Here is a 54532-nt window from a genome sequence, read left to right on the forward strand (position 1 = left end):
CAGCTGCAGGCGCCGGCGGAGGCCGCTGTGGCTCTCGAAGAAGTCGTAGGCCTCCTCGACGCTCATATCGAGGACGTCGGCGATGGTCGCGCCCTTGTAAGTCACGTCCAGGGTCTCGTCGTTGTAGCGGGCCCCGCCACACTCCTCGCAGGGGACCTGCACGTCCGAGAGGAAGTTCATGTCTATCGTCACTGTCCCCTGGCCGCCACAGGCCTCACACCGGCCGCCCTTGACGTTGAACGAGAACCGCCCCTTCTCGTAGCCCCGCTGCTTGGCGAGGTTCGTCTCCGCGAACAGCTCGCGGACGTGGTCGAAGACGTTGGTGTAGGTCGCCGGGTTCGAGCGGGGCGTCCGGCCGATTGGCGACTGGTCGATGAGCCGCACGGTCTCGATGTTCTCTATCCCGTCGATGTCGTCGTGCTCGCCAGGGTTGACGTCGGTGTCGTTCATCCGCCGGACCAGGCCCTTATAGAGGATGTCGTGCATCAGCGTCGACTTCCCGGACCCGGAGACGCCCGTAATCGCCGTGAACGTCCCCAGCGGGAACTCGACGTCCAGGTCACGGAGGTTGTGCTGGCGGGCGCCCCGCACGGTGAGGTGGTCGCCGTCGCCCTCGCGGCGCGTCTCGGGGACCGGAATCGACCGCTCGCCCGAGAGGTACTTGCCCGTCACCGACTCGTCGGTCGCCATCAGCTCCTCCTGTGGCCCGTTGACGACGACTTCGCCGCCGCGCTTGCCCGGCCCCGGCCCCATGTCGATAATCTGGTCGGCCCGCCGCATCGTCTCGGTGTCGTGTTCGACGACGATGAGCGTGTTCCCGAGGTCCCGAAGCTCCGCCAGGGTGTTCAGTAGCTTGTCGTTGTCCCGCTGGTGGAGCCCGATGGAGGGCTCGTCGAGGACGTACAGCACGCCAACGAGCCCGGAGCCGATCTGCGTGGCCAGCCGGATGCGCTGGCTCTCCCCGCCCGAGAGCGTGGCGGCCTCGCGGTCGAGCGTGAGGTAGTCGAGGCCGACCTCCTCCATGAACCCCAGGCGGGCGCGTATCTCCTTCAGAATCTCCTCGGCTATCTTCTTGTCGCGGGCCGAGAGGTTCGCCTCCAGCCCCTCGAAGTGAGCCAGGGCGTCGCCGATGGACAGCTCGTTGACCTCGGTTATCGAGGTGCCGTCGACCAGCACGGCGCGGGACTCGGCTTTCAGCCGGGTCCCCTCGCAGGTCGGGCACGTCGTCGTCGCCATGAACTCCTCGATGTGCTCGCGGGCGCGGTCCGAGTCCGTCTCGACGTGGCGCCGTTCGAGGTTCGGAATCACGCCCTCGAAGCGCTCGGTCTTCTCGCGGGTGCCGTTCTTCGTAGTCCACTCGAAGTGGACAAGGTCGTCGGTGCCGTAGAGGAACTGGCGACGAATCGACTCGTCGAGCTCCTCGAACGGCGTATCGAGCGAGACGCCGAAGTGGTCGGCGACGTTGTCCAGCTGGCGTGAGTAGTAGGTCCGGTCGTAGCTCCAGGGCTCGAAGACGTGCTTGAGCGGCTTCCCGGGGTCCGTGACGACGAGCTCCTCGCTCACCTCCTTGGTCTCGCCCAGCCCCTCGCAGTCGGGACAGGCGCCGTGTGGCGAGTTGAAGGAGAACGAACGGGTCTCGACCTCGGAGATGTCGATGCCACAGTGGGTACAGGCCAGGTCCTCGGAGAGTTCGACGACGAGGCGGTCCGCCGTCGATTCGTCCGTCTCGGCCAGGTCGCCGGTCGCGCGAGCGGTCGCCCCGCCCAGCGCGTCGGCGGCGCCCGCCGGCGGGTCCGGCAGGACGACTTTGAGGGTGCCGTCGGCCTCGCCGAGCGCGGTCTCGACGGAGTCGTTGATGCGCGAGCGCGCGTCGGTCGATATCTTCACGCGGTCGACCACCACGTCGATAGTGTGGTCGTAGTTCTCGTCGAGGTCGGGCCGGTCCATCGTGAGGTCGTACTCCTCGCCGTCGACCTCCACGCGGGAGTACCCCTCGCCCACGAGGTCGTCGAAGAGGTCCTCGAAGGCGCCCTTCTGGTCCCTGACGACGGGGGCACACAGCTTCGCTCGGGTGCCCTCCGGCAGTTCGAGCAAGCGCGTGACCATGTTCTGGGCCGACTGCTCGCCGACCTCGCGGCCACACTCCGGGCAGTGGGGCACGCCGACGCGGGCGTACAGCAAGCGGAGGTAGTCGTGCAGCTCCGTGACGGTGCCCACCGTCGAGCGGGGGTTGTTCGCGGCGTTTTTCTGGTCGATACTGATGGCCGGCGAGAGCCCCTCGACGTTCTCGACCTGCGGTTTGTCCATCTGGCCCAGGAAGTTCCGGGCGTAGGCCGACAGCGACTCGATGTAGCGCCGCTGGCCCTCCGCGTAGACCGTCTCGAAGGCGAGCGACGACTTGCCCGACCCCGACAGCCCCGTGACGACGGTGAGTTCCTCCCGGGGAATCTCCACGTCGACGTCCTTGAGGTTGTGTTCCTCTGCGCCGGTGACCTCGATGACGTCCTTGCTCATCTATAGGTTCCCCAAGGAATGAAGGCGTGAAACCCTGTCGGTTGGCTGCGGTGGGACGGTTTATATCGCCGCTCTCGCAGTGCAAACTTTCAAGGCATTTTCCGAACGATACGCGCCCATGAGACAGCAGGGGTCCTACGACATCCAGGGCATCGAACTCACGGACGACAGCTACGTCGTCGAACAGAGCCTCGTCCGGAACAAGTACAAGGCGATGGACAAGGCCGGCAACGTCGTCATCCGGGGGAAACAGAAGATGTTCAAGCTCAAAGAGGAGTTCCCCTTCGTCGACGACGCGGGCAACGAGGTCTTCACCGTCAAGGCCGGCAGCATGCTCGACGTGGCCGGCAACTACGTGCTGTCGGACGCCCAGACGGGCGAGGACCTCGTCATCCTCGACAACGACTACTCCCTCTTCCAGGACACTTGGAAGATTCGCGACGCCCGCACCGAGGCCAAACTCGCGGAGATAAACTCCCAGGGCGCGCTCGTCACCATCGCCCGCAACGTCGTCCCCTTCGGCGGCTGGATTCCCCACAAGTACGAGATAACCGACGTCGACGGCAACCACGTCGGCAACATCGACGGCCAGTTCTCGCTGAAGGACCGCTACGAGATAACCATCGACGACGCAAGTTCGGTTCCCAAGGAGGCCATAATCGCCGCGGCGATGGTCATCGACGCCATCCAGGGGAACTAGGCCCCACCGCAACCCTTCTTGCCGTCGCCCCCTATCGACCGGTATGCGCCGCCGCACCCTCCTGCAGTCGCTCGCGGCTGCGAGCGCGGCCGGGACCGTCGGCTCCGCCGCCGCCCACCCGCTTCCCACCGACAACGGGGCGACCCCGGCCGCCACGCCGACGGGCGGCGAGCCCCTGGGGACCCTCGCCCTGTCGGGTGCCCGCGAACTCGTCACCAGCCCCGACGGCCACACGGCCTACGTCGCGACCGGCGACGGCATCGCCGTCGTCGACCTCGTCTCGCCGGCGGAGCCCCGCCTCCTCGCGGCGCGGACCGACCTGCTCGCCGACAGCGCCGACGGGCCGATGCGGGTGGTGCAGGACCTCGCTCTCGTCGGTGACCGGCTGCTCGTGGCAGGTCCCGCAAACCCCGCCGAGGGCGCCCACGGCGTCGTCGTCTTCGACGTGAGCGACCGGCGCGAGCCCGAACGGACCGCCGCCGTCGAACTGGACACGCGGATACACAACTGCGACTTCGACGGCCGCTACGCCTACGTCACCGCCAACAGCCGCGCGGAGAACCCGCTCGCCGTCGTCGACACCGAGCGCGGCGAGGAGGTCGGCTCGTGGTCCCTGCTCGACGCCGACGAGCGGTGGGCCGAGGTCAGCCCCACACTGCGCCCGCTCCACGACGTGTGGGTACAGGACGACCGCGCCTATCTCGCCTACTGGGACGCCGGCACGTGGATACTCGACGTGAGCGACCCCGCCGACATCTCGCTCGTCTCCCGGGTCCGAGGGCGCAGTCGCGAGGCCCTCTCCGCCATCGACGACCCGGGCACCGAGCGCACCGAACCCCCGGGCAACGACCACTTCGTCACGGTTGACGAGGACGCTGAACTGCTGGCCGTCACCGGGGAGTCCTGGGACGCCGGCGACGACGGCAGCGGCGGCCCCAGCGGCATCGAACTGTTCGACATCAGCGACCCCCGCGCCCCGGCGTCGCTGGCTACCATCGACCCGCCGCCGACGAGCGACCCGACGCGCGGCGGCGTGTTGACGACCGCGCACAACATCCAGCTCACCGGCGGGCGGTGTTACTCCTCCTGGTACCAGGGCGGCGTCCGGGTCCACGACCTGCGCGAGCCGAGCGAGCCCAGACAGATATACCGGTGGCGCGATTCGGCGACGACCTCGTTCTGGACCGCCCAGCGGGGCGCCGGCTGTTTCGTGGCGTCGAACACCGCCGCGCTGGACGACAGCGTCTCCCCCGGCGTCTACACTTTCCCCGACCCCGCTGTGGACGCCCCGGCCCGGACGCCGCCACCGACCGACGGCGGCCTTCTCGGGGCGGCCGGCGACGGCTTCGGCGTCGCGGCGGCGCTGGCGGCTGTTGGGCTGGGGGCGTGGCGGCTGGGCCGGCGGCGCGAGCGGTAGCGAGGCCACTCACGCCCGCGAAGCGAAGGGAACCGCACAGCGGCGGCTACGACAGCGCGCTCGCGACCGCGGCGGCCACGCTCCGGGCCCGATCGGCCAGGGCCTCGGGGACCTGCCCCGCCGCGACGGCGGCGTCGAGTTCGTCGTCGTCGACCCGCTCGACCGTCCCGTCGGCGTGTTTGAGCACGTCGACGTGAAGGTCGACGTAGCGGGCGGTGTCCGGGAATATCTCGACTGGCGTGCAGACGTTGACGTAGGTCCCCTTCCGCTCGCCCTCGCTGTCGCGGTACACCGTCGGATACCACCACCGCCCCTCCTTCAGTTTCGTCTCCGCGATATCGCCGGCCTCCTTCGGCACGCCCAGCCCGTCGTACTCGCCGCCGGCGGACATCTCCCGCTCGACGGTGACGGTACCGTCGGCCTCGACCGACTGCACGGTCGCCCGGCCCAGCGTGATGAGCCGGCCGTCGGGCTTCCCGTGGCCCAGCGTCAGCGACCCGCCGGCCCGCGGGCCGAACTGCCGGGCCGTGACGGCGAAGGGGAAGTCCGTCCCGCCGTCGCCGCCGGGGGCCTCACACAGCGCCTCGACGTAGTCGACCGCCACGCTCGCGCTCCGCGAGCCCGCCTTCACGCGGTGGTGGCCCGCCATCGTCGTCGTCACCGCGCTGCGGCGCTCGTCCAGTTCGAAACGGCTCTCCCGGCCGAACCACACCCACGTCGTCTGCCCCCCGTCGTACTGCCGGGCCGGTGCGGCCTCGGCCGGGTCGTCGGCGCCCGCGAGCGCGTCGTCGATGGCCGCCGCCCGCTCGTTTGCCGCCTCCAGCGCGTCGGCGATGGCGTCGAAGCCGGCGTCGTCGCTGGCTCTCTCCCAGGAGACGCCCCATCCCTCCCGCGGGTCGGCCGCGACGACGTCGAGCATCGCCGGTCCCGCCGCCGTCGCGCTGTTCGAGCCGCCCCGGGACAGGGTGAGCAGTTCGCCCCGGACCGCGATGGTCGTTTCCAGCACGGGGCGGCCGTCGGCCCACGGCGCCGCCCCCTCGACGACCTGGACCCGAAGCCGGTCGCCGGTCTCGACGCGTTCGTCGCTGTTCGAGTAGGGGAGAAACCCCTCGCCGTCGCCGCAGTCGACGACGGCGCCGCTGGAACGCGTCTCGGTCACCTCGCCGGCGTAGACCGCGCGGACCGGGAGCGGGTCGGCCCACGCCAGCGTGTCCCGGCCGAGGTCCCGCAGTTCCGCGACCACCCGTTCGACCGTCCCGCGGTCGCCGCTGACGCCCACGCCCTGCCGGTCGTCGGTCGTCCCGACGGCGGCGCCGGCCCGCTCGACGGGAAAGTCGGCGTCGAAGCGCTCCTCGATGGGGCCCGACGCCTGGACCACGTCGACGCCGGCCTCGGTCAGCAGCCGGGTCAGCGCCGTCGCGTAGATGCCCCTGACCCGGACGCTCATAGGGCGTCCCTGTCGGCGGCAAACCGGACCCGACCGTCCACGGTCGGGCCGAGCGTCAACTCGACTTTCGCGTCGGTGAGGACGCGCCCGCCCTCGACGGGAACGCCCCACGAGTCGAAGCGGACGTACCCGCGGATGTCGTCGGCGTGGGTGTAGAGGTCGACGTAGTCGAGGGTGTGCTCCTGAATCTCGCTACTGCTGTGGGCGATGTCCATATCGGAGTAGACGGTCTCTCTCCCGGCGAAGAACGCTTCGAGGTCGTCGGCGGCTTCCTTCGTGGCCTCGACCACGGCGTCCGAGGCGGCCTCGATGGCGTCCTGGGCCAGTCCGGCGTCCCGGAGCGCGGCCTGTTCGCGCTGTGTGAAGTGCATACGCGCTCAAGGACTCGGATTTAGTTAAACGGGGCGACTACGGCCAGCGCCCGGCTAGCAATCACCGCGTGTGAGAGTGCAAACAGCCAGTCGCCCCTTTCAGTCCTGCCCAGCACTGTTCGACCAACCGTCCACGGGTGGAACTGAACGGGCCGGGGCTTTCCGGCTCTCAGCGGTCGCTGCTCGACTGCTGTCGGAACACGATTCCAGAGAAGGAAAACTACGGTTTTCTACAGGCCGCCGGACTGAATCATCGCGTTCAGCACGAGGACGAGCGCGCCAAAGAGGACGCCGAAGGCGACGATGGTTCGCGGGTCGATGCGGATTGTGTTGCTGTCTTCGGCGTCGAAGTACCGGACCAGGCCGGCACTGGACATCAGTCCGCCGCTGTCGCTGCTCATGTCCGCAACTCCACCCTCACCCGGAGTAAGCCTTTCGGCTTTGTTCGGGTCGTACCCGCATGGACAATCCTTATCCGACCTCACAGTTTAGGCTGAGAGGAACCATGGCTGTCACGCTCAAGGACTTCTACGCCGATTGGTGTGGCCCCTGCAAGACACAGGACCCGATTCTCGAAGACCTCGAAGAGGAGTGGACCGACGTCGAGTTCGAGAAGATCGACGTCGACGAGGAACAGGACGTGGCCAACGAGTACCAGGTCCGGTCGCTCCCGACGCTCATCGTCGAGAACGACGACGGCATCGTCGAGCGCTTCGTCGGCGTCACGCAGGCCGACGACATCGAGGACGCGCTGACGCAGGCCTCGGCGTAACGACCCCACAGTTCTATCGGCGTTACCCCCGCCAGCGACCGCTCAGTCCGTCGACGACGCCTCGAACCGGCTCGCCGGCAGGAGGAGGTCCTGCACGGCGGGCAGGTGTTTGACGTTGTAGACGATTTTCGCGTCCGTCTCCGGCGCGACGATACACGAGAGGCGGATGCCGCGGTCGTGGAGTTCGCTCGGGAGGACGTGGCTCGACGGCGAGGGCATCTCCCCCTCGACGACGGCGACGGCGCAGTTCGTGCAGGCGCCGCCGCGGCAGGCGAAGGGCCAGGCGTACCCCTGGCGCTCCGCGGCCTCCAGCAACGACTCGCTGTCCCTGACGTAGAACTCCCCGTAGTCCTCGGGGTCGAGACCGCCGTCGGCCGCCTTCTCGAAGAGGTCGTCGTCTGTCAGCTCCCAGAGCTTGTCGGCCATCACCTCGTAGTTCAGGTACTCCACCTTGACGCCCTCGGGCTCCGGCGGTCGCTCGGGCTCGGCCGGCTCCGCGGCGTCCGTCGGGTCCGCCCGCTCTCCGGGCGCGTCGCGCTCGGGGACCGCGTTGCCCGGCTCCCACCCGTTCTCGATGCGCTCGAAGGCCGTCTTCACCGCGCGGAACGCCTCCGTCGACCCGCCCTGGTCCGGATGGGTCTCCTTGACGCGCTCCCGGTAGGCGTCGACTATCTCGGCCTCGTCGGCGTCCGGGTCGACGCCGAGAATCTCGTATGGGGACGCCACACCCGCCCGTAGGACCCTGCCGGCAAAAACGGTGTGCAATCCCCCCGGAATTGCGGCTGGGAATATTTGTGCTAGCTACTATCAGGGCTGCTAACGCGACTTAGTACCGCCAGAAAGCCCCCGACCGTGGCCGGTTGGCCAATCAGCGCTGGGTGGGACTGAAAGGGGCGGCTGGCTGAACGAAGGCGGGCGACGCAAGCACCGAAACGAGCGCAGCGAGTGAGGCGCGCAGCGAGCCCCCCGAGTTCAGCCAGTCGGGGCTTTCTGGCTGTGAGCAACCGAGCCGTTTCCCGAAACAAAAGCGTCTACGTCAGCTACCGGAACTGCACGCCCAGGTCGTGCAGGCCGTCGTTGTGGCGGGCGACGTTGATGAGCAGGGGAGTCAGCCCCTCGATTTCGGCGGCGTTGGCGAGCGGGCCGCCGTCCAGCGCCCGGAGCCCTTCGATGCCCTCGGCGAGTTCCGAGACGGTGGCCTTCGCGTCCCTGTCGTCGCCGACGACGATGGTGTCCCAGTCGAGGTCGGCTTCGAGGTCGGCCAGCCGGCCGGCCGCGAGGTTGTGGAAGGCGCCGACGACCGGGACCCCGTCTGGGGCGGCTTTGGCGGCCAACTGGGTGACGCTGCCGACGCCGGGGCGGTTGTAGTGGAAGCCGTCCTCGTCGCGTTTCATCCCGACGGCGGGGGAGACGAGGATGGCGTCGTCCAGTTCGTCGGCGACGGCCTCGACGGTGTCCGTGAGGTGGTAGGCCGGGACCGCAGTGACGACCACGTCCGCCCTGGCGGCCGCGGCTTCGTTCGCCAGTCCGGCGACCTCGACCTCGCGGCCGCGACTCGACAGTTCGGCCTCGTACTCCTCGGCTTTCGCCTCGGCCTTCTCGGCGTCGCGCGAGCCGACGATGACCGTGTGGTTGGTGTCGTCCGCCCAGCGCAGGGCGAGCCCTTCGCCGATGTCGCCGGTGCCGCCGAGTAGCGCGATGTCCATATGCTGGGGTAGGGCGAACCGCGAATAAGCGTTGTGCGACCGGACGTGCTTGCCACCGTCGGAGGCCGGACGGGGTTCGCCGTCGACGACACAGCGGCGTCCGGTCCGACACCGCACTGGCGTATCCAGAAAGCACTTCACACAGCGTTGACACGCGGAGGTATGCGCCGCCGGACCCTCCTCGCCGCCAGCGGAACCGCCCTCGCCGGACTCGCCGGCTGTTCCTCACGACGGAGCGGCGACGCCCCGTCGCCCGCCGGCGGCACCCAGTCCGGTTCGCTTGCTGTCGAGTTCGACGCGCTCCAGCCGGCCGTCTTCGACCTGTTCGTCGACGCCTACGAACTCGACGGCAGCGACGGTTCGCAGTACCTCTTTCTGACGGGTACCGACGCGGCTGGACCGGCCCGCCGCTTTCGCTTCGACGGGACCGAACACGACCCGGGGGACGCCGCGTCCAACGAACTCGCCCGGGCCCCGTCGACGTTCGGTCCCGCCGCCGAGGGCGGCGACGCCGCGGTGTTCGAACTGCCCGCGACCGGCGACGCGAGCGACGCGGCGCTGGTCACGCCCGACGGCGAGTGGCGACCGGACGACGCCTTGCGGGCGCGACTCGCCGGTCCGCTCCCGTCGCTGCAGGTCGGCTTCGAGGGGCCGTCGTCCGTGTCGAACGGGTCACCGCCGTCCTTTACCGTCACCGTCAGCAACGAGAGCGAGACAGACGGTCGGTTTCTGGGCCTCCTTCGTCGGCGATACGGGGCGCTCATGACCGGACAGCTCGTCTCCCGCTCCATCACGGCCGGAGCGACAGCCACGCTGGAGCCGACCGGCGACGCCGCCGAGGCGCCCACGCCCGGAAGCGGCCGCGGGGACACGCTGACCTACGACCTGGTCTGGCCCGGCGGCACCGAGTCGATTGCCGTCACTGTCGACTGAGACGTTCCGGCGGCCTGCCCTCTCACTCCAGCAACTCGGGCAGGTCCTCGACGCTCTCGACGACGGCGCTGGCTCCCGCCTCCGCGTAAGTCGCCCGGCCGTCGTCGCCGGTCAGCCCGCCGGTCAGGACGCCGACGCCGTAGTACACCCGGTCGTCGTCCTCGTCGTCGGCGTTGACGGCGGTCCCGATGTCGTCCAGCGTGTCGCCGACGAAGGCGAGCCGCCGGGCGTCGAAGCGCTCGGCCAGGGTCAGGAGCGCGCCCGGGTGTGGCTTCCCCTCCTCCCAGTCGTCCATCGTGAACCGGTGTTCCTCGGGGATATCCAGTCCCACGCGGTCCATGGCGATGTCGGCCTCAGCGGCGGGGCGGCCGGTGACGACGCCGACCGCGTAGCGCTCCTGTAGCTCCGCCAGGGTCGCCTCGCTGACGAGCACCGGCTCGTCGTTGATGTAGCCCGGCGCGTCGAAGGCCGGTTCCCCGCCCTCCAACTGCCGGTACAGCTCGTCGCCCAGATACAGCGTCTGGAACACTTCCCGGAGGCCGCTGGGGTCCCACGCCGCGAAGACCCCGTCGGCGTCGTCCCCGAGGGACTCCCGGACGACGGCTTTCGCCGCGTCGAGGCCGCCGCCCCGCTGGCCGATAGCGTCGGTAAAGGCCGCCACGTCCACGTCGGTCTCGCGGGCCGTGAGCACGTACAGCGCCGCCGCGTCGGTGAGTTCCCAGTCGTTGTTGAACCCGCCGGCGTTCTTGAACCGCTGAATCGCCCCCTTCTCGATGGTGTCGCCGTACACCTGTTCGACGGACTCGACGATGGCCCGCCGGTAGGAGTCGGCGACGTCCACGAGCACCCCGTCGATGTCCAGCACGACAGCGTCCACTTGCATACCCGGACCTCCGCGCGCTCGTTGAAGCGCCTTGCTATCTCCGCCCCGGGCCGTCGGTCACCCGGTACAGCGTCACCCCGCCCGGAAGCTGCTCGCGCTCGACCGACAGCATCGGCGGGTCCCCGCCCAGCGTGGTGAACCAGCAGTCGGCGTCGACCCGCCGGGCGACCCGGGCCGCCGGCCGCTGTAGCTCCGGCGGGAGGTTTCGGGCGAAGACGATGTCGGCCCCCCGGTAGACCGACAGCGTCGGCTCGGTCACGTCGTCGCGGACGAACGCCACCCCGTCTGGGACCGGCCGGTCGCGGATGTCCGTCGCGGTCACGTCGACGCCTCGGTCGGCCAGCTCGCCGGCGACGCCGGGCCGGTTTCCGACGCCGATTTCGACGACAGAACCGACAGCGGACAGCCGGGTGACCAGCGCGGTCTCGGGGTCAGCCATGGCGGGAAACTTATGCCCCGGTGGCGTTTAGGGGTTGGCATGCACGTCGACATCGTACCGGTCGGCGAGGTCTCCAGCCTCGTGAAACGGGAGGCCTCCGAGGGCCTCCGGCAGACGTACGACTGCGAGGTCTCCATGCACGAACCGCAGTCGGTCCCCGCCGGTGCGTACCACAGCGACCGCGAGCAGTACCGTGCCGAGGAGTTCATCGACCTCGCACAGCGGGTCGGCTCGGGCGAGAAGAACATCGCCATCACGCCGAAGGACCTCTTCTACCGCCGACGGAACTACGTCTTCGGACTCGCGTATCTCAGCGGCTCCGGGAGCGTCATCTCCACGTACCGGCTCCAGACCTCCTCCGACGGGGGTTTCTCGGACCAGTCCGCCGGCGATATCTTCTCCGCTCGCGTCCGCAAGGAGGTCGTCCACGAAATCGGTCACACGCTCGGGCTGGAACACTGCGACAACAAGCGCTGTGTGATGAACTTCTCCCCGACGGTGCGACAGGTCGACGTCAAGGAGTCCTCGCTGTGTGGCTCCTGCCAGCGCTCGGTGCTGTAACCGCCGGACGGCGGCGTGCCTAACGAGTTAGGCCGTGCTGGTATGTTCCCTTAGTCTGTATGACTAATCGCAATGAGCACGAGTCAGTCACGCGACCGAATCGCAGAGCTCGGTGACATCTTCGTCGCGGTCACGGGCGACGAATCGGTCACAGAAACGCAGGCCGGGGACTCCCCCGACCGGGAGCTCCGGCCCGACGAGGAGTTCGACCCGGACGAGGTCGCTGACGGGCTCGACGACGCCGTCGCCGGCTCCGAAACCGGCGACACGAGCGACCCCGCCGCGTAGGCCGGCCATCGCGCACCGACGCGGCCCCACGTGTTCTCCACCCGTTCGAACCGCCACGAGTGGCTAAGCCAGGTTCTCCCGCCGCAGGCGCGCCTCGGGCAGCGGGTAGACGACGCCGAACACCAGCCGGTTCGCGGCCGTCCCGACGCCCAGTCCGAACAGCAGCGGCGGAAACACTGCCAGCGGTGTGCCGGGTACGAGCCACCACAGTACCGCGGTCAACGCGAGGATGCTCCCCACCAGCCCGGCTGTGAGGCCGTAGGCCCCGGCGGTGCTCCGGTCGACGACCGCAAAGACGACGACACCGAACGCGACGGCGACGGCCCCGAGCGACCACGCCGTCGGGCCGTCGAGCGAGTACGCTATCAGTCCGCTCGTCACGACACTCGACGTCCCGACGAACAGGTCCCGGGCGACGACGGTGCGTCTGCTGTGTGCCATGTTGTTGGTGGGAGGCCGGCGGTCGGTCAGTTCTCGTCGGGGGCGTAGTAGTACTCGCCGGCGTTCTTCTGTTGCCGGTCGAGCTGGGACCCCGGTTTGTTGATGCGGGGCCGGGAGGTGCGCTCGTCCCGGCGGAAGGTGATGTCGAGGTTCGCGAGGAACTCGTTCATCCCCTCGCGCATCCCCTGTGGCGGAGCGGCGTGGCCGGACTTGGCGGGCTCGCCGTCGAAGACGAGCAGGCGGTCGGCGAGCAGGTCTATCATGTAGATGTCGTGGTCGATGACCAGCGCCGTCGCGTCGTGGTTCTCGGCGTAGCGCCGAATCGCCGACGTGGCCATCACTCGCTGCTCCACGTCGAGGTGGGCCGAGGGCTCGTCCAGCAGGTAGAGGTCGGCGTCCTTCGAGAGACAGGCGGCGATGGCGACGCGCTGGCGCTCCCCGCCGGAGAGGTCCGTCAGTTGCTGTTCCATCACCGCGTCGAGCTGGAGCGGGTCGGCGATTTCGGTGGTCCAGTAGGAGCTGCCGAAGTCGTCCGTGATGGAGGAGAGGAAGGCGTCGACCCGCATCGGCTGGTCTATCTCGATGTACTGGGGCTTGTAGGCGATGTCGAGCTCGCTGTCGACCTCGCCGCTGGTGGGTTCGAGCCGGCCGGCGAGCATCTTCGCGAACGTCGACTTCCCGATGCCGTTCGGGCCGACGACGCCAAGCACCTCGCTCTCGCGGATGGTGCCGGCCTCGACGTCGAGGCTGAACTCGCCCTCGCCGTAGGACTTCGTGAGCTCGGGGTACTCGATGACCACGTCGCCCGTCGAGCCGGGCCGCGGGGCGTGTTCCTCGAACTGTATCTCCGTCTGCCGGATGCGCATGTTCTCGTTTTCGAGGTAGCCCGAGAGGTACTGGTTGATACCCTTCTTCGTCGACTTGGGCGGCGTGATGATACCGAAGGCGCCGGGCGACCCGTAGGCGACGTTGATGTTGTCCGCCAGCAGGTCCAGGATGGCGAGGTCGTGCTCGACGACGAGCATCGACCGGTCGCCGTCCTCGGCGAGCTCCCGGATGAGCCGGGCGGCGGTCATCCGCTGGCCGATGTCGAGGTAGGGCGTGATCTCGTCGAGGAAGTAGAAGTCGGCGTCCCGCGCCAGCGTCGCGACCAGCGCGACCCGCTGTAGCTCCCCACCCGAGAGGTCGTCGATGTGGTTGTCGACGACCGGACGGATGCCGGTGCGGTCGATGAGCTCGTCCAGGGCGCCCCGCTCGTCGGTCTGTTCCAGCAACTCGCGGGCCGGCCCGTCGAACTGGTCGGGGATACGGTCGACGTACTGGGGCTTCCGGGCGACGGTCACGTCGCCGTCGCGCATCTGTTCGAGGTAGTCCTGCAGGGCCGTCCCGCGGTACTCGTCGAGAATCTCGTCCCAGCTCGGCTCGGTGCCGTACTGGCCCAGATTCGGCGCCATCTCGTCGGCGAGGATGCGGACCGCGGTGGTCTTCCCGATGCCGTTCGGGCCCAGGATGCCGGTGACCTGCCCCTCCGCGGGCGACGGGAGCCCGTACAGCGAGAAGGCGTTCTCCCCGTAGCGGTGTACCGGGTCGTCGTCGAGCTCCTGGGGGAGGTTGATAATCTCGATGGCGTCGAACGGGCACTTGTTGACACAGATGCCACAGCTCTCGCCCAGACAGATCTCCTCGCTGATGCGGACCTGCTCGGGCTTGCCCTCGAACTCCTCGTCGTCCTCGTAGGTGTCGCCGCGTTTGACGATGCACTCCTTCCCGCTCCGGTTGGGCGGGCAGTAGTTCACACACTCGTAGTTACAGCGGTCGGGCTGGCACCGCTCCAGGTCGACCACTGCGATGCTGTCGTCGGCCATGTCAGGCCCCCGAAGTCAGCAGGATACCCCACGACACGAACCAGAGGGCGAAGGTCATGAAGGAGACATAGAGATAGTCCTTTCCCGAGAAATCGTCGTCCAGGATACCGATACCCCGCAACAGCGGGAGCTGCGCGAAGATGGCGGCCAGGACGACGAGCAGCGCGAGCGTGTCGGTCGCGCCGCTCGCGACGGCGTTCGACACGAACGCCGCGCCGATACCGGCGATCGCCGTTATCGTCGTGACAGTGAGCCCCCGCATGTGGGAACTCATTCCGTCCGCCGATTCCGTTGCCATATCCACAGTTGGACGACCCGCCACCAAAAGGGGCGCGGTTCCGGGACAGAACCTGCGCGAACGCCCGTCTGCCGACCCACTCCTCAATCTTTATGCATCCGGCGACATTCGTAGGAGGTAATGACGGAAACCGATGGCGAGGGCATCACAGACCTGCCACCCAGCGCGAAGCTCGTCTACAAGGTACTGGAGTACGACGGGCCGCTGACGCAGAAGGGGATTGTCGAGGAGTCGATGCTCTCGGCCCGAACGGTCCGCTACGCGCTCGAACGGCTCGACGAAATCGGCGTCATCGAGGAGGACGTCTACTTCGCCGACGCCAGACAGAACCTCTACGAGCTGAGCGAGCTGCCGGCGGAACAGGCCGACCCCGCTATCTCGGACTGAACTTTCTACCGTGTCTCGTCCGCACAGGCCGGGCAGGTCCGGCGCCGGCCATCCGTGCCCGTGTGACAGAACCCACAGCCCCGTCTCGAACGGTTCCTGAGCGACGCGCGGATGCTCCGGCGGACGCTCATGCCAGCTCCCCGCAGGACCGACAGCGCGCCCGGTCCGCCGACGGGTCGTACGCCAGCGCGATTTCGCTACAGTGTCGGCAGTAGCGGTCACCGGTCATCTCCGCGGTCCCGGAGGCGACCGATGGTACGGTCGATTCGACAGCGTGTGATTCGTGCACTGCCATGTCACTACCCAACACAGACCGGTACAAAAGTACTGTGGACATACGTCTGGTAATCTCCTTAAACACTACCCCTCTCTATTGATGCTAGCTCCGATGCGGGACGAACGTGTCGATACTAGCCCCGATTCGGCACAAACGAAACTACTGCCCGCTCACGACGGAACGACCGTAATCGTGCTCCCGCGGTCGATGGCCCGCTCCAGCTCTTCGGCGATGCCCGACCCACGGGAGACCTGAATCTCCCCGCCCCGGGAGACGGTCGCGGTAAAGAGGTACTCGCCGTCGGCCTGCACCTCGACGGTGTCGCCCGCGTGGCCGTTGAGCGGAATCATCACGTGTCGTGAGGTGACCTCCGGGTTGACGATTTCGCCCTGGCCGCCGCCGCTGTCTTTCTGTGGGCCGCCCGACGGCCCCGTGGGTTTCTCGTCGAGCGTGCGCACGTCGATGTCGATACCCAGGCGGTTCTCCACGTCGGTGATGCGGCCGCCGCCCTTGCCGATGACCTGCGGGATGTCGTCCTCCTCGACCCAGACGACAGCGGTGTCCGGACCGCGCAGTTCCACGTCGACGTGGCCCCGAGCGATGGACCGAATCTCGCGTTCGACCTCCTGTTTGGCGAGGCGGTCGACGCCGCTGTCCTGCTGGTCCTCGTCCTCGTTGAGCGGCACCGTGACGACCTGGCGGTTGAACGTGTATATCTCGTACTCGGGCTGGCCGGTCTCGAAGTCCCGGACCACGATGACCGGGCGGGCGAGGTCCTCCTCCATCAGGCCGTGGGGGACCTTGACCTCGGTCTTCACGTCGTAGACGGTGTGGACCTCCCCGGCCTCGATGTAGACGACGGTGTCGACTATCTGCGGGATGAGCCCGAGCTCGACGCGGCCGATGAGCCGCTGGAGGGCGTCGACGGCCCGCGTCGCGTGGACGACGCCGACCATCCCGACGCCGGCCAGGCGCATGTCGGCGAAGACCTCGAAGTCGTCGGTCTTGCGGACCTCGTCGTAGATGGTGTAGTCGGGCCGGACCATCAGCAGGGAGTCGGCCGTCTTCTCCATCGACCCGCCCAGCGCGGTGTACTGGGTGATGTCGGGGCCGACCTGGAGGTCCCGCGGTTTCTCCATCGTCTTGACGGAGTAGTCGGAGTCGACGAGGAACTCCCCGACCGCCTGTGCGAACGTGGACTTCCCGGCGCCGGGCGAGCCGGAGATGAGGACGCCGCGCTGTTGCTCGGTAAAGCGCTGGCGCAGCTCGTCGGCGTGGTCGTAGTCGTCGAGCTCGGTCTTAACGATGGGCCGGACTGCGGTTATCTCCCGGGCGTCCGAGAACGGCGGCCGGGCGATGGCGATACGCATGTCCCGGAACTGGACGATGCTCATCCCCGGCTCGTCGAGTTCGAGGAACCCCTCCGGCGAGGCCTCGGCGGCTTCCATGATGTCCTCGGCGTACCCCCGGAGCTCGGCCTCCGTGGCGATATCGTCGCGGATGGGCTGGTAGTGCATGTCACCGATGGAGCCCTTCTTGGCGTAGGGCTTGACGCCGACCTTGAGGTGGACGCTCATCGTCCCCTCGTCGAAGAAGTTCTCTATCTCCAGGCGGTCGACGGTGCGCCCGCGCGGTTCGATGAACTCCACGTCCAGTCCCTTCGCGCGGGCGACCTCGGCCTGTACGTCGTCGCTGGTCACCAGCGTCGCTCCGCGGTCGCCGGCGATGTCGCGGATGAGCGCGTCGATTTCGCCCTCGCCGGCGTCGCGCTTCTCGACGGCGTCGGGGCGGCGGCCGACGTACTCGACGTCGATGGTGCCCCCGTCGGCCAGTTCGACCAACGCCTGGAGCTCTTCGAGCCCCTCCCAGCCGGTCTCGCGGCCGTCGTTGGCCTGTGCTTCGAGCTCGCCGACGACGGCCTCGGGGACGACGACCGTCGCGCCCGCAAAGCCCATGCCGTCGACCTCGCTGTCGGGGTCGGCGTCGGCGGCAACCTGTGTGGACACGCGGCCGTCGATGACCACGCTCGTGTCCGGGACGATTTCCATACCGGGGCTTTGTCGCAGGCGGTGAAAAGGGTGTGGAGTCGTACGGCTGCGGTGGCCGCCGCCCGGGGCCGGCTACGCCAGCAGGGCGACCCCGTCGACGAGCAGCGAGCCGGCCAGGGCCGCGATGGCGACGCCGGCGACGAGCTTCGCGCCGGCGTGGACCCGGCCGCTCCACTGCCGCGCGGTCCCGAACACCGCCCCGGCCCCGGCGCCGATGGCGCTCATCGTCGCGGTGATGGCCACGCCGTACGTGAGGACGGCCAGCCCGACGACGCCGACCCCGTACTCGGGGAACAGGGTCGCCGCGAACACCATCATCGACACCGGCGGCGAGAGGGTAAACAGCGCGCCGACCAGCCCGGTCTTGAGGTAGGCGCGGGTGTCGTGGGCGTGGTTCGCCGGGTCCAGGCCCGGGAGACTGATGTGGGGGTGGCTGTGGCTCCGGTCGCCGTGGTCGTGTTCGTCGGTCCGGACGACGCTGCGCAGGCCGCCAAGCGCCATCGTGGCGCCCAGCAGGCCGAGGACGACGCCGACCCCGACGGTGCCGACGGCGTCGAACACCGGTGGGAACTCGGTCTGCCCCAGCACCGCGTAGGCGACGGCGAGCCACGCCACGACCAGGGCGACGTGGCCGAGGCTGAAACACGCGCCGACCAGCGCCGAGAGCCGCGAATCGCCGTACTCGCTGGTCAGCGAGGAGATGCCGGCGACGTGGTCCGGTTCGATGGCGTGGGTGACGCCCAGTACTCCCGCGGTGGTCAGTGCGCCGGCGACGGTGAGACTCATTGCCCGAATATCTGCGGTGATTGACCTGAAACTTTCCGTTCCCGCCGGACAGCGGCTGGTTCACACCTCGTTCAGTCACCCCCTGTGTCTCCGCCGGCCCCCTCTCACACAGAAACGCGGGGACTCTTGCCCCGCCGGCTCCACCGCCCGGTATGGACGTCGTCTCACTCACCGAGGAGCTCGTCGCGATTCCGAGCCACGACGACGAGACGGCCGCCGGCGACTTCGTCACGACGTGGCTCCGGGACCACACCGACGCCGCCGTCACCCGCGACGACCACGGGAACGTCATCGCTCGCAAGGGGTCGGGCGAGCGGTCGCTCGCCCTGGTCGGCCACCACGACGTGGTGCCCCCCGACGAGTCCCAGGTCGACGGCGGCGAGTACGTGGTCGAGCACCGCGAGACCACGGAACGCGCGAACGGGAGCGAAACGACACGCGGGCGCCTCCACGGCCGGGGCACCGCGGACATGAAGGGGTCGCTCGCGGCGGCGATGCTCGCGTTCGCCGACGCGGAGCCGACCGACGGCGAACTCGTCTTCGCCTCCTTCGCCGGGGAGGAGCAGGGCGGGGTCGGCTGTCAGGCCGCCATCGAGGACGGCTTCGAAGTCGACTACGCCGTCGTCGGGGAGGGGTCGACGGGCTACTCCGCGCCGGGCGTGACCGACGTGGCCGTCGCCCACAAGGGCCGCCGGGGCTCGACCGTCGTCGCCGAGGGCGAAGCGGCCCACGCGAGCGAGGTCGAGGCCGGCGAGAACGCCATCTACCGGGCGACCGACGCGGTCGATATCGTCCGGGACCTCGACTTCCCGACGACCGAGGTGCTGGGCCACGAGCTACGGGGGAGCGTCGCCGTCACGGAAATCGACGGCGGCTCGGCCTGGAACGTCGTCCCCGAACGCTGTGAGGCGACCGTCGACGAGCGCACGGTGCCGGGCGAACGCGCGCCGCTCTCCCGGGTCGAGACTATCGACGGGGTCACCTGGCGGGTCGACCAGGACCTCCCGCCGATGGCCTGTGGCGACGCCGACTTCGCCGACGCGGTGCTGGAGGCCGCCGCCAGGGCCCAGGACGGAACCCCCGCCCACGTCGTCAAGCCCCACGCCACCGACGCCGGCTGGCTCGGCGCCGCGGGCACCGACTGCGTCGTCGTCGGCGCCGCCGAGCCCGGCGAGGCACACACCGCCGACGAGAGCGCCGACATCGAGGTTCTGGAGCGCTGTCGGCGCATCTACGACGGCGCCGTCACCGAGTGGCTGGGCTGACCGGCCGGTCGCGGCGACACGCCGCGCCGAACTGTACACCACCCGACATTATTTCCGCGGCCGCTCGCAACCGTTGCTGTATGCGCTTGTCGGACGCCACACGGTCGCCAGTCACTCGCCGGGCCCTGCTCGGTAGCGTGGCCGGGGCCGCTGCCGGAATCACCGGCGTGGCCGGGACTGCGAGCGCCGACCAGTCGGCGACCGCGACGGTCATGACACAGAACGCGTATCTCGGCTTCGACGTCGCGGAGCTGTTGGGGGCGGAGTCGCTGTCCGAGGTCCGCGAGGTGACCGGCGGGTTCCTCGCCGATATCGAGCCCGAACTGTACGCGGCCCGCGCCGAGCGTATCGCCGCGGCCGTCGAGACCGCCGACGCGGACGTGGTCGCGCTGCAGGAGGCGGTGTTGCTTCGACGCCAGCGACCGGGCGATTACGGGACGGAGTCCAGTTCAGCGGCCACCGACGTGGTCGTCGACCTCCTCGATTTGATACGGACGGCGCTGGCCGAGCGGGGGCTCGACTACACCGTCGCCGCCGAGTCGGTGGCCAACGACTTCGAGCTGCCCGCCGAGACCGACGGCGGTCCCGCTGACCTCCGTATCACCGACCGGGACGCCCTCCTCGTCCGGAGCGACCTCGACACCGCCGACCCCGTGTCGGGGACCTACGACGCCGCGCTGGCGCTCCCGATTCCGGACAGCGACCGGACGCTGACTATCACCCGCGGCTACAGCGCGGTCGACGTGACCGTCGGCGGCGTCGAGGTACGGGCCGTCTCGACGCATCTGGAGTCGGCCCTGTCCCAGTACCGACGCCGACAGGCCCGGGAACTGCTCGACGCGCTCCCGGCAGAGGGCCCGGTGGTCGTCGGCGGGGACTTCAACAGCGCTCCCGGCGAGACGACGTACGACCTGCTGACCGACTCGCTGCGCGACCCCTACGACGGGCTCCAATCCGAGGCGGGCGGCGCTACCTGCTGTCAGGCCAAGGACCTGCAGAACGACGAGTCGCTGCTCGACCGCCGCATCGACGCCGTGCTGTACCGCGGGCCGGTCACGCCGACGGCCATCGACCGCGTCGGCGACCGGCCCGGCGACCGCACCGCGGTCGAGGTCGACGGCGAGACGGTCCGGGCGTGGCCGTCGGACCACGCTGGCGTCGTCGGGACCTTCGACCTGTCGGGGCCCCCGGCAACTTCGGCCACCCCGTCACCGACGGCGAGGGACTCCACGGCGACGACGGCGACCGATGGGACCGCGTCGCCCGCGGCGGGCGCGTCGGGCCCCGGATTCAGCACCGGCTCGGCGCTTCTCGGTCTGGTACTGGGCGCCGGTGCGTGGCTGCGGCGCCGGTGACGGAGGTCGCTGTCGCCGCCCGGTCGGCTCATACGGAGTAGCGTAGCGATTACCGGTAGCCGCCGACCCCGAGCCGGCGGTATCCGGAAATAAGCTACAGCAAACCGTATCAGTCGTCGGCGAGACTGCCGGGCCGGCGGGGCTCGGTGTTGTGCTCGACCAGGTCCTGGCCGATTCCGAGCGCCTGGTTGGTCCGCTGGACGCTCGTCTCAGCGCTCGTCGTCCGTCCACAGACCGCCCGAATCGCGTCGACGTTCTCGGGGACGACGTCGGCTTCCTGGTGAATCGCCTGGAAACAGTAGAGGTCCCCGTCCTCGACCGTGACCGACTCGGCCCAGATGCAGTTCTCCCAGATGTCACCGCGCGCGCGGCCCGTGTCGCGAGTGTACTCCTTGAGCTTCCCCGCCCCGTCGATATCCAGATGCTCCGGGAGCAAGAACAGCCGCGACTCCCGGGCCAGAACGTCCCGGACTTCGTCGGCGGTGGGGTCGGCGTCGAGCGTGACGTTGACGCTGTGGGTGTGCATCTGCGTCGTCGGCACTTTCATCCCCATCGTGTCGATATCGATGTCGGGGAACACCGTCTCCACGTCCGGCCCGTGGTGGGACGGAATCTCGACCGGGTCGGGCAGCGTGTCGTTTATCGGCCCCCGCCCCGTGTCGCCGGGGTCGCCGCCGCGGCGGACGAGCGTGACGCGGGCCTTCTCGATGCCGAACTGCTCGCGAATCGGGGCGAACAGCCGCGAGAGCCCCGTCGTGTTACAGGAGACCACGCGGGCGGAGTCCGCGCCGACCGCCCGCTCGTAGTTGGCCCGGGCGTTGAAGCTCACCTCGGCCACGTCGGCGTCCTCGCCGCCCTGGAAGAGCGCCGGCGTCTCGTACTCGCTGTAGAGGTCGGCGTACGTCGCGCCGACGCCGCTGGGCGTCGCATCGACGACGACGTCGCTTTCCTCGACGAGGTCGGCGACCACGCCCTGTGTCGGCACGTCGATGGCCTCGAACTGCGTCCGACTGTCCTCGTCGGCCGCGTAGAGGTCGTATCCGCGGTCGTCTGCCACGACCGCTTCGAAGTTCGGGGAGCGTTTCGTGACGCCGGCGACCGTCATATCCGGCTGTAGTCGAACCGCATCGGCGACCCGCTTGCCGATGGTTCCGAAGCCGTTGATGCCCACGTGGAGCATGGACGTGTGTTCTCGGGGATGTGGCATATTTGTTTCGTATTTCGACAATATTTTTTAACTCAAACTGTAGTAATCCTTCTGAAGCAGAAAACCCCGGCCGACCTCAGTACCGGGCGTCCCTGATAGCCGGGTCGAGGTCGTCGAACCGGGCGAGATAGCTATCGCGCTCGTCCCGCAGCGCGTCCAGCGTCGACTGTGGATCGGAGAGCGCGGTGGCGACGTCGAACTCGTCGATGTCCATTCCGGGGACGTCGCTCGGGACGGTGAGCCCCGTCGTCCCGTCGCGCTCCCAGTCGAGTGACTCCCGTGCGACGGTGCGCAACAGCGTCACCGTCTCTTCGACCCCGACGTCGAGGGGGCCGACGCTGCCGGTGTTCAACACGAAACAGTCGACGTCGAGGTCGGTTATCAGCTCGCGGAACCGGTTGCCCTCCTCGCCTTCCGACCCGATGATGAACGGGTTCGTCCCGACGACACGAATCGACTCCCCGGCAGCGCTCGGGTCGCCGGCGCTCGTCTGGACCGACTCGCCGAGCATGAACGCCACCGCGGCCTCCTCCGGCGTGAGCTTGGCAATCGGCGGCATCGCCGGGTTGCGCGTGATGAAGAATATCTGGTCGACCTCGGGCAGGTCGATGTCCGCTCCGGCGGAGGAGAGCCGCTCGCGCTGGATGATGGCCCGCCCGTTCGTCGTGTACCGGTCGCTGTCGAAATCGACCGCTCCGTCCCCGTCGACGTCGACGTTTTCCAGCACCGCCGACTCGTCGGTCACCGCGTCGTACATCGCGGGTTCGGTCTCGCTGTCGAGGCCGTGGGTCTTGACGAACAGCCCCTGCCCTTCGCTGCCGGCCACGGTCCCGTCGGGGCCCAGCGCACAGACGTCATCCTGCAGCATCGTCGCGCCCTCGGGCTCGTCGAGCCACAGCCCGTGGGCGGTCAGCGTGGACTTGCCGGTCCCCGAGAGCCCGAGAAACAGCTGGCCGACGGTTTCGAGCCCGTCGTCGGTCTCCAGCTCGACCCGCTTGCTCCCCGCGTGGAGGCCGAGCCCGCCCTGTCGCTTCGCGTAGTACATGAACAGCCTGAGAAACGACTTCTTGGCTTCGCCGGTGTAGTCGCTACCGACGACGGCGGTGAACCCCTCGTCCGGGAAGACGCGGACGCCGACTTCCTCCCGGTCCGGGAGCTGGACGGTGTGGAAGTCCGGCTCGCGCTCGCCCTCGACGGGTTCGAAGAGCTTCGCCCACCCCAGCGCGATGCGGCTGTGCGCTTTGGGCACGTAGTAGCGGCAGACGTACGTGTGGTCGGGATGGCGACCCATCTGTCGGTCCAGGCAGACGAGCTCCCTGTCGTCGAGGTCCGAGAGGGCGCCGTCGACGAGCTCGTAGTCCGCCGCGTCGAACTCGTGGTCGACGGTGTTTTTCGTCCGCTCGGCGTTCCGTGACCGCTCCCGGCTCACGTACGACGGCGAGCCGAATTCGGTCGTCGTCTCGTGATGCCGCGAGAACTCCCGTAGTTGCTCCAACGACGGATTGTACGCCACGTTATCGGCCGTCTCCGGGTCTGGCAATGCAGCCACGTAGTCCGAGGCTGGCACCGATGGCTGTTGCATCCGTACGAGAGGGGCCGCTCCCTATACTAATAAGATTGATAGGACTGTGATAGTAGTAAACATCTACAGCGACTCGGAATATAACGAAAGAAAATTCAATATGCGGCCGGAACGGCCGGGAAAATTCTACGATTGAACAGGGCGGATACGGACGACAGCGGCCTTCGCTCCGGTCGCGCCGGTGGCTCAGAGGCGGCTATTCGGGCACAGCACCACTCCCGGGCGGTACATGCTGTCGGCTGTACCACCGGCGGGCGAGAACATTACCAGTACAGCCGACAGTTTCAGCTATCCGGGGTCCACTCGCCGCCGACCCGGTCGACGCCCATCATCGCGTCCCCGGGGTGTTCGGTGAACACGACTTTCATGTTCTCGTCCGGGATGTCGAACTCGTCGGCCGCGTACTCCATCGTGGCGAGCGCGAACGCGCGTTTCCGGTCGACGGACCGGCCCTGCCGGATTTCGGCGTCGAGAAAGAGCAAGGGCCCGTCGACGGCCCGCCCGAGATGCATCTCCGCCGAGTCACGTTCTCGGATAGTGACCGCGACGTGGCCGCTGGTCGTCCGCATCTCCGTCGTGTAGAGCTCCGTCACCCGTTCGGCGAACGAGGTTTTCTCCGCCGCCGATAGCGACCGTGCGATGTCGAACTGTAACAACGGCATACCCACAGTCGCGTCGAGAGCGGCTTTTACCTTCCCTCTCTGTCTGCCCATGCCGTGGTCGATACCCGCGAGACTGCACGACCGACGCCGCCAAGGGGGCCCTCGCCGCCCGCCACTCCAAGCAACACCATTTAAATCGTGGCTTCACTTACTGCAGGTTGATTGGGTATCTCGCACATGCGTCTGGATCCCTGGCTGACAGGCGGTTTGTGGCCTGTAACACCTCGGTGGTGGTACTGTGGCGACAGATGACTCCAACCCCGTCGACTACGCGGACATAGATGACATCTCGCCGGCGGCGTGGCGACTGCTCCGGGTCGCTGCCGGCTACGAGCAGCGGGGCGTCGAACGGGAGGTCGACGACCTCATGCAGGCGCACCTCTCGATGCTCGAAAACGGAACGCGCGGCCTGTCACAGTCCCGCCGCCAGGTCCTGTTCGAGCTGTACACCGCTGACCTCAGCAGGGCCCAGGTCGAGGCGTTAGTTACCAACTTCTAGTAACATAACCATTCATAATTCATGTTCCTCCACAAAGCTTAATAGCCGCGACTGGAGATTACGGCTGTATCAATGATACACCGCAATCTGAGCGAGGCACAGCAACGATTAGTGAAATTCGCCATCGCTTCTCTCGGGGCGATACTCATCGCGGCCGCCCCGTCTCCGTCCGGGCTCTCGCTGGCCGGACAGTACACGCTGTCGACGATGTTCTTCGCCGGGTTCCTGTGGGTGACGGGGGCGCTGCCGCTGGCCGTGACGGCGCTGTCTATCCCGGTGTTGCTCACCGCCACCGGCGTCTACGACGACATGGACGCGGCCCTTACGGGGTTTGCCGACCATCTCATCTTCCTGTTCATGGCCGGCTTTATGCTGGCAAACGCCCTCCAGAAGTACGACATCGACCGCCGGATTGCGCTGTACACCATGGCGAAGATGGGGAGTTCACCGCGTCGCCTGATCGGTGCCGTCATGATCTCCACTGCGGGGCTGTCGATGTGGGTCTCGAACACGGCGACCACCGCCATGATGACGCCCATCGCCGTCGGCGTCCTCACACAGGTGCTCGGCAGTGAGAGTGTCGCAGCCGTCGGGGACGAGTCCCCGGACGACGCCGCCTCGGGGGCGATGACGGACGGCGGGTTCGGAACCGCCGGCATCGAAACCGCGGACGACTTCACCAACATGCAGATCGGGATGTTGCTCGGGACGGCCTACGCCGCCAGTATCGGCGGCGTCGGGACGATAATCGGCACCCCGCCCAACGCCGTGCTCGTCGGGCAACTCAATGCGATCCTGAACTACGAGATCGGCTTTGCCGACTGGCTGCTCATCGGGCTGCCAGTGGTCTTCGTCACCTTGCCCATCGTCTGGTATCTCCTCACCTTCGTCCTGTACCCGCCACAGATCGACAACGTCGACGAGGCACAGGCACAGGCCCAGGCGTACCTCGACGAGGAGGACGATCTCGACCCGCGAGGTCGCCGCGTCGCGGTCATCTTCGGCGTCACGGCCGGTCTCTGGGTGCTGGGCGGTCTCGGGACGTTCCTGGAGCCGTATCTGCCGAGTGCGTGGATGACCACGCTCTTCGGCGGTAGCGGGATGACGGTGTTCGGACTCGAAGGCCATCAGGGCATCCTCTACTACGTGATGGTCGGTGTGATGGCCATCCCCGCGCTCGTGCTGGCCGACACCATGGAGTGGGACGAACTCGTCGACATCGACTGGGGGACGCTCCTGCTGTTCGGCGGTGGTATCGCGCTGGCCGATGCGCTGGCGAACACCGGCACGACGGAGTGGATCGCCAACACGGTGTTCAGCGGGCTCACCGGGATGCCGATCGTGCTCATCATCGCCGCCGTCGTGCTCCTGGTCGTGTTCCTGACCGAGATGACCTCGAACACCGCGACGGCGACCATCCTCGCGCCGATACTCATCGGCCTCGGAAGCGTCTTCGCGGCCACCGTCGGCCTGACGGAGTTCAAGACGGCCATCTTCCTCTCGGTCGCCGGCACGATTGCGGCCAGCTTCGCGTTCGCGCTCCCCGTGGCGACCCCGCCGAACGCTATCGTCTTCGGGAGCGGGTACATCAAGCAAAGCCACATGTTGCGAACCGGCATCATCCTCAACATCCTCATGACGGCGGTGCTGACGGGGCTTATCTGGCTCCTGTTTACCTTCGTCTGGCCGATGTTCCTCTGGTGATACGACGATAGCTATCCGATATGAACCAGTACCGAACGATTTCGCTCGTCTTCCTGTGGCAACTCGCCGCGAGTATCTGTTACTACGCTGTCTTCGCCGCCACGCCGTTTCTCCGCGACGAGTTCGGGCTCACCGGGACGACGGTCGGTCTCGTCGTCACGGTGCTCACGCTCGGGTACGCGGTGTTTCTCCTCCCGCTGGGCGCGGTCACGGACCGCTACGGCGAACACAAGGTCCTCACGGTCGGGCTTCTCGGCCTCGCTGGGGGCGCGTTGCTCGTCCCGCTCGCGGGTACGTACGCGGTGCTCCTGGGGAGCGTCTTCGTCCTCGGCGCTCTGTACGGGACGGCGATACCGGGCACGAACAAGGCGATATTCGGCAACGTCCCCGTCGGTCGGCAGAACCTCGCGACCGGAATCAAGCAGGTCGGCGTCACGGCGGGCAGCGGCGTCAGCGCGGTGCTGCTGACGAACGTGGCCGCGGTTCTGTCCTGGGAGGCCGGGTTCCACGCCGCCGCGGTGCTCGCCGTCGCGGTCGCGCTGCTCTTTGCGCTCGTCTACACTCCCGCGACGACGGACCGAGCGACGGAGTTCCCCGACTTCCGCGTCCTGTTTCGAAACCGGGCGTACCGGTCGCTCTGTCTCGCCGGGTGGTTCCTCGGCGCCGCGCTGTTTACCACCGTGGGCTACACGATAATCTACCTCGAGGAGTCCATCGGCCTGTCGGTCGCACTCAGCGGGCTCGTCCTCGCCGGGCTACAGGTGTCCGGGAGCGCGGGCCGCATCGTCACCGGCTGGCTGAGCGACGCGCTGCCCGGCGACCCGCGCCGACGTATCGGGGGGATTCTCCTCGCCCAGGCGCTCGGGAGCGCCGTGCTGTTCGTGACCGTCGCATTCGTCGACCAGCGGCTCGCGGCTATCGTGGCGTTCGTCACCCTGGGATTCTTCATTCTGGGCTTTACCGGCGTCTACTACTCCTGTATGGCGACGATCGTCCCCAACGAGAAGATGGGCGGTGCGACGGCCGGCGGCCAGTTGGCACTCACGTCCGGGGCGCTGCTCGCACCGCCGGCCTTTGGCTTTCTCGGGGAGTCTATCGGCTACCGAGCGAGCTGGCTGTTGCTCGCCGGCATGACGGCTCTCTCCTCTGTTTTCGTCGTCCGAGTCGTTCGCACACCCGAACCGAACGCCGCTGAGTGCGGCGACACGCCCTCCTGCAGCAGTTCGTCCGATGACTGATACGGCTCGGCGTGGTAACCGCCGGCTGGAAACGACGATAGCGGAACGAAACTACGGCAACCGATTTGTGGACCCGATTCACAACGGAGACAAACACAATGACACTCGAAGAAGACGCACTCGACTATCACCGGCGGCCGCCGTCGGGCAAGGTAGAGATCTCGACGACCAAATCGACGAGCACGCAGCGGGACCTCTCGCTGGCGTACTCGCCGGGCGTCGCGGCGCCCTGCCGGGAAATAGACGAGGACGGGACCCGGGCGTACGACTACACGGCGAAGGGGAACCTCGTCGGCGTCGTCTCGAACGGGTCTGCCGTCCTGGGGCTCGGCGACATCGGCGCGCAGGCGTCGAAGCCGGTGATGGAGGGCAAGGGCGTCCTGTTCAAACGGTTCGCCGACATCGACGTCTTCGACATCGAACTGGAGCTAGACGACCCCGACGCGTTCGTCCAGGCGGTGGCGGGCATGGGGTCGACCTTCGGCGGCATCAACCTCGAAGACATCAGCGCGCCCGACTGCTTCGAGATAGAACAGCGCTTGCGCGAGCAGATGGACATCCCCGTCTTCCACGACGACCAGCACGGGACCGCAATAATCTCGGGCGCGGCGCTGCTCAACGCGGTCGAAATCACCGGGAAAGAGCTGTCGGACCTGCAGGTCACGTTCGCCGGAGCAGGCGCGGCCGCGACGGCGACGGCCCGGTTCTACGTCTCGCTCGGGATTCCGCGCGAGAACATCACGATGTGTGACGAACACGGGATTCTCTCCGAGCGACGCGCCCGCGCCGACGAGCTCAGCGAGTACACCGAGCCGTTCGCACAGGGCGTCGACGACGGGGCGCTCGCGGACGCGATGGCCGGCGCGGACGTCTTCGTCGGGCTCTCGGTGGGCGGCATCGTCAGCCCCGAGATGGTCCGGTCGATGGCCGGAGACCCAGTCATCTTCGCCATGGCTAACCCGGACCCCGAAATCGAGTACGAGACGGCGAAATCGGCCCGCGACGACACCGTCATCATGGCGACGGGGCGCTCGGACTACCCCAACCAGGTCAACAACGTCCTCGGCTTCCCGTTCATCTTCCGCGGCGCGCTCGACGCCCGTGCCACCGAAATCAACGAGCCGATGAAACGAGCGGCGGCGGAGGCGCTCGCGGACCTCGCCCAGCAGGACGTCCCCGACGCGGTGGTCAAGGCCTACGACGACGACGTGTTGCAGTTCGGCCCCGACTACCTCATCCCGAAACCGCTCGACCAGCGGGTCCTCTACGAGGTGACGCCGGCCGTCGCGGAGGCGGCGATGGAGAGCGGCGTCGCGCGCCGCGAGCTCGACCTCGACGACTACCGCGAGCAGCTGGAGGCCCGGCTCGGGAAGTCCCGGGAGATGATGCGGGTCGTCCTGAACAAGGCGAAGTCGGACCCGAAACGCGTCGCCCTCGCCGAGGGGGAAAACGAGCGGATAATCCGGGCGGCGAGCCAGATGACCGACGAGGGCATCGCCGACCCCGTCCTCGTCGGCGACGAGTCGGAGATTCAGCGGACTGTCGACGAGCTCGGCCTGGACTTCGACGCGGCCGTCGCCGACCCGAGCGACGCCGAGTGGGACCACTACGCCGAGGAGCTCCACCGGCGCCGTCGGCGGAAGGGACTCACGCAGGGGGAGGCGGCCGAACTCGTCAGCAGCGACCCGGACTACTTCGCCAGTATGATGGTCGAGATGGACGACGCGGACGCGATGCTCAGCGGGCTGACCCATCAGTACCCGTCCGCACTGCGGCCGCCCCTGGAGGTCATCGGCACCGCCGACGACGCCGACTACGCCGCCGGCGTCTACATGCTCACCTTCAGGAACCGGGTCATCTTCTGTGCGGACACGACCGTGAACCTCGACCCCTCCGCCGAGGTGCTCGCGGAGGTGACCAAACACACCGCGGAGCTGGCCCGCCGGTTCAACGTCGAACCGCGCGCGGCGCTGCTCTCGTACTCGGACTTCGGCAGCGTCGACAACGACGGCGTCGCGAAACCGCGAAACGCCGTCTCGATGCTCCGCGAGGACCCGCAGGCCGACTTCGACGTCGACGGCGAGATGCAGGCCGACACCGCCGTCGTCGAGGAGATGCTCGCCGGCACCTACGGCTTTGCCGACCTCGACGGGCCCGCGAACGTCCTCATCTTCCCGAACCTCGAAGCCGGCAACATCGGCTACAAGCTGCTTCAGCGGCTCGGCGGCGCGGAGGCCATCGGCCCGATGCTCGTCGGGATGGACAAGCCGGCCCACGTCCTCCAGCGCGGCGACGAGGTCAAGGACATCGTCAACCTCGCCGGCGTCGCCGTCGCCGACGCGCAACAGCGGGACAGCGACGAATAGCTCCGCCCCGGAGACTGTCGCGCCGGTAGTCACGAACGGCGGTCCGGATGCGCGCGGAATTCCCCGCTCTGCGGGCCAGCGAGCGGAGATACCGGTACGTTTACAATCGGAGGTGTGTATCAATGATACATGGCGCTCGAAACGGTACTCCTCGTCGGTCGGCCCGGTGACGAGGGGCACGGCACGAAGCTCGCAGAGGCGGCAACTGACATCGCGAAGCCGGCGAACGCTCGCGTCATCGTCGGCCAGATATTCACCGACGACGAGTACGAGAACGCGCTCGCCAGCCTGGGTCTCACGGACGAAGTCGGGGACCTGTCCGCGGAGATAGCGCGCGAACACGGGATATTCAGCTCGATGACCGCCGAGCTCGACGAGGCGGGCGTCGACTACGAACTGCGAACGGCCGTCGGCCAACACGCAAACAGCATCGTCGACATGGCGGCCGACGCGGACCTCGTCATCATCGGCGGCGCGAAGCGGTCGCCGGCGGGGAAAGCCGTCTTCGGGTCGTCGACCCAGGACGTCCTCCTCGAAGCGCCCTGTCCGGTAGTGTTCGTCCGGCGAGAATGACCGGCGTCGTGCTCCGACCGCCCGCCCCCCATGGCAGCTGACGACCTGGAGGCGGCGCTGGACGGGGTCATCGCGCGGTTCGACCTCGGCGAGTACGAGATAACGGCGTATCTGGCGGTCCTCCAGCACGGGGAGCTGACCGCGTCGGAGATAGCCGAGCGGACAGACATTCCCCAGCCGCGGGTGTACGACACCGTCCGGAGCCTGGGCGATGTCGGCCTGGTCGAACTCAAGGAGGCCCGGCCGATGAAGGTCCTCGCTATCGACCCGCGGGAGGCGTTTGCCGACTTTCAGGCGTCGCTGGACGAGCTGGTCGAGGGCCTCTCGGCGCGCTACACCGCCCCCGCCAGGGAACCCGAAGCCGTCTCGCTCGTCAAGTCCCGTCCCACCATCCTCCGCTATCTGGAGGACATCGTCGACGCCGCCGAGTACGAACTCCAGCTGTCGCTGACGCCCGCTCTGCTCGCCCGCTTCGAGGGCGCGCTACGGCGTCGGGAGGACGACGGCATCGCCACGGAAATCCTGCTGTCGCCGGCCGCCGACGCGCCCGACCCCGACACGTTCGATTACGATGCCGTGGCGACCACGGTGAAGGGGCGCCGGGGCATCACGACGCCGGTGGTGGCCGTCGCCGACGGGGACTACTCGATGTACGCCACCCGTGAGTCGGTTCGGGGCGACAACGACCGGTACGGCGTCGTCTTCAACCGGACGGAGCTCGGCTTTCTCGTCTCGGCCTTCCTCAACACCGTCCTCTGGACGACGGCGGAGACCATCGCAAGCGACGGGTCCGAACTCCCGTTTCCGCGGCGCTACGGCACCATCCGTCGGTGTATCTCCGACCTGGCCGCGCTGGAGGGGGAGTTCCACGCGACCATCGAGGGGCGAAACGTCGCGACCGGCGACGACTGGGTCGTCGAAGGGCGGGTCGGAACGGTCTCGTTCGGTCCCAATCGGTCGGTGGCGACGCTGGTCGTCGAGACCGAGGACGGGCCGGTCGACGTGGGCGGGCAGGTCGCCGCCTACGAGGACATCGAGGCCTACGAGATTCGGGTCGGTCGGGACGCGCCGCCGGGCGTGTAGCGCCCCCGACTCGCCACGTACTGACTCCGGGCCATCCGAAAAGTGAGACAGCAGTTTCGTGCCGCGGTCTTGCTTCGTGTATCCGCCGCGCCGTCATCGCGGACAGGTGGTCATGAACTGCCCGACAGCGTCTACGGGCCCACGCTTACCAACGCCGCCGGCTCCGCCGCGACGGACGCTCGGAGCCGGAAGACAGCACGGAGCCGAGACGACGCTTACTCGAGGTCGAAGCGGTCGAGGCGCATCACTTTGGCCCACGTCTCCGCGAAGTCGCGGACGAACTTCTCCTCCGCGTCGTCGGCGCTGTACGTCTCCGCGATAGCTCGAAGCCGGGAGTGAGAGCCGAAGATGAGGTCGATGCGGGTGGCCTCCCACTCGACTTCACCCGTGGCGCGGTCCCGACCCTCGTAGACGTTCTCCGAGACCTGCTCCCACTCCGTGTCCATGTCCAGCAGGTTCACGAAGAAGTCGTTGGTCAGCGTCCCCGGGCTGTCGGTGAAGACGCCGAAGTCCGAGCCCTGGTAGTTCGCGTCCAGGGCGCGCATCCCGCCGACGAGCACCGTCATCTCGGAGGGCGTCAGGTCCAGCAGGTCGGCCTTGTCGACCAGCAGCTCCTCGGGCGGCTGGTCGACGTCGTCCCGGATGTAGTTCCGGAACCCGTCGACCGCCGGCTTGAGCGCCTCGAAGGAGTCGGCGTCGGTCTGTTCGCTCGTGGCGTCCGTGCGTCCCGGGTCGAAGGGTATCGACACGTCGTAGCCGGCCTCGGCCGCCGCCTCCTCGACGGCCGCGTTACCGCCCAGCACGATGAGGTCCGCGAGCGAGACCTTCGTCTCGTCGTCCCGCGAGCCGTTGAACTCGGCCTGAATACCCTCCAGGGTCTCCAGGACGGTACGGAGCTGCTCGGGCTCGTTGACCTCCCAGTTCCGCTGTGGTTCGAGACGGATGCGGGCGCCGTTCGCGCCGCCGCGCTTGTCGCTGTCGCGGTACGTCGAGGCGGCCGCCCAGGCGGTCTTGACGAGCTGTGGACCGGTCAGGTCCGAGTCGAGGATATCGGACTTGAGGCGCTCGGCCTCCGCTTCCCCGATGAGGTCGTAGTCGGCGTCGGGCAGCGGGTCCTGCCACAGCATCTCCTCCTCCGGGACCTCGGGACCGAGGAACCGGGAGGGCGGGCCCATGTCGCGGTGGGTCAGCTTGTACCAGGCCTTCGCGAAGTTCATCCCGAACTCCATCGGGTTCTCCTGGAACTCCTCGATTATCTCGCGGTAGTCCGGGTCGCGCTTCAGCGCCACGTCGGTCGTGAGCATCATCGGCGTGACCGACTCCTCGTCGTCGTGGGCGTCCGGCGCGGCGCCTTTCAGCTCCTCGTCGACCGGTATCCACTGCCAGGCGCCGCCGGGGCCCTTCTGGGCCGCCCACTCGTACTCCAGCAGGTTGTCGATGTAGCCCATGTCCCAGTCGGTCGGCGAGGACGTCCAGGGGCCCTCGATGCCGCTGGTGATGGTGTCGCCACCCTTCCCGGAGCCGTGGTCGTTCTCCCAGCCCAGCCCCTGGGCCTCGATGGGCGCCGCCTCCGGCTCGGGACCGAGGTGCTCGTCGGGATCGTCCGCGCCGTGGACTTTCCCGAAGGTGTGGCCGCCGGCGATGAGCGCGGCCGTCTCCTTGTCGTTCATCGCCATCCGGGAGAACGTCTCGCGGATGTTCTTCGCCGACAGCTCCGGGTCGGGGTTCCCGTCGGGACCCTCCGGGTTCACGTAGATGAGCCCCATCACGGAGGCGCCGAGCCCCTTCTCTATCTCACCGGGCTCGTCGAATCGCTCCTGGGTGTCCATCTCGGTCTCGGGCCCCCAGTAGACCGACTCGTCGGGCTCGAAGTCGTCCTCGCGGCCGCCGGCGTAGCCGAACGTCTTGAACCCCATCGACTCGATGGCGACGTTCCCCGCAAGAATCATCAGGTCGGCCCAGGAGAGCTTGCGGCCGTACTTCTGTTTGATGGGCAGGAGCAGTCGGCGCGCCTTGTCGAGGTTCGCGTTGTCGGGCCAGCTGTTCAGCGGCGCGAAGCGCTGTTGGCCGCCGGCCGCGCCGCCGCGGCCGTCGGCGGTGCGATACGTGCCGGCGCTGTGCCACGCCATCCGGATGAAAAGCGGCCCGTAGTGGCCGTAGTCGGCCGGCCACCAGTCCTTGGAGTCCGTCATCAGCTCTTCGAGGTCCGCTTTCACCTCGTCGAGGTCGAGTTTCTGGAACTCCTCGGCGTAGTCGAAGTCGTCCATCGGCCCGGCGTCGCGGGCGTTCTGGTCGAGGATGTCGAGGCTCAGCTGGTTCGGCCACCACTCGTGGTTGGACCTGGTCACGCGAGGAATCCATCGCTTTAGACTATTAAAGTTATTCAAACGCGAATGATATTGTTCTCAGTTCCAAACAATTCTTTATCCATATGGAAAACAACTTCTCCAGTATCGGTCTACAGACCGGGGCAGTTCGTCTCCGGCCGAGCTGTGTCCTGGACTCCGTAGGGAGCCGGCTGTCGGAAGTCTTTCCGGCGGCAACGCGTCTATAGGCGTGCCAGTCTAACGCCCCGCCATGGCAACGACGACCGAGACCTACGAGCAGTTCCTGGAGCACGTCCGACAGCTCCACTACGTCTCCGACGCCGGCAGCGTCCTCCAGTGGGACCAGCAGGTGATGATGCCGAGCGGCGGGACGCCCGCCCGCGCCAAACAGTCCTCCGCCCTCTCGACGCTGCACCACGACCTGTTGACCGACGACCAGTTGGGCGAGTGGCTGGACGAACTCGACGGGGCCGACCTCGACGCCGAGCAGGCGGCCGTCGTCCGCGAGGTCCGCCGGGACCACGAGCGGGCCGTGCGAGTCCCCTCTGACCTCGTCGAGCGCATCTCGGAGGCCTCCTCGAACGCCCTTCCCGTGTGGGAGGAGGCCAAGGCCGAGGACGACTTCGAGATGTTCGCCGACACGCTCGAAGAGATGGTCGAGCTCCGGCGGGAGTACGCCGCCGCCATCGACCCCGACCGGGACCCCTACGAGGTCCTCTTCGAGGAGTACGAACCCTATCTCGGTGTCGACACCGCCGAGCAGGTCCTCACCACGCTGCGGGACGCGCTCGTTCCGCTCGTCGACGACATCGCCGACAGCGACGCGACGCTGGCCGACCCCTTCGAGGGGACCTACGACGACGACACCCAGCAGGCCCTCGTCGAGGACGCGCTGGACACGCTGGGATACGACTGGGACCACGGCCGGCTGGACACCGCGCCACACCCGTTCTCGACGGGGACGCAGTTCGACGCCCGCGTCACCACCCGGTTCAAGCCCGACGACCCGATTGACGCCGTCGGCTCGACCGTCCACGAGTTCGGCCACGCCACCTACACGCTCGGGCTCCCCCGCGAGGCGTACGGCACCCCGCTTGGCGACAACCGGGACCTCTCGGTCCACGAGTCCCAGTCCCGCTTCTGGGAGAACCACATCGGCCGAACCGAGGCGTTCTGGGACCACTTCGCCGACACGGCCAACGGCCACCTCGGTACCGACGCGACGCCGCGGGAGTTCTACGAGGCCGCCAACACCGTCCACCCGGACAACCTGATTCGCGTCGAGGCGGACGAACTCACCTACCACATGCACATCGTGTTGCGCTTCGAAATCGAGCGCGACCTGATTCGGGGCGACCTGGCCGTCGAGGACGTGCCCGCGGTCTGGAACGAGAAGATGGAGGAGTACCTCGGCGTCCGCCCGGAGACCGACGCGGCGGGCTGTCTGCAGGACATCCACTGGACCAACGGCGCCATCGGCTACTTCCCCACCTACACGCTCGGCTCGGTGCTGGCCGCCCAGCTGGACCACCACCTCCGGGCCGACGTGGGCGACGTGGACGCGCTCGTCCGCGAGGGCGACTTCGACCCGATTCACGACTGGCTCACCGAGAACGTCCACCGCCACGGCGCCCGCTACGAGACCGACGACCTCGTCCGGGAGGCCACCGGCGAGCCGTTCACCGCCGACCACTTCTTCGACTACGCCGACGCGAAGTACCGCGACCTCTACGACTGCTGATACGATTCCCCGGCCCGGTTTTCAGAACTGATTCCAGTAGGCACACTGCTTTTTATGTAGTCCCGCATTGGCAGTCATATCATGGCCAGAACGGACCCCGAGACAACGGGCGTCTCAGGAAGCGCCGACATCGACGACGATATCGACGCCGACATTCAGGACGATATCGCCGAGAACATCGACAAGCAGGCCGGCTACGACCACGAGAGCGCCAGCGAGATACAGACGCTGCTGGCCGAACTCGAGAACTCCTCGGTCGATATCGCTCGGGAGACGGCCGACATCCGCGAGCAGACGGCCGAACAGTACGAGGGGATGTCCGAGGTCGCAAGCGAGGTGTCGAACCTCTCGGCCTCCGTCGAGGAGATCGCCTCCTCCGCCGAGGAGGTGTCGGCGGCGACCCGCGAGGCGACCGAACTGGCCGAGCGGGGCCAGGAAAACGCCGACGACGTCCACGACGCGATGGAGGCCATCCAGGGGGCCGCCGACAGCGTCGCCCAGGACGTCCGCACCATCCAGCAGAGCGTCCGGGAGATAGACGAGATAGTCGAGGTCATCAACGACATCGCCGACCAGACGAACATGCTGGCGCTGAACGCCTCCATCGAGGCCGCCCGCGCCGGCGAGGCCGGCGAGGGCTTTGCCGTCGTCGCCGACGAGGTCAAGTCCCTCGCCGAGGAGTCCCAGCAGCAGGCGACCGCCATCGAGGGGATGATAGACGGCATTCAGGACGACACCGAGAACGCCGTCGAGAGCCTCGAAACGAGCAACGAACAGATAGACGACGGCATCGAGACCGTCGAGGAGTCGACGGAGATACTCTCGGACATCGACGACGCCGTCCGCGAGGTAAATCACGGCATCGACGAGGTCGCGACCGCCACTGACGAGCAGGCCGCGTCCACCGAGGAAGTCGCCAGTATGGTCGACCAGGCGACCGACGTCGCCGAGGAAATCGCGGACTCGACGGCCGACATCGCCGACGAGGCCGAGGGCCAGACCGACCAGATAGCCGACATTAACAAGCAGATGGACGACCTCGTCGCGGACCTCCAGCGCAACAACTGAGTACACGACGCCGACCGCTCCCGCTCGGCCCTTCGACGTACGGCCGGTGTCACGACAGCAGGTCACGAGCGCGGGCCTGCGCTCGCGCCTGGTAGAGCCCGATACCTCCGACGAGACAGACGACGAGTCCGACGACGAAGGCCCCGGTTGCCTGCCCCGACCGGGTGTCTTCGAGGAACGCCTCCCCCGGCGCCTCGGGGTCGACGTACGCGGTCACCTCCTCACCGACGGCGTACGCCGACACCCGCTCCTGTGCGGTCGCGTTGTCGTAGTACTGGGGCCGGGAACTGTCCGGATAGAGCCTGTCAGAGCTGTAGCTGGTCCCCCGAAAGCGGTACTGGAACCGTACGGTCGGGACGTACGTGTCCCTGCCCCGGGACCCTTCGACCCGTTCGACACCGACGTCGGTGACCTCGGCGGTGACCGCTACGTTGCCGTCCAGCCTCGCGGAGTCAGCCAGATACGTGTAGGCCCCCACGCCGACGAAAGCGAGACCGAACAGCAGGACGACGACGCTCATCGCCGTCCCCGGCTTCGGCGGCCGGACGGGGGGCCGGCCGGAGCCGCCCTCGTCGGTCCCGCTGCTTGCCATGCACCGGATAGGCGGTCGCGGAAAATAAACCCCGGCGCCGGTCGTGCGGGGCCGCTGCCGACCCATCCAGTCGTTTATACCCCCCGATGGCCAAGACGCCGCTATGCGACCGGACCTGGACCCCGAACAGCTCGACCGCTACTCCCGACACATCATCATGGACGACGTGGGGCCGGCGGGGCAAGCGGCGCTGCTTGACACCGCCGTTCTGGTGGTCGGCGCCGGCGGGCTCGGGTCCCCCGTCCTGCAGTATCTCGCGGCCGCCGGCGTCGGCCGGCTGGGCATCGTCGACGACGACCGCGTCGAGCGGTCGAACCTCCAGCGCCAGGTCATCCACGGCGACAGCGACGTGGGCCGGCCGAAAGTCGAGAGCGCCCGCGAGTTCATCGCCGACCGCAACCCCGACGTGACCGTCGACAGCCACGAGCTGCGCTTCTCGGCCGACAACGCCGCCGACCTCGTCGACGACTACGACATCGTCGTCGACGCGTCCGACAACTTCGCCACCCGGTTCCTGGTCAACGACGCCTGCACGCTCGCCGGCGTCCCCTTCTCCCACGGGGCCGTCTTCCGCTTCGAGGGGCAGGTGACGACATTCACCGGCGACGGCCCCTGCTACCGGTGTCTGTTCCCGAAGGCCCCGCCCGCGGGCACGGTCCCGGACTGCTCGACGGCCGGCGTACTCGGGGTCCTCCCGGGGACCATCGGCTGTCTGCAGGCCACGGAGGTCTGCAAGCTCGCGCTGGACTACGGCGACTCGCTCGACGGCCGGCTGCTGGCCTTCGACGCCGGCTCGATGTCGGTCGACGAGGTCCCCATCGCGCCGAACCCGGACTGCCCGGTGTGTGGCGACGACCCCGCTATCGAGGCCGTCGCCGGGGCGAGTTACGACGGCCGCTGTGAGCTGTAGCCGGATTTCAGTCCCGATAACCGGACGCGGACGTTTAGGGCCGGGAGCACACAACGGCCGGTAGAGCCCGCGCAATGTCCGCCCTGCCTTCCCCGCTGACGACGCGGCTGCAACGCCCCGATTACGTCGACCTCGTCTTCGGTATCGTGTTCGTCTGGGGGACCGGCGACCTGTTTTCCACCTTCGCCGCACTGTACGTTACCGGCATCGGCGCCGAGGCGAACCCGCTGATACGGACGCTGCTCGCCCACGACCCGCTCCTGGTCGTGGCGCTGAAAGGCGCCGTGATGCTCGTCGTCGGGCTCACTCTCGTCAGATACCGGGCCGCCGTCGAGCGGCTCCCGCGCTGGCGGCTGTGGCTCGGCGGTCTCATCGGCGTCGGTACTGTGGTCGTGGCGCTCAACCTCTACGTGGCGGTCGCGGCCGCCGGGGTCTAGGCCCGCAGCGGCGCCAGCTCGACCACCGCGTCCCGCGGCGGCGCGTCGAACAGGTCGGGGTGACAGAGCGCCGCCAGGTATTCGAGCGTGTCGACCAGCCGCGGGCCCGACCGGTTGACGTAGTGGTGGCCGTCGACGACGTAGGCCCGCCCCTCCCGCACCGCCCGGAGGTCGTCGAACTCCGGCCGGTCGGCCACGTCGGCGAGGTTCTCGCGGGTCTGGTCGATGTCGAAGCCACACGGCGCGGCCACCAGCACGTCCGGGTCGTAGGCCGTCACTTCGGCCCACTCGCGGGGCCGGGAGTGTGCGCCGCGGTCGGCCATGCCGTACTCGCCGCCCGCTCGCTCGACCATCCCCGGAACCCAGTGGCCCGCGACCATCACCGGGTCCAGCCAGTCCAGCACGGCGACGCTGGGGGTCGAATCGGCGCGGGCGGCCGTCGTCTCGACGGCGGCCACCCGCTCGCGGAGGGTCGCCACGAGGTCGGTCGCCCGCTCGTCGCGGTCGATAGCCGCGCCGATGCGATGGATGCTCTCGAAGAGGTCCGCCAGGCTGTGGACGTCGAGCGTCAGCACCTCGGTGTCCAGCCCCAGCTCGGCGACGGCGTCGGCCACCAGCACGTGGTCGACGGCACAGACGTCACACACCCCCTGCGTGACGATTACGTCGGGGTCGAGCGCCGAGAGCGTCCCGCGGTCGACCGCATAGACGCCGTCGCCGTCCTCGGCCGCGGCGACCTGCTCGTTTATCTCGCTGCTTGAGGCCTCGGGGTCCACCCGTGAGCGGTTGACCGCGGGCTGCTCGCGGGCCGCCGGCGGGTAATCACACTCGTGTGACACCCCGACCGGCTCGACCCCGAGCGCGTAGACGATTTCCGTCGCGGACGGCAGGAGCGTGACGACGCGCATGGCCGTGGTACGGTCGCCCGGACCTAAAGCCTCGCGTCGTCCGGTCACCTTCGTTACGCTTACACCCCGTGGCCGCGGAGTCGGCCGTATGAACGTCAAATCGCGCCACCACCTCCGCTCGGACGCGGTCGCGGACATCGCCGACGCCCTCGCGGACAACCTCGGTGTCGAACTCGACGCCGACAGCTTCGAGAAAGTGGAGTTCGAGGACAGCGACTGGGACATCGTCCTCGTCGACGGCGAGCCGTACGTGCTGTACGTCGAGAGCGAGGCCGACGGCGCCGCCGAGCCGTTCCTCACGGTCCAGGGCGCCAACGCTCACCCGCCGGAGAAACACGTCGTCACCGTCGACACCGGCGCCATCTCCTTCGTCTCCGACGGCGCGGACATCATGCGTCCCGGCATCACCGAGGCCGACGACGACATCAGCGAGGGCGACCTCGTCGCCGTCAACGAGGAGGCCCACGGGAAGTTCCTCGCCATCGGGCGGGCGATGGCCGCGGGGTCGGAGATGGTCGGCGAGTCGGGGAAGGTCGTCAAGTCCATCCACCACGTCGGCGACGACCTCTTCGAGTTCTCGGTGTAGACGGCGATACGAGGGTTCGGGGGCGAAGCCCGCTTCCCACAGCGCCAGGACGCGTCGCGAGGACGGGCGACGCAGAACAAAGTGATGTCTGACGTAAAGTTGAAACCGGTAGCGCCCGCTCTCCGTGATATGGGACTAATGAGCAAGATTCTCGGTGAGTCGGGGCCCTCTCGCCAGACCGACGACTACGTCGAGCTGAACGCCGACAACTTCGATACGTCGAACGTGGAGTCCGAACGGCAGGTCCGAATCGCCCGTATCAGCGGGTCGAAGGACGTCGTGGACATCAAGGACGCCGTCTACGACGGCGACATCGTGGTCGCCGACATCACCCGCCACTCCACGCAGGACACCACGATGGAACGCATCAGCGACGAGCTCAAGCAGGTCGCCGATGAGGTCGGCGGCGACATCGTCCAGAAGGACGACGACCAGCTCATCATCACGCCGGCCGGCGTCACGGTCTCGCGGGAACGGCTCGGCCAGTAACATCCGCGTCACCGGCTAACACGGTCGTCACCGGCGGAACGGTCCAATGTCCTTTTTCGTCCTGGGCCGGTAGGGACGGCAATGACTGACCCGGCGATTCGAACACGGGATTTACGGAAGAGCTACGGCGACGTACAGGCCCTGGACGGGCTGGACCTCACCGTCGACCGCGGCGAGTTCTTCGGACTGCTCGGCCCCAACGGCGCGGGCAAGACGACGTTCATCAACACGCTCGTCGGGCTCGTCCACAAGAACAGCGGCACGGCCGAGGTCTTCGGCTTCGACGTCGAGGACGACTACCGCGAGGCCAGGGACCGCATCGGCCTGGCGCCCCAGGAGTTCAACGTCGACCGCTTTTTCCCCATCATCGAGGTCTTAGAGCACAAGGCCGGCTACCACGGCATCGGCAGCGAGGAGGCCCGACGCCGGGCCGAGGACGCCCTCAAAACGGTCGGCATCTGGGAGAAGCGGGACACCCGCTTCGACTGGCTCTCGGGGGGGATGAAACGCCGGTTCGTCCTCGCGCGTGCGCTCGTCTCGGACCCCGACCTGCTGATTCTGGACGAGCCCACCGCCGGCGTTGACGTCCAGCTGCGCCACGACCTCTGGGACATCATCAACCGGATGAACGACGAGGGGACCACCATCCTGCTGACCACCCACTACATCGAGGAGGCCGAGCGGCTCTGTGACCGCGTCGCCATCATGGACAGCGGGCGGAAGGTCGAGGTCGCCGCCCCCGACGAGCTGATGGCTCGCGGCACCGACACCATCGATATCGGGCTGGCGGACCCGCCGCGGACCGCGCCGCGTCTCGACGTGGAGGGGGTTGCCGAGATAGCCGTCACCGATGACGGGCTCAGCGTCACCGCCGCCGGCGGCAGCCAGACCGCGCCCGCGCTCCTGCGGGCCCTCGAACGACAGGGCCACACCGTCACCTCGCTCGACATCCGCCGGGCGTCGCTCGAAGAGGTGTTCGTCGACCTGACCCGCGACGACCGCGAGTACGCGGAGGTGTCGGCATGAACACGAACACGGTCCAGTTTGCGACGCTGGTCCGGCGGGAGATACTCCGGTTCGTCCGACGGCCGTACAACACGTTCCTGCCCCCCATCATCACGAACACGCTGTATTTCTCCGTGTTCGGCGTGATACTCGGCAGCCGAATCGGTGAGATTGCAGGGGTGAGTTACCTCCAGTTCGTGCTGCCGGGGCTGGTCGTGCTGGGGGCTATCTCGGACAGCTTCGAGAACGCGTCGTTCACCATCTTCCACGGCCGCTGGAACGACTACATCCAGGCCGTGTTGACCTCGCCGATGTCGAACCGGAGCATGGTGACGGCGTACGTCTCGGCGAGCGCGCTCCGGGGTATCGTCACGTCCCTGCTCATCGTCGGGGTGGGACTGGTGTTCACCTCGGTCCCCCTCGCCAATCCGCTGTATCTGGTCGCGTTCCTGCTGGTAATCACCACGCTGTTTGGCGGTCTCGGTGTCATCGGCGGCCTCTGGGCGAGCGACTTCGACTACCTCACCGTCATGAACCAGTTCATCCTCCGGCCGCTGGTGTTCTTCGGCGCGGTGTTCTATTCGCTCGACGTGCTCCCCCCGCTCTGGCGGAACGTCTCGCTGCTCAACCCGATGGTCTACATGGTCAACGGCGTCCGCTACGGGATGATCGGCGTCACGGAAATCGACCCCAACACGTCGCTGGCCGTACTGACCGGCGTGACGATGGTCGTTCTGGCCATCGACTTCCTGCTGTTCAAGCGCGGGTACGGTCTGGCCGAATAGGGCCACCTGCCGGTCGATATCGCGCTGTGCGCTGCCGACCGACGGCTGAAAAGTGGACGTGCCGTCCGGTGCCGGATTGGGGCCGCCTCCGGCGGGGCGGACAAACTATGACAGGGGGACGCCCTCGGGCAGGGGCGTCAGCGGTCCGGATACTTCTGTTCGCCTCCGGCCAGGCGTGTGTGAACGTGTGTCACGGAGATATTTAGGAATGTCGGCAGAGTGCCGCTCCGGGCGCCGACGATTCAGACGTTGTCGGGCGCGTCGGCGTCGTCCTCGACGTCGCGTTTCAGCGAGTCACGGCGGGCCTTCGCGTCGCGGCCGGTCGCCTCCTCGAGGAAGTTGTTCTTCTTGCTGACGGCGTCCTCGGCGGCGTCGACGTGACCCTCGGCGATGACCTCCTCGGCCGGGCGCTCGTCGATGTGTAGCGCCAGCTTGTCCTTCTTGCTGCCGTAGGAGACCGTCCCGGCCACGACGCGCTCGAAAACGGGGTTGTCGGGCTCGTCGACGACCAGGAGGTCGCTACCGTTGTGTTCCTCGGTGTCGGTTACCTCGCCGAAATACTCCTCGACGAACGCATTCATGTCCGGAACGCGGTCTTCGAGGTGCTCGCCGCGGCGCATCTTGTACTCTCGCATGGGCGACGTTTTGCAAGGCGCCGTCTTACCCTTTGCGTTCACCGGCTTCGAGGCGGCGGCCCAGCCCCCGACGAGCGGGCGGGCCATCGGCCCCGAGCGCGAGAAGGCAGGGCAGGTTACTCCGCAGTGTTGACGAGTGCGCCCTTGTGGCACTCGGGGCAGAAATCGCCCGCCCGTAGCGAGCTGGAGGCCACGTCCGTGGTGAACTCACACTCCGGACAGCGGAACTGGCCCTCGGGCACGGTGACGGCGCTGCCACCGAAGGGTTCGACCTCCGGCGACTCGTCGTCCTCGCTCGTGCCATCGTCGGCCGACTCGCCGGTCTCGGGCGCCCAGCCATCACCGTCGTCGCTGGGCTCTTCCGGCCACTCGCCGGGCTCGCGGTCGTCGACCGGCGACTCGTCCTCGTCGCCGTCGATTATCATCCCGTCGTCGGACTCCGGGTCGGTGGCGACCGCCGACTCCTCGGCGTCCAGCGCCGGCTCGGGCTCCTCGCTCCCGCCGACCGACACCTCGGTCGAGGGGTCGTCGAGTTCGCTGTCGCCGCTTCCCGCCCCGTCGTCGTCGAGAATCTCCGCATCGTCGGCGTCGGGGTCGACGGCGTCGACCACAGCGTCGTCCGTCTCGCTCTCCCCGCTCGGGGGCGCTGACTCCGCTTCGTCCGGCGCCGCCGGCGCTTCGTCGTCCGGTGTCGTCTCGTCCGACGCACTGCCGGCCGCCGGTTCCCCGCTGTTGTCCCCGTCCTCGTCCGCCGCCGGGCCCCCCTCGTCGATCATATCGCCCGCGATGTCCGACGGCGTCTCGATGGCAGTTACTTCCTTGTTCTCGGAGACGATACGCGTCTTCCCACAGCGCTCGCAGGTCTCCCGTTCCTGAATCGTGATGACGACCTCGCTGCCCTGTTCCTCCCGCTCGCGTTCGACTTCCGCCTCACCGTACTTGTGCCCGATGACGGAGCATTTGAGACCCATTGTCAGTCAATGTTGCCGTGACCTACTTAAACCCTGCCCGTCAGCCGCCGATGAGGACACCGCCGTCTCCGCCGATCCCGGCCTGTTCGTTTCTCTATCACCTTTCCGTAATTTTATAACGGAGACCGTTCCCAGTGCCCACCAATGCGCTCGGGGACGCTCTGTCTGCTCGTGACCGTCGCCCTGTTGGCAACGGCCGGCACGGCTGTCGCAGCGGACAACACCGCTCCGCTGGCCGACGCCGGTGTCGACCAGACGGTCTCGGTCAACTCGACGGTGTATCTCGACGGCAACGCCTCGGTCGACCCCGACGGCGCGATTACGCGCGTCGAATGGGCAATCGAGGCGCCCGACGGCGCGACGACGACGCCCGACTGTGTCGACTGCCGGCGGACCGAGTTCGACGCCACCACCGCCGGTCAGTACACGGTCACGCTCACTGTTACTGACGACGACGGCGCCGCTCGTTCGGACACGCTGTATGTCACCGTCACCGACGAGACCGGGCCCAACGTCACACTGTCGGGTCAGAGTTCGACGCGGCTAGGTACTAACACGACTATCGTCGCGAACGCCTCGAACGACGACACGCCGCTGCAGACGATTACGTGGCTGGTCAACGGGACCGTAGCCGAACGTAACTCACTCAACGGGACAGGGGCCACCAGTTCGTTTACCCACTCCTTCGACAGCGTCGGTGAGGTGCCCGTCGCGGCGGTGGTGTACGACACGCTCGGCGAGCGTGGGCGTGCGACGAGACGGGTTCTGGTGGGTAACAACGGTGGGGACAGCTGCCACGCCATCTGGTGCGGGAGCGAAGCGGACATGCAATATTCGTACGATGGAGAGCAGACCTTCGTCGATACTAACAACGACGGCAAGATTACAACTTATCAAGACAGCCAGCTCGTGGACATCGACCTGGAAGCAAGCAACGTGAAAGAGCTCGGCAGCAACAGATACAAAATTGAGGGCGGTCCTGAAGCCGTTAGCGACCAGCACAAATCTCCAGCTGATAGTGTGGGGATTGGAACTGGTGATTCTGTTGATGACGTTGAAGACAATTCTGATGATGGAGGTAGATCCGATGACGATGACGGCAGTCATTCCGATGACAATGATAGTATTGGTTCCAACCCTATCGGCGACAACCGCTCTAACGACGACAATGACGATAGTAGCTTTGACGATGGCAGTAGTTCCAATAATCCAATTGATATAGTTCGCGACGCTTCTGATGACGACAACAGTGTTCTCGATGATGCCGCCAATATTGTCGACGGTGGCGACAGGGGGGAGTCTAACGACGATGGTGGTATCGGAGGTAGTAGTGGTATAGACGGTAGCCTTTTCTGACCCCACTGATGGTCGCCAGTTGTCTGTATTACCGACAGTATGAGACGAACACTAAGGATTTTGGCCCAGGAAAAATTGGTACCAGTATTTTACAAGATTTATGTAGTAAGATAAACGAAAATGGTTGTAGACTATACCAAGAATGCAGATATTAAATGATAGCGCGTTTCGACAGGTGGGGCTCACCGCTTTCCTGGCAGTTCTTATCGCGACCGCTGGCTGTGCCGGATTCCTCTCGGACGAGGGCGGCACGAATGAGGTGGACACAGGCACGCCGAGATTAACTGAGGGCGGAGAGACAAAACGTATCAACGGTACTGATATCCGAAGTATGTCTATTCCGGAGAACGGTAGTGTTACCGCCTCCGGCGAGCTTGACTACGGTGACCCGAACAAAGGTAGCAGGTTCTACGAGCCAGTCCAGATTGCCGCTGTCGAGGGACAGGTAGTGAATATCACGATGAAGGCAGAAAACGGGAGTCCAGGCCTTCGGGTCGTGAATCCCGATGGGAACGTAACTCAAGTTGTCAGCAACGAAGGGAGCAACCAAGTGCAGTTCATCGAGGGAGAGTTCGGTCAGAGTGGTCGCTACACGTTCGAGGCCACCTCAGCTGACCAAAATGCCACGTTCAACTACACGCTCACTATCGAACGTATCGAACAAAATGAGGGGCTGTTTGAAGGGGATCCAGAGCGGTGGAATGAGACAGAACAATATCTCAGATTCGGTCAGGACTTCGGCATCTTAGCGAATCTGACCTACGCAAAAGCGTTCCCATCTAACAACTCATCAGTACACCTTCCCCAGAACGCTAACGAGAGCGGTTTGAAAGCGAATGCTACTGAAGACTATCTTATATACACCTATGAGATGCCTTCGGGATTTAATTTCACCCAACGAAATAAGATAGATGTCGCACTTACACTAAAATATCCAAATGCTTTGAGTCGATATGAGGATTTTGGCAACAATACTGATACACCTACCAATAGGTCCTGGGCACCGGAAATCGTCTTCTTCAAGGCTGTCGATCCGGAGAGCGGCGAGCTCGTGAGTACTACGTTCATCACAAAAGAGTGGGCGTTACGGTACCAGGAGGACGGTGAAACTGACGAGGCGTTCTCCTACTACATGGGTGATTACTATTCGACGCTGCGCTACGGGCCGGGGCGTGGAGGCGACAACTCGGAGCGTGACGACACGATAGCACCCGGTGAGATCCCGGAGGCGTACTACAACTACACGAACCCGCGGTACAACTCGACGCTGGCGGAGAAGTACGGGCTGTAGATGTCCGCCCGTTGCGATATCCAGTATGGCTCGGTCGACACGGATAGCCCGTCGCTGGTGACAACGAGTGGCCGGATGAGGGACAAAGCCAAGAGCCAGCCGGATTTAGAGGGGTGTATGAGAGCGAAGCCGGAGTACCGCAATCGGGACGAGACGGAGGTTGTGGTACTCGACGCGCTCGCGGACCGCCACCAGGAGGGGATGACGGTGTTCGAGATTCGCTCGCGGGCCGACGTCACCATCGACCAGATCGAGGACGCGTTGGCTGCGCTGAAAGACGACAATCTCATCGTGATCGAGAAAGACGAGGAGCGGACGCTCATCCTGCCCGAGGAGGACGTGGTGGGGCCCGAGACGACCGACGGGGAGGTGTCGTTGTTCGACAAAATCCGCGGCGTGTTGCCGTTCTAGAGCGGCGCCGCCGCACAGTTGTTCGGGCCCAGCTCCAGCTCGAAGGCGGTGTCGTCGTCGGCCGCGTCGGCGCCGAGGTTGATGGCGACGATGCGCTCGAAGTTGGCGGGGCGGGGAGGGATATCGCTACAGATGCGCTCGACGAAGGTCTCGCGGTCGAGCCGGAGCGCCGGGAGCCGGTCCCGAAGTTCGCCGAGCCGAGCGGTGTAGCTCCCGTCGGCGTTCGCGTCGGTCGTCTCGCCGCGGTGGCCCGGCGCGACCAGGGTGTCCTCGGGGAGCGCATCGAGGCGGTCAGTGAGCGTCTCGTACAGTGTCCGGGCGAGTTCCGGGGCGCCGCTGTCACCGGCTTCGAGGTCCGGGCGGGCGACGCTTTCGAGGAAGATGCTGTCGCCGGCCAGCAACGCGTCGCCGACGCGGATGCCGGTCATGTCGGTGGTGTGGCCCGGAAGCGCGAGGGCGTCGAGACTGACAGAGCCGACCGATAGCGAACCCTCGTCGGGGAGCTCCGTGACCGCGTACTCGACGCCGCGGTCGACGGCGCCGGCGGACACGACCGGCTCGATGTCGTGGTCGCTGGCGAGGGCTCGGAGCCCGCTGACGTGGTCGGCGTGGACGTGGGTGTCGATGGCGTAGCGGAGCGTCGCGTCGTGGTCGGCGGCGTCGGCGACGTAGCGGTCGGTGAAGGCGCGCAGGGGGTCGACGACGGCGGCGTCGCCGTCGCTGACAACGAGATAGGAGAGACAGCCGGTGGCGGGGCGCTCGTACTGCAGGACGGTCGCACCGTCGGCGGGGAGTTCGCGGGCCTCGTAGAGCCGGGCCCACCCCTCCATCCCGTCGGTCAGGTTGCGGGCGTCGACGCCGTGGTCGACCAGCAGACCGGCGACGAAGGCGCTGGCCTCGCCGCGGGCACAGACGGCGGTGACGGGGCCCTCGCCGTCGATGTCGTCCAGCAGTCCCTCGACGTCGCCGGTCACCTTCGCCTGCAGGAACTTCGCGAACGGGAGCTGGGTCGCCGTCACCGACGGCCCGCCGATGTGCCACGCCTCGAACTCGTCGCGGTCGCGGACATCGAGCAGGCGGACGGGGTCGCCGGCGTCGAGCCGTTCTTTCAGCGTCGCCGCCGTGAGCGAGGGGTGGTCAGTGGGCGGCTCCGGTGGGGTTTCGGCCATACCGGAGCGAGGTCCCGGACGCCGATAAATCGGGCGGAGGATGTATGTCTCGAGCCGCCCTGTTTCGGGTATGGACGCCGCCGATACTATCGCGGCTGTCGAGGAGGCGACGGCGACCGAGCGCACTCGAATCGGCTCGGACAAGGCCCTCATCGCCGCCACGGGTGCGAATCTAGAGGCCGATGCAGTCTGGGCGACCGCGGCGACCCGGGAGGCCGGTGTCGCCGCGGCGCTAGACGGCTGGGCGAGCGACGCCGCCGACGGTGACGGTGCTCTCGCCTCTGACGACATCGTCGACGCGTTCGACCGGGCCGCGACGGCCGCGGGCGAACGGGCGGCCCGCATCGACGCGGCGCCGGCCGGCCCCGACGCGCTCTCGTCGCACCTCGATACCGTCGACGGAACCGCCGAGCGAGTCGGCGCCGGTCTCGTCGCCCCGGCGCTCGTGTTCGACCGGTTCTACCTGCAGGTAGTGAGCTTCTTCGTCAACGAGGCCGACGAGGGCAGCGCCGACACGGCTCGGGAGCTCAGGAGCTGGGCGAGCGACCTCGGGCCGGCGCGGGACGCGCTCGCGGCGCTCGACGAGGCCGGGCGCGAGCGAGCGCAAGAGGCGGCCGTCGAGGCAGTCGGCGTCGCCTACGAGGAGTACGCGAGCGCGCTCGAATCGATGGGGCTTGACCCGAAGCCGGTCTGTTGACCGGCGGGAGCCGCTCACTCCAGCCGGTAGCCGCCAACGCGGTTGGCGGCGTAGAGATACCCCATCGGCGCCGCGATAGCGGCGAGCAGGGCGGTGGCGGCGACGCCGCCGGCCAGCAGCCACGTCGTCGCGACCGGGACCGCCGATGGCGCGAGTATGGCCAGCGCGACGGCGACGGCGCCGGGAGCCGTGACAGCGGCGAGGACGAGAAGATACAGCCCGAAGGCGAACCCGCTGGGGACCGTCACCGACGTGCCACGGACCGTGGACCGCTCGAACTTCGGGAACACGACGCCGGCCGCGGCGGCAACCCATGGCGCGGCGAGCGTCGCGACGAGCGCGGTCGCCAGCCCGGCAGCGAGCACTGCAGGCGGTGTGCCGGCGGCCAACCCCAGTCCGACGACGAGGAGCGCCACCAGGCCGACGCCGGGGAGCAGCCCCGCCAGCGCGAGGCCGGTGACGAACTGTTTCCCGGAGACGTCTGCCGTCAGGGTCAGCGGGAGCACCCGCTCCTCGCCGCCCAGCGGGTTGAGCGAGAAGGCCGCGCCGGCGGCCGCGGCGGTCGCCAGCCCGGCGGTCAGCGGCAGCGTCGGCGGGACGGTCCGTTCGAGCAGGAGCGTCTGGAGCTGGATAACGAGCAGGAACGCCGGCGCGACCGCGAACTGGACGGTCAGGGGCGCGCGTTTCGCCCGGCGCCAGGACTTCTGCGCGACGACGCGGGTGGCCGTCGAGACCCGGTCCCCAAGCAGCCGGTCGGACAGCGTCCGCTCGGTGGCGTCGAACTCGTGGTCGGGCTGGACGGCGTCGCCGTACCACACCCGCTCGGCCAGCCAGAGGCAGGCGAGGCCGGCGACCGGAAGGCTCCCCAGCAAGGCGACGGCGGCGACGGCGGCTGCCAGCGGCGCGGCGTCGACCGACGGGACCGCGAGCAAGACGAGCTCGCCGACCCACGACAGCGGCGACTGCGTCGCGGCCCGCAGGATGGCGAGCTGGACCCCGCTCGTCCCCCACGCCAGCAGCCAGACGGCCACGACCACGAGCGAGGTGACGCCGCCGAGGACCGCCCGGTGACGGGCGATAAATGCCGACCGGGCGACGGCGAGCTTGACGGTCAGCCCGACGGCGTAGCTCGCCAGCAGCCCGAACAGGGTCACGAGCAGGCTCGTCACCAGCACCGCGAGCCCGAGCAGCGGCAGCCCGCTCCCCAGAGTCAGGCCGGCGGTGAGCGCACACAGCGGTATCGCGGCGACCGCGAGCAGGCGACCCCACTCGGCGGCCAACAGTCCCGCGAGGACGTCCTCGTAGGGAACGGTCGTCAGCAACCCGTCGGCGGCGTCGGGCTCCCCGTTCAGCTTGACCGTCCGCTGGAGGACGACGAAGCCGGGCAGCCCCAGGAGGAAGGCCACGAGACTGGTCGCCACGAGCCTGATTCGGTCGGGGCCGGCCGTGGCTATCTCGCGCCCGCCGAGATAGCCCATCCCGGCGATAGCGAGGCTGTAGAGCGGCACTACGAGCAGCCCCGCGATGAGCAGCAGGATACCCCGGTTGCTGTCTCGCAGCGAGCGCCACGTCCGGCGCAGCTCGACCCGGGCGATGCGGCCCGCCCGCTGTCGGTCCGGCCATCTCATCGGTCTGGCTGTTCGCTCGTCACTTCGAGGAACACGTCCTCCAGCGTCGAGCCGGTCTCGACGCCCTCGGTCAGCTCGGCCGGGGACCCCTCGGCCACGAGTTCGCCGTCGTAGAGCACGCCGACGGCGTCAGCCAGCTCCTCGACGACCGGGAGGATGTGCGTCGAGAGGAACACGGTGGTGTCGGCGGCCGCGACCTCGTCGATGGTGTTCCGGACGGTGCGGGCCGCCCGCGGATCGAGCCCGCTGGTCGGCTCGTCCAGAAAGAGCACGTCGGGCTCGTGGACGAGCGCCTGGACCAGCCCGAGCTTCTGTTTCATCCCCTTGGAGTAGGTCTCGACACGGCGGTCGGCGTCCTCGTCGAGGTCGAACCGCTCCAGGAGCGACTCGACCCGGTCCCAGTCGTCGTGGCCGCGAAGCCCGGCGATGTACTCCAGCTGTTCGCGACCGGTGAGTTCGTCGTACAGCGGCGGTTCCTCGGGGAGAAAGCCGATGTGTTCGACCACTGCGCCCCGGTCGCTGACCGGCTGGCCGGCGACGTGGGCGCTGCCGGCCGTCGGCTCGGTCAGCGTCGTCAGGATGCGGATGGTGGAGGTCTTCCCGGCGCCGTTGGGGCCCAGGAAACCGAAGACGCTGCCGCGGTCGACGCTGAGGTCGAGGTCGGCGACCGCGACGGCGTCGCCGTACCGTTTCCGCAGGCCGTCCGTTCGGATGGCGGGCGTTGGAGGGCTCACGTCTCGGCTGGGGGCCGGAGGCGCCAAAGCGTTTGTCCATCGGCCCGTAACTATATTAGCCGCCGGCGGGAACGCGGGGACATGACTGGGCAGGGGGACTCGGCGGGCGCCCGCGGCCGGGGGGAGCGGCTCCGCCGGGCGACCGCGATACTCGGGAAGAAGTGGCACCCGGTGGTGCTTCACACCCTCCTCGCCGACGGGCCCCTCGGGTTCAGCGACATGAAGGGCCGAATCGACGGCATCTCGGACAAGGTCCTATCGGACGCACTGGACGACCTGCAGGAGGCCGGGCTGGTCGTCCGGGACGTGGTCGATGACAAGCCCGTCCGGGTGAACTACTCGCTGACCCCCGCCGGCCGGGACTTGGAACCCGTCATCGAGGGGCTGTTAGAGTGGAGCCGGAACCATCCCGCGGCGGGCCGGTGACGCCCTATCCGTCCTCCTCGACGACCTCGATACCGCGGTTGTTCACCGCCGAGGCGTCAAGCCCGACCTCCTCCAGGAACTTCTTGTACTCGCGTTCGCACTGCTCGGCGTCCTTCTGCCGGTCGCTGGCGCGGTCACACAGCGCGACGAGGTCCTCGGGCACGTCGTTGCTGTAGACGATCCAGTGGTTGATGAGGTCCGAGAGCCGCCGGATGGGCGAGGTGAAGTGGCCGTATATCTCGAAGTTCAGCGCGTGGTGGCCGCCGAACGGGTCGTTCATGTACTTCGCCCGGGGCATCACCTTCATCACGGCCCACTGGATTTTGTCGAGCTGCCGCCCGGGGGCGTCCTCCAGCGTCGCGTTGACGGCCTTGCGCGGGTCATCCCAGGCCGAGCCCGGAATCGAGACGCCGTCGAGCTCCTGAATCTCGACCAGGGCCTCGTCCCACTCGTCGGGGCTGGGCTGGGGGTGGACCCGGTACATCGCCTCGACCCCACGGTTCCACATCAGTTCGTGGGTGACCGCCTTGTTCGCTTTCAGCATGCACTCCTCGATGATGGTGTGGGCGCGGTCGCGGGCCGGGTTCAGGACGAGCGACCCCTCCTCCTTGCGCTGTTCGTGCATCCGGTCGGCCAGCTGCCAGACGAGCTCGGTCTTCTCGGCGAGGTCCACGCTGGCGTCTTCGAGCAGGTCGTCGGCGCTGTCCGGGTCGTCGAGGATGCGCTCGGCCTCCGTGTACGTGAGCCGGGCGTCGCTCTCGATGACGGACTTGTAGATGTCTATCTCCTCGTAGCCGAGGTTCTCCTTGTCGAGGTGCATCTCGACGGTGTGGGCGAGCCGCTCCTCGTTTGGCACCAGCGAGCAGACCGTCTCGGCGAGGACGGGCGGCAGCATGTGGATGGTGTAGTCCGGGAGGTAGACGGTGTTGCCCCGCTCGACCGCCTCTTCCCACATCGCCGTCTCCGGGTTGACGTAGTGGGTCACGTCGGCGATGTGGACCCAGAGGACGTACTCGTCGTCGCGCTCCTCGATAGAGATGGCGTCGTCGAAGTCCTGGGCGTCGATGGGGTCGGTCGTCCAGGTCGTCATCTCCCGGAGGTCCTCGCGCTCGTCAATCTCGTCCCGTATCTCGGCCCGGACGTCCTGTGTCCGCTCTTCGGCCTCGTCGAGCACTTCGGGCGGGAACTCGTCGCGGATGCCGAACTTCTCGAACAGCTCCTCGCGCTTGTTCGCGAGGTGGCGGGCCATCTCCTCGTCGATTTCCACGGGACCTTGCCCCTCGGCGGTGCCGGCCGCCGACTGGGCGTCCTCGGTAGTCATGCCCCCGGCTACGCCCACGCCGTAGTTAGGGCTGTCGGGGTGACCACCCGCAGATAGAAATGGCGGCCGCCCATATATCAATTCAGAACAATGTCTGCCCGTCACCGAACGTCGTCACCGAGCCGACAGACCGAGGACACCCTCCGCGTCCCGTCGCGCTCACGGCTGCTCCGGTCCGTCGCACGGGGCTGTGTCGGGGGGTTCGCCGCCACGGTCGCCATGACCGTCTATCGCATCCCGGGGTTCAAGGCCCTGCCACCGACGGCCGAGTTCTGGGCGCGCTACGTCGGCGGCGGCGACACGGAGGAGTACTTCCTCCCGGGACTCTTCTTGCACCTCCTCTACGGGGTCGTTGGCGGCGCGGTCTACGGGCTGGTCGCGAGTTTCGTCGACGTGTCCGACCCCGTCGCGCGGGAACGGCTGGGTATCCTGGGCGGGCTCGGGTACGCGCTCGCTCTCTCGGTATTTGGCTCCCGGGTCGTCTTCGTCCGCCTTCTCGGGCGGGAACTCCAGCCCGAAGACGCGCTGGTGTTTCACGTCGGCCACGCCGTCTACGGAGCGACGCTGGGGACGTTCGTCGCCACGAGCGAGTCCGCCGGCGACGTCTACCGCGAGAGCAGACGGACGCGACCGGACACGGCGACCCAGCGGGCGTCGGAGTAGCTGAACCGCTCAAACTAACGCCGCGCCGCACCCGATGGCCCGACGAGGGACGAAGCCCCGTCGGCCGGAATCGCGACGACCGGACAGCAGACCCGACTGGCCGCTCGTCCCGACCTGCCGGCGGGAAGAAACTGACGTGGGCGATGGGGCCCCTATCTCTCCGAACGGAAAGCCGACGGTCTCAACAGCTGCCGCCGGCACCGCAGACGTCGCCGTACTGAACCCCCGTCTCCTCGCTGATGGCCTCGTTGCACTGCAGCAGTACCGTCTGGAACTCGGCGGGGGACGCGTCGGACTCCATCGCGGCCAGTTCCTCGCCGAGCGCTTCCGCGGCCGCCAGCACGTCTTCCTCGGAGGCGCTCAACAGCACCCACCTCCCGTCGACTGGGCGAACTCACGGCCGATCTGCTCGCTTATCACGTCGTTCGTCTCCTGGAGGAGTTCGACCAGCGCTTCCTGTGCCTCGCGGTGGCGCTGAATCGTCTCGTTGTCGTCCATCTCCGACTGGAGCTCCTGGAGTTCGCTCATGAGCGACTGGTCGAAGTCGCGCTGCATCCGCTGTTGCTTTTCCTGGAACTCCCGGAGCAGCGCCGACGCCTCCGAGTCCTCGTCGAGCGCCTCGCTGGCGTCGACGAACTCCCGATAGATCTCCGAGTCGGTCAGCGTCTCCATGAACGTCCGGAGCTGCTCCTCGACGTCTTCCTCGCTGGCCTGG

The 54532-nt window shown here is 67.6% G+C and carries 58 protein-coding genes (2 of these 58 cut by a window edge); 30 read left to right on the forward strand and 28 right to left on the reverse strand.

Features of this window, described 5'->3' with window-relative positions; all coding sequences use genetic code 11:
• Positions 1 to 2514: the 5' portion of an excinuclease ABC subunit UvrA gene (gene uvrA / locus NJQ98_RS02010; RefSeq protein ID WP_262175172.1), read on the reverse strand. Its footprint begins 453 nt before the window's first position; 2514 of the gene's 2967 nt are visible here — the first part of the coding sequence; its start codon is at positions 2512 to 2514; its stop codon lies off the left edge, out of view.
• 118 nt (positions 2515 to 2632) lie between these two features.
• On the opposite strand from uvrA, the gene NJQ98_RS02015 reads away from it, so the two are divergent.
• Both NJQ98_RS02015 and NJQ98_RS02020 read left to right on the forward strand, forming a co-directional pair.
• Positions 2633 to 3214 (forward strand): LURP-one-related/scramblase family protein, encoded by a 582-nt coding sequence (locus NJQ98_RS02015; protein ID WP_262175174.1) that lies wholly within the window; start codon positions 2633 to 2635, stop codon positions 3212 to 3214.
• Positions 3215 to 3257: 43 nt separating this feature from the next.
• Entirely contained in the window at positions 3258 to 4631 is a 1374-nt protein-coding gene (locus tag NJQ98_RS02020) for an LVIVD repeat-containing protein (RefSeq protein WP_262175176.1), read from the forward strand.
• Between the two features lie 46 nt (positions 4632 to 4677).
• Here the strand turns inward: NJQ98_RS02020 and NJQ98_RS02025 are convergent, their stop codons facing one another.
• The 3 genes from NJQ98_RS02025 to NJQ98_RS02035 all read right to left on the reverse strand — a co-directional run bounded on the left by NJQ98_RS02025 (position 4678) and on the right by NJQ98_RS02035 (position 6850).
• Complete coding sequence (locus NJQ98_RS02025; protein ID WP_262175177.1) at positions 4678 to 6078, reverse strand: ribonuclease FAU-1 family protein; 1401 nt, start codon at positions 6076 to 6078, stop codon at positions 4678 to 4680.
• Positions 6075 to 6449 carry a DUF7532 family protein gene (locus NJQ98_RS02030; protein ID WP_262175179.1) on the reverse strand — a complete coding sequence of 125 codons (375 nt, stop codon included), beginning with the start codon at positions 6447 to 6449 and terminating at the stop codon, positions 6075 to 6077. Before NJQ98_RS02030 ends, NJQ98_RS02025 begins: the two co-directional genes overlap by 4 nt.
• Positions 6450 to 6679: 230 nt before the next feature.
• Positions 6680 to 6850 (reverse strand): preprotein translocase subunit Sec61beta, encoded by a 171-nt coding sequence (locus NJQ98_RS02035; protein WP_262175181.1) that lies wholly within the window; start codon positions 6848 to 6850, stop codon positions 6680 to 6682.
• Positions 6851 to 6954: 104 nt separating this feature from the next.
• On the opposite strand from NJQ98_RS02035, the gene NJQ98_RS02040 reads away from it, so the two are divergent.
• Positions 6955 to 7221 (forward strand): thioredoxin family protein, encoded by a 267-nt coding sequence (locus NJQ98_RS02040; protein ID WP_262175185.1) that lies wholly within the window; start codon positions 6955 to 6957, stop codon positions 7219 to 7221.
• A 42-nt stretch (positions 7222 to 7263) separates the two neighbouring features.
• Here the strand turns inward: NJQ98_RS02040 and fer are convergent, their stop codons facing one another.
• Both fer and npdG read right to left on the reverse strand, forming a co-directional pair.
• The gene (fer, locus tag NJQ98_RS02045) at positions 7264 to 7947 is read right to left on the reverse strand and encodes a ferredoxin Fer (protein WP_262175186.1); all 684 of its coding nucleotides are present in this window, start codon (positions 7945 to 7947) and stop codon (positions 7264 to 7266) included.
• Between the two features lie 314 nt (positions 7948 to 8261).
• Complete coding sequence (gene npdG / locus NJQ98_RS02050) at positions 8262 to 8927, reverse strand: NADPH-dependent F420 reductase (protein WP_262175189.1); 666 nt, start codon at positions 8925 to 8927, stop codon at positions 8262 to 8264.
• A gap of 162 nt (positions 8928 to 9089) precedes the next feature.
• Between npdG and NJQ98_RS02055 the strand changes: the two genes are divergently transcribed.
• The gene (locus tag NJQ98_RS02055) at positions 9090 to 9860 is read left to right on the forward strand and encodes a hypothetical protein (protein WP_262175191.1); all 771 of its coding nucleotides are present in this window, start codon (positions 9090 to 9092) and stop codon (positions 9858 to 9860) included.
• A gap of 22 nt (positions 9861 to 9882) precedes the next feature.
• On the opposite strand, the gene NJQ98_RS02060 is transcribed toward NJQ98_RS02055, so the two are convergent.
• Both NJQ98_RS02060 and NJQ98_RS02065 read right to left on the reverse strand, forming a co-directional pair.
• Positions 9883 to 10743 carry a TIGR01548 family HAD-type hydrolase gene (locus NJQ98_RS02060; protein ID WP_262175194.1) on the reverse strand — a complete coding sequence of 287 codons (861 nt, stop codon included), beginning with the start codon at positions 10741 to 10743 and terminating at the stop codon, positions 9883 to 9885.
• 34 nt (positions 10744 to 10777) lie between these two features.
• Positions 10778 to 11182, reverse strand: a complete 405-nt coding sequence (locus NJQ98_RS02065; protein WP_262175195.1) for a UPF0146 family protein — start codon at positions 11180 to 11182, stop codon at positions 10778 to 10780.
• 39 nt (positions 11183 to 11221) lie between these two features.
• Between NJQ98_RS02065 and NJQ98_RS02070 the strand changes: the two genes are divergently transcribed.
• Positions 11222 to 11743 (forward strand): archaemetzincin family Zn-dependent metalloprotease, encoded by a 522-nt coding sequence (locus NJQ98_RS02070; protein ID WP_262175198.1) that lies wholly within the window; start codon positions 11222 to 11224, stop codon positions 11741 to 11743.
• 72 nt (positions 11744 to 11815) lie between these two features.
• Positions 11816 to 12031, forward strand: coding sequence for a hypothetical protein (locus NJQ98_RS02075; RefSeq protein WP_262175201.1), 216 nt, complete (start codon positions 11816 to 11818; stop codon positions 12029 to 12031).
• A gap of 63 nt (positions 12032 to 12094) precedes the next feature.
• Here the strand turns inward: NJQ98_RS02075 and NJQ98_RS02080 are convergent, their stop codons facing one another.
• Genes NJQ98_RS02080 through NJQ98_RS02090 form a run of 3 tightly spaced genes read right to left on the reverse strand, consistent with a single transcriptional unit; the run spans position 12095 to position 14635 of the window.
• Positions 12095 to 12472 (reverse strand): hypothetical protein, encoded by a 378-nt coding sequence (locus tag NJQ98_RS02080; protein WP_262175202.1) that lies wholly within the window; start codon positions 12470 to 12472, stop codon positions 12095 to 12097.
• A gap of 26 nt (positions 12473 to 12498) precedes the next feature.
• Positions 12499 to 14337, reverse strand: coding sequence for a ribosome biogenesis/translation initiation ATPase RLI (locus NJQ98_RS02085; protein ID WP_262175205.1), 1839 nt, complete (start codon positions 14335 to 14337; stop codon positions 12499 to 12501).
• 1 nt (position 14338) lies between these two features.
• Positions 14339 to 14635, reverse strand: coding sequence for an EMC6-like membrane protein (locus tag NJQ98_RS02090; protein WP_262175206.1), 297 nt, complete (start codon positions 14633 to 14635; stop codon positions 14339 to 14341).
• Positions 14636 to 14755: 120 nt separating this feature from the next.
• Here NJQ98_RS02090 and NJQ98_RS02095 point away from each other — a divergent pair, with 120 nt between their 5' ends.
• Positions 14756 to 15022, forward strand: coding sequence for a winged helix-turn-helix domain-containing protein (locus tag NJQ98_RS02095; protein ID WP_262175209.1), 267 nt, complete (start codon positions 14756 to 14758; stop codon positions 15020 to 15022).
• 127 nt (positions 15023 to 15149) lie between these two features.
• Here NJQ98_RS02095 and NJQ98_RS02100 read toward each other — a convergent pair whose 3' ends face one another.
• From NJQ98_RS02100 to NJQ98_RS02110, 3 genes are all read right to left on the reverse strand, one after another.
• Positions 15150 to 15317: a hypothetical protein gene (locus NJQ98_RS02100; protein ID WP_262175211.1), complete on the reverse strand. Its 168-nt coding sequence runs from the start codon at positions 15315 to 15317 to the stop codon at positions 15150 to 15152.
• Between the two features lie 152 nt (positions 15318 to 15469).
• The gene (locus NJQ98_RS02105) at positions 15470 to 17347 is read right to left on the reverse strand and encodes a PINc/VapC family ATPase (protein WP_262175214.1); all 1878 of its coding nucleotides are present in this window, start codon (positions 17345 to 17347) and stop codon (positions 15470 to 15472) included.
• Between the two features lie 72 nt (positions 17348 to 17419).
• Complete coding sequence (locus NJQ98_RS02110) at positions 17420 to 18133, reverse strand: HoxN/HupN/NixA family nickel/cobalt transporter (RefSeq protein ID WP_262175217.1); 714 nt, start codon at positions 18131 to 18133, stop codon at positions 17420 to 17422.
• Positions 18134 to 18285: 152 nt separating this feature from the next.
• Here NJQ98_RS02110 and NJQ98_RS02115 point away from each other — a divergent pair, with 152 nt between their 5' ends.
• Both NJQ98_RS02115 and NJQ98_RS02120 read left to right on the forward strand, forming a co-directional pair.
• Positions 18286 to 19398 carry a M20 family metallopeptidase gene (locus NJQ98_RS02115; protein WP_262175219.1) on the forward strand — a complete coding sequence of 371 codons (1113 nt, stop codon included), beginning with the start codon at positions 18286 to 18288 and terminating at the stop codon, positions 19396 to 19398.
• 80 nt (positions 19399 to 19478) lie between these two features.
• A complete protein-coding gene (locus tag NJQ98_RS02120) occupies positions 19479 to 20753 on the forward strand; it encodes an endonuclease/exonuclease/phosphatase family protein (RefSeq protein ID WP_262175220.1) in 1275 nt (424 codons plus the stop codon).
• Between the two features lie 109 nt (positions 20754 to 20862).
• Here the strand turns inward: NJQ98_RS02120 and NJQ98_RS02125 are convergent, their stop codons facing one another.
• From NJQ98_RS02125 to NJQ98_RS02135, 3 genes are all read right to left on the reverse strand, one after another.
• Entirely contained in the window at positions 20863 to 21933 is a 1071-nt protein-coding gene (locus NJQ98_RS02125; RefSeq protein WP_262175222.1) for a type II glyceraldehyde-3-phosphate dehydrogenase, read from the reverse strand.
• Between the two features lie 103 nt (positions 21934 to 22036).
• Positions 22037 to 23542 (reverse strand): phosphoenolpyruvate carboxykinase (ATP), encoded by a 1506-nt coding sequence (locus NJQ98_RS02130; RefSeq protein ID WP_262175223.1) that lies wholly within the window; start codon positions 23540 to 23542, stop codon positions 22037 to 22039.
• Positions 23543 to 23826: 284 nt separating this feature from the next.
• Entirely contained in the window at positions 23827 to 24204 is a 378-nt protein-coding gene (locus NJQ98_RS02135) for a 4-oxalocrotonate tautomerase family protein (RefSeq protein ID WP_262175225.1), read from the reverse strand.
• Between the two features lie 238 nt (positions 24205 to 24442).
• Here NJQ98_RS02135 and NJQ98_RS02140 point away from each other — a divergent pair, with 238 nt between their 5' ends.
• The 6 genes from NJQ98_RS02140 to trmB all read left to right on the forward strand — a co-directional run bounded on the left by NJQ98_RS02140 (position 24443) and on the right by trmB (position 31667).
• Positions 24443 to 24703 carry a DUF8599 family protein gene (locus tag NJQ98_RS02140; protein WP_262175226.1) on the forward strand — a complete coding sequence of 87 codons (261 nt, stop codon included), beginning with the start codon at positions 24443 to 24445 and terminating at the stop codon, positions 24701 to 24703.
• Positions 24704 to 24775: 72 nt separating this feature from the next.
• Complete coding sequence (locus NJQ98_RS02145) at positions 24776 to 26407, forward strand: SLC13 family permease (protein ID WP_262175229.1); 1632 nt, start codon at positions 24776 to 24778, stop codon at positions 26405 to 26407.
• Between the two features lie 20 nt (positions 26408 to 26427).
• Positions 26428 to 27645: an MFS transporter gene (locus NJQ98_RS02150; protein ID WP_262175230.1), complete on the forward strand. Its 1218-nt coding sequence runs from the start codon at positions 26428 to 26430 to the stop codon at positions 27643 to 27645.
• Positions 27646 to 27743: 98 nt separating this feature from the next.
• Positions 27744 to 30011: an NADP-dependent malic enzyme gene (locus tag NJQ98_RS02155; RefSeq protein WP_262175231.1), complete on the forward strand. Its 2268-nt coding sequence runs from the start codon at positions 27744 to 27746 to the stop codon at positions 30009 to 30011.
• A gap of 129 nt (positions 30012 to 30140) precedes the next feature.
• Positions 30141 to 30584 (forward strand): universal stress protein, encoded by a 444-nt coding sequence (locus NJQ98_RS02160; protein WP_262175233.1) that lies wholly within the window; start codon positions 30141 to 30143, stop codon positions 30582 to 30584.
• A 30-nt stretch (positions 30585 to 30614) separates the two neighbouring features.
• The gene (gene trmB, locus NJQ98_RS02165) at positions 30615 to 31667 is read left to right on the forward strand and encodes an HTH-type sugar sensing transcriptional regulator TrmB (protein WP_262175234.1); all 1053 of its coding nucleotides are present in this window, start codon (positions 30615 to 30617) and stop codon (positions 31665 to 31667) included.
• Between the two features lie 215 nt (positions 31668 to 31882).
• On the opposite strand, the gene katG is transcribed toward trmB, so the two are convergent.
• A complete protein-coding gene (katG, locus tag NJQ98_RS02170; protein WP_262175237.1) occupies positions 31883 to 34015 on the reverse strand; it encodes a catalase/peroxidase HPI in 2133 nt (710 codons plus the stop codon).
• A 229-nt stretch (positions 34016 to 34244) separates the two neighbouring features.
• On the opposite strand from katG, the gene NJQ98_RS02175 reads away from it, so the two are divergent.
• On the forward strand, positions 34245 to 35735 hold the full coding sequence (locus tag NJQ98_RS02175; protein WP_262175238.1) for a carboxypeptidase M32: 1491 nt from the start codon (positions 34245 to 34247) through the stop codon (positions 35733 to 35735).
• 81 nt (positions 35736 to 35816) lie between these two features.
• Positions 35817 to 36803, forward strand: a complete 987-nt coding sequence (locus tag NJQ98_RS02180) for a methyl-accepting chemotaxis protein (RefSeq protein WP_262175240.1) — start codon at positions 35817 to 35819, stop codon at positions 36801 to 36803.
• Between the two features lie 49 nt (positions 36804 to 36852).
• Here NJQ98_RS02180 and NJQ98_RS02185 read toward each other — a convergent pair whose 3' ends face one another.
• Complete coding sequence (locus NJQ98_RS02185) at positions 36853 to 37395, reverse strand: DUF3592 domain-containing protein (RefSeq protein ID WP_262175243.1); 543 nt, start codon at positions 37393 to 37395, stop codon at positions 36853 to 36855.
• A 103-nt stretch (positions 37396 to 37498) separates the two neighbouring features.
• Here NJQ98_RS02185 and ubaA point away from each other — a divergent pair, with 103 nt between their 5' ends.
• Both ubaA and NJQ98_RS02195 read left to right on the forward strand, forming a co-directional pair.
• Complete coding sequence (ubaA, locus tag NJQ98_RS02190; protein WP_262175244.1) at positions 37499 to 38305, forward strand: SAMP-activating enzyme E1; 807 nt, start codon at positions 37499 to 37501, stop codon at positions 38303 to 38305.
• A gap of 74 nt (positions 38306 to 38379) precedes the next feature.
• A complete protein-coding gene (locus NJQ98_RS02195) occupies positions 38380 to 38742 on the forward strand; it encodes a DUF5658 family protein (RefSeq protein ID WP_262175248.1) in 363 nt (120 codons plus the stop codon).
• Here the strand turns inward: NJQ98_RS02195 and NJQ98_RS02200 are convergent.
• Positions 38739 to 39650, reverse strand: a complete 912-nt coding sequence (locus NJQ98_RS02200) for an ABC transporter substrate-binding protein (protein WP_262175251.1) — start codon at positions 39648 to 39650, stop codon at positions 38739 to 38741. The genes NJQ98_RS02195 and NJQ98_RS02200 overlap by 4 nt on opposite strands.
• Before the next feature lie 88 nt (positions 39651 to 39738).
• On the opposite strand from NJQ98_RS02200, the gene NJQ98_RS02205 reads away from it, so the two are divergent.
• From NJQ98_RS02205 to NJQ98_RS02220, 4 genes are all read left to right on the forward strand, one after another.
• Complete coding sequence (locus tag NJQ98_RS02205) at positions 39739 to 40236, forward strand: RNA-binding protein (protein WP_262175254.1); 498 nt, start codon at positions 39739 to 39741, stop codon at positions 40234 to 40236.
• A gap of 129 nt (positions 40237 to 40365) precedes the next feature.
• A complete protein-coding gene (locus tag NJQ98_RS02210) occupies positions 40366 to 40725 on the forward strand; it encodes a cell division protein SepF (protein ID WP_262175256.1) in 360 nt (119 codons plus the stop codon).
• Between the two features lie 81 nt (positions 40726 to 40806).
• On the forward strand, positions 40807 to 41751 hold the full coding sequence (locus tag NJQ98_RS02215; protein WP_262175258.1) for an ABC transporter ATP-binding protein: 945 nt from the start codon (positions 40807 to 40809) through the stop codon (positions 41749 to 41751).
• A complete protein-coding gene (locus NJQ98_RS02220; RefSeq protein ID WP_262175259.1) occupies positions 41748 to 42515 on the forward strand; it encodes an ABC transporter permease in 768 nt (255 codons plus the stop codon). Before NJQ98_RS02215 ends, NJQ98_RS02220 begins: the two co-directional genes overlap by 4 nt.
• Before the next feature lie 242 nt (positions 42516 to 42757).
• Here NJQ98_RS02220 and NJQ98_RS02225 read toward each other — a convergent pair whose 3' ends face one another.
• Positions 42758 to 43150 carry a DUF5611 family protein gene (locus tag NJQ98_RS02225; RefSeq protein WP_262175261.1) on the reverse strand — a complete coding sequence of 131 codons (393 nt, stop codon included), beginning with the start codon at positions 43148 to 43150 and terminating at the stop codon, positions 42758 to 42760.
• Here NJQ98_RS02225 and NJQ98_RS02230 point away from each other — a divergent pair.
• Positions 43149 to 43283, forward strand: coding sequence for a hypothetical protein (locus NJQ98_RS02230; RefSeq protein WP_262175264.1), 135 nt, complete (start codon positions 43149 to 43151; stop codon positions 43281 to 43283). The genes NJQ98_RS02225 and NJQ98_RS02230 overlap by 2 nt on opposite strands.
• On the opposite strand, the gene NJQ98_RS02235 is transcribed toward NJQ98_RS02230, so the two are convergent.
• The gene (locus NJQ98_RS02235) at positions 43267 to 44121 is read right to left on the reverse strand and encodes a DUF7093 family protein (RefSeq protein ID WP_262175266.1); all 855 of its coding nucleotides are present in this window, start codon (positions 44119 to 44121) and stop codon (positions 43267 to 43269) included. The genes NJQ98_RS02230 and NJQ98_RS02235 overlap by 17 nt on opposite strands.
• Positions 44122 to 44292: 171 nt before the next feature.
• On the opposite strand from NJQ98_RS02235, the gene NJQ98_RS02240 reads away from it, so the two are divergent.
• The 3 genes from NJQ98_RS02240 to NJQ98_RS02250 all read left to right on the forward strand — a co-directional run bounded on the left by NJQ98_RS02240 (position 44293) and on the right by NJQ98_RS02250 (position 47179).
• Entirely contained in the window at positions 44293 to 45477 is a 1185-nt protein-coding gene (locus NJQ98_RS02240) for a PKD domain-containing protein (protein WP_262175268.1), read from the forward strand.
• Between the two features lie 175 nt (positions 45478 to 45652).
• Positions 45653 to 46768 carry a hypothetical protein gene (locus tag NJQ98_RS02245; RefSeq protein WP_262175270.1) on the forward strand — a complete coding sequence of 372 codons (1116 nt, stop codon included), beginning with the start codon at positions 45653 to 45655 and terminating at the stop codon, positions 46766 to 46768.
• 117 nt (positions 46769 to 46885) lie between these two features.
• Positions 46886 to 47179 carry a DUF6432 family protein gene (locus tag NJQ98_RS02250; RefSeq protein ID WP_262175272.1) on the forward strand — a complete coding sequence of 98 codons (294 nt, stop codon included), beginning with the start codon at positions 46886 to 46888 and terminating at the stop codon, positions 47177 to 47179.
• Here NJQ98_RS02250 and NJQ98_RS02255 read toward each other — a convergent pair.
• Positions 47176 to 48348: an MBL fold metallo-hydrolase gene (locus NJQ98_RS02255; RefSeq protein WP_262175274.1), complete on the reverse strand. Its 1173-nt coding sequence runs from the start codon at positions 48346 to 48348 to the stop codon at positions 47176 to 47178. The genes NJQ98_RS02250 and NJQ98_RS02255 overlap by 4 nt on opposite strands.
• A 70-nt stretch (positions 48349 to 48418) precedes the next feature.
• Between NJQ98_RS02255 and NJQ98_RS02260 the strand changes: the two genes are divergently transcribed.
• Positions 48419 to 49045, forward strand: coding sequence for a transcription antitermination protein (locus NJQ98_RS02260; RefSeq protein ID WP_262175275.1), 627 nt, complete (start codon positions 48419 to 48421; stop codon positions 49043 to 49045).
• A gap of 14 nt (positions 49046 to 49059) precedes the next feature.
• Here NJQ98_RS02260 and NJQ98_RS02265 read toward each other — a convergent pair whose 3' ends face one another.
• Both NJQ98_RS02265 and NJQ98_RS02270 read right to left on the reverse strand, forming a co-directional pair.
• Entirely contained in the window at positions 49060 to 50673 is a 1614-nt protein-coding gene (locus NJQ98_RS02265) for a hypothetical protein (protein ID WP_262175276.1), read from the reverse strand.
• Positions 50670 to 51407, reverse strand: a complete 738-nt coding sequence (locus NJQ98_RS02270; protein WP_262175279.1) for an ABC transporter ATP-binding protein — start codon at positions 51405 to 51407, stop codon at positions 50670 to 50672. The genes NJQ98_RS02265 and NJQ98_RS02270 overlap by 4 nt, the downstream gene beginning before the upstream one ends.
• 81 nt (positions 51408 to 51488) lie before the next feature.
• Between NJQ98_RS02270 and NJQ98_RS02275 the strand changes: the two genes are divergently transcribed.
• Positions 51489 to 51833, forward strand: a complete 345-nt coding sequence (locus tag NJQ98_RS02275; RefSeq protein WP_262175280.1) for a winged helix-turn-helix transcriptional regulator — start codon at positions 51489 to 51491, stop codon at positions 51831 to 51833.
• A 4-nt stretch (positions 51834 to 51837) separates the two neighbouring features.
• On the opposite strand, the gene NJQ98_RS02280 is transcribed toward NJQ98_RS02275, so the two are convergent.
• Positions 51838 to 53154, reverse strand: coding sequence for an RNB domain-containing ribonuclease (locus NJQ98_RS02280; protein WP_262175282.1), 1317 nt, complete (start codon positions 53152 to 53154; stop codon positions 51838 to 51840).
• A 90-nt stretch (positions 53155 to 53244) separates the two neighbouring features.
• Here NJQ98_RS02280 and NJQ98_RS02285 point away from each other — a divergent pair, with 90 nt between their 5' ends.
• On the forward strand, positions 53245 to 53817 hold the full coding sequence (locus NJQ98_RS02285) for a hypothetical protein (protein WP_262175284.1): 573 nt from the start codon (positions 53245 to 53247) through the stop codon (positions 53815 to 53817).
• Between the two features lie 181 nt (positions 53818 to 53998).
• Here NJQ98_RS02285 and hcsS read toward each other — a convergent pair whose 3' ends face one another.
• Together hcsS and hcsL are read right to left on the reverse strand one after the other, a co-directional pair.
• Entirely contained in the window at positions 53999 to 54187 is a 189-nt protein-coding gene (hcsS, locus tag NJQ98_RS02290) for a halo-CC-star protein HcsS (protein ID WP_262175287.1), read from the reverse strand.
• Positions 54178 to 54532, reverse strand: the 3' portion of a protein-coding gene (hcsL, locus tag NJQ98_RS02295; RefSeq protein ID WP_262175289.1) for a halo-CC-star protein HcsL. 11 nt of this gene lie beyond the right edge of the window; the window shows 355 of its 366 coding nt (coding positions 12–366); the start codon falls outside the window, past its right edge; it ends in the stop codon at positions 54178 to 54180. The genes hcsS and hcsL overlap by 10 nt, the downstream gene beginning before the upstream one ends.

The organism is Haloarcula laminariae (assembly GCF_025457605.1).
GTDB lineage: Archaea > Halobacteriota > Halobacteria > Halobacteriales > Haloarculaceae > Haloarcula > Haloarcula laminariae.

Excerpts from the sequence above, each read along its gene's own strand:
- NJQ98_RS02015 (WP_262175174.1), top strand. The coding sequence starts at position 2,633 with ATGAGACAGCAGGGGTCCTACGACATCCAGGGCATCGAACTCACGGAC.
- NJQ98_RS02020 (WP_262175176.1), top strand. The coding sequence starts at position 3,258 with ATGCGCCGCCGCACCCTCCTGCAGTCGCTCGCGGCTGCGAGCGCGGCC.
- NJQ98_RS02025 (WP_262175177.1), bottom strand. The coding sequence starts at position 6,078 with ATGAGCGTCCGGGTCAGGGGCATCTACGCGACGGCGCTGACCCGGCTG.
- NJQ98_RS02030 (WP_262175179.1), bottom strand. The coding sequence starts at position 6,449 with ATGCACTTCACACAGCGCGAACAGGCCGCGCTCCGGGACGCCGGACTG.
- NJQ98_RS02035 (WP_262175181.1), bottom strand. The coding sequence starts at position 6,850 with ATGAGCAGCGACAGCGGCGGACTGATGTCCAGTGCCGGCCTGGTCCGG.
- NJQ98_RS02040 (WP_262175185.1), top strand. The coding sequence starts at position 6,955 with ATGGCTGTCACGCTCAAGGACTTCTACGCCGATTGGTGTGGCCCCTGC.
- npdG (WP_262175189.1), bottom strand. The coding sequence starts at position 8,927 with ATGGACATCGCGCTACTCGGCGGCACCGGCGACATCGGCGAAGGGCTC.
- NJQ98_RS02055 (WP_262175191.1), top strand. The coding sequence starts at position 9,090 with ATGCGCCGCCGGACCCTCCTCGCCGCCAGCGGAACCGCCCTCGCCGGA.
- NJQ98_RS02060 (WP_262175194.1), bottom strand. The coding sequence starts at position 10,743 with ATGCAAGTGGACGCTGTCGTGCTGGACATCGACGGGGTGCTCGTGGAC.
- NJQ98_RS02065 (WP_262175195.1), bottom strand. The coding sequence starts at position 11,182 with ATGGCTGACCCCGAGACCGCGCTGGTCACCCGGCTGTCCGCTGTCGGT.
- NJQ98_RS02070 (WP_262175198.1), top strand. The coding sequence starts at position 11,222 with ATGCACGTCGACATCGTACCGGTCGGCGAGGTCTCCAGCCTCGTGAAA.
- NJQ98_RS02075 (WP_262175201.1), top strand. The coding sequence starts at position 11,816 with ATGAGCACGAGTCAGTCACGCGACCGAATCGCAGAGCTCGGTGACATC.
- NJQ98_RS02080 (WP_262175202.1), bottom strand. The coding sequence starts at position 12,472 with ATGGCACACAGCAGACGCACCGTCGTCGCCCGGGACCTGTTCGTCGGG.
- NJQ98_RS02085 (WP_262175205.1), bottom strand. The coding sequence starts at position 14,337 with ATGGCCGACGACAGCATCGCAGTGGTCGACCTGGAGCGGTGCCAGCCC.
- NJQ98_RS02090 (WP_262175206.1), bottom strand. The coding sequence starts at position 14,635 with ATGGCAACGGAATCGGCGGACGGAATGAGTTCCCACATGCGGGGGCTC.
- NJQ98_RS02095 (WP_262175209.1), top strand. The coding sequence starts at position 14,756 with ATGACGGAAACCGATGGCGAGGGCATCACAGACCTGCCACCCAGCGCG.
- NJQ98_RS02100 (WP_262175211.1), bottom strand. The coding sequence starts at position 15,317 with ATGGCAGTGCACGAATCACACGCTGTCGAATCGACCGTACCATCGGTC.
- NJQ98_RS02105 (WP_262175214.1), bottom strand. The coding sequence starts at position 17,347 with ATGGAAATCGTCCCGGACACGAGCGTGGTCATCGACGGCCGCGTGTCC.
- NJQ98_RS02110 (WP_262175217.1), bottom strand. The coding sequence starts at position 18,133 with ATGAGTCTCACCGTCGCCGGCGCACTGACCACCGCGGGAGTACTGGGC.
- NJQ98_RS02115 (WP_262175219.1), top strand. The coding sequence starts at position 18,286 with ATGGACGTCGTCTCACTCACCGAGGAGCTCGTCGCGATTCCGAGCCAC.
- NJQ98_RS02120 (WP_262175220.1), top strand. The coding sequence starts at position 19,479 with ATGCGCTTGTCGGACGCCACACGGTCGCCAGTCACTCGCCGGGCCCTG.
- NJQ98_RS02125 (WP_262175222.1), bottom strand. The coding sequence starts at position 21,933 with ATGCTCCACGTGGGCATCAACGGCTTCGGAACCATCGGCAAGCGGGTC.
- NJQ98_RS02130 (WP_262175223.1), bottom strand. The coding sequence starts at position 23,542 with ATGCAACAGCCATCGGTGCCAGCCTCGGACTACGTGGCTGCATTGCCA.
- NJQ98_RS02135 (WP_262175225.1), bottom strand. The coding sequence starts at position 24,204 with ATGCCGTTGTTACAGTTCGACATCGCACGGTCGCTATCGGCGGCGGAG.
- NJQ98_RS02145 (WP_262175229.1), top strand. The coding sequence starts at position 24,776 with ATGATACACCGCAATCTGAGCGAGGCACAGCAACGATTAGTGAAATTC.
- NJQ98_RS02150 (WP_262175230.1), top strand. The coding sequence starts at position 26,428 with ATGAACCAGTACCGAACGATTTCGCTCGTCTTCCTGTGGCAACTCGCC.
- NJQ98_RS02155 (WP_262175231.1), top strand. The coding sequence starts at position 27,744 with ATGACACTCGAAGAAGACGCACTCGACTATCACCGGCGGCCGCCGTCG.
- NJQ98_RS02160 (WP_262175233.1), top strand. The coding sequence starts at position 30,141 with ATGGCGCTCGAAACGGTACTCCTCGTCGGTCGGCCCGGTGACGAGGGG.
- trmB (WP_262175234.1), top strand. The coding sequence starts at position 30,615 with ATGGCAGCTGACGACCTGGAGGCGGCGCTGGACGGGGTCATCGCGCGG.
- NJQ98_RS02175 (WP_262175238.1), top strand. The coding sequence starts at position 34,245 with ATGGCAACGACGACCGAGACCTACGAGCAGTTCCTGGAGCACGTCCGA.
- NJQ98_RS02180 (WP_262175240.1), top strand. The coding sequence starts at position 35,817 with ATGGCCAGAACGGACCCCGAGACAACGGGCGTCTCAGGAAGCGCCGAC.
- NJQ98_RS02185 (WP_262175243.1), bottom strand. The coding sequence starts at position 37,395 with ATGGCAAGCAGCGGGACCGACGAGGGCGGCTCCGGCCGGCCCCCCGTC.
- ubaA (WP_262175244.1), top strand. The coding sequence starts at position 37,499 with ATGCGACCGGACCTGGACCCCGAACAGCTCGACCGCTACTCCCGACAC.
- NJQ98_RS02195 (WP_262175248.1), top strand. The coding sequence starts at position 38,380 with ATGTCCGCCCTGCCTTCCCCGCTGACGACGCGGCTGCAACGCCCCGAT.
- NJQ98_RS02200 (WP_262175251.1), bottom strand. The coding sequence starts at position 39,650 with ATGCGCGTCGTCACGCTCCTGCCGTCCGCGACGGAAATCGTCTACGCG.
- NJQ98_RS02205 (WP_262175254.1), top strand. The coding sequence starts at position 39,739 with ATGAACGTCAAATCGCGCCACCACCTCCGCTCGGACGCGGTCGCGGAC.
- NJQ98_RS02210 (WP_262175256.1), top strand. The coding sequence starts at position 40,366 with ATGGGACTAATGAGCAAGATTCTCGGTGAGTCGGGGCCCTCTCGCCAG.
- NJQ98_RS02215 (WP_262175258.1), top strand. The coding sequence starts at position 40,807 with ATGACTGACCCGGCGATTCGAACACGGGATTTACGGAAGAGCTACGGC.
- NJQ98_RS02220 (WP_262175259.1), top strand. The coding sequence starts at position 41,748 with ATGAACACGAACACGGTCCAGTTTGCGACGCTGGTCCGGCGGGAGATA.
- NJQ98_RS02230 (WP_262175264.1), top strand. The coding sequence starts at position 43,149 with ATGGGCGACGTTTTGCAAGGCGCCGTCTTACCCTTTGCGTTCACCGGC.
- NJQ98_RS02225 (WP_262175261.1), bottom strand. The coding sequence starts at position 43,150 with ATGCGAGAGTACAAGATGCGCCGCGGCGAGCACCTCGAAGACCGCGTT.
- NJQ98_RS02235 (WP_262175266.1), bottom strand. The coding sequence starts at position 44,121 with ATGGGTCTCAAATGCTCCGTCATCGGGCACAAGTACGGTGAGGCGGAA.
- NJQ98_RS02250 (WP_262175272.1), top strand. The coding sequence starts at position 46,886 with ATGAGAGCGAAGCCGGAGTACCGCAATCGGGACGAGACGGAGGTTGTG.
- NJQ98_RS02255 (WP_262175274.1), bottom strand. The coding sequence starts at position 48,348 with ATGGCCGAAACCCCACCGGAGCCGCCCACTGACCACCCCTCGCTCACG.
- NJQ98_RS02260 (WP_262175275.1), top strand. The coding sequence starts at position 48,419 with ATGGACGCCGCCGATACTATCGCGGCTGTCGAGGAGGCGACGGCGACC.
- NJQ98_RS02265 (WP_262175276.1), bottom strand. The coding sequence starts at position 50,673 with ATGAGATGGCCGGACCGACAGCGGGCGGGCCGCATCGCCCGGGTCGAG.
- NJQ98_RS02275 (WP_262175280.1), top strand. The coding sequence starts at position 51,489 with ATGACTGGGCAGGGGGACTCGGCGGGCGCCCGCGGCCGGGGGGAGCGG.
- NJQ98_RS02280 (WP_262175282.1), bottom strand. The coding sequence starts at position 53,154 with ATGACTACCGAGGACGCCCAGTCGGCGGCCGGCACCGCCGAGGGGCAA.
- NJQ98_RS02285 (WP_262175284.1), top strand. The coding sequence starts at position 53,245 with ATGTCTGCCCGTCACCGAACGTCGTCACCGAGCCGACAGACCGAGGAC.